50 protein-coding genes, 1 tRNA gene and 1 pseudogene are annotated in these 54647 nt (G+C 61.0%); 30 read left to right on the top strand and 22 right to left on the bottom strand.

Going from position 1 to position 54647, the window contains the following annotated elements; translation table 11 throughout:
- From vgrG to CKW25_RS24310, 12 genes are all read left to right on the top strand, one after another.
- Nucleotides 1-362 (top strand): type VI secretion system tip protein VgrG (vgrG, locus tag CKW25_RS27195; RefSeq protein ID WP_256578018.1); only part of this gene is annotated, 362 nt, incomplete at its 5' end.
- A 6-nt stretch (nucleotides 363-368) separates the two neighbouring features.
- Nucleotides 369-971 carry a hypothetical protein gene (locus CKW25_RS27200; RefSeq protein ID WP_256578019.1) on the top strand — a complete coding sequence of 201 codons (603 nt, stop codon included), beginning with the start codon at nucleotides 369-371 and terminating at the stop codon, nucleotides 969-971.
- Nucleotides 940-1836, top strand: coding sequence for a DUF4123 domain-containing protein (locus CKW25_RS24260; protein WP_095083293.1), 897 nt, complete (start codon nucleotides 940-942; stop codon nucleotides 1834-1836). The genes CKW25_RS27200 and CKW25_RS24260 overlap by 32 nt, the downstream gene beginning before the upstream one ends.
- Nucleotides 1833-4169, top strand: a complete 2337-nt coding sequence (locus CKW25_RS24265) for a hypothetical protein (RefSeq protein ID WP_095083295.1) — start codon at nucleotides 1833-1835, stop codon at nucleotides 4167-4169. Before CKW25_RS24260 ends, CKW25_RS24265 begins: the two co-directional genes overlap by 4 nt.
- The gene (locus CKW25_RS24270) at nucleotides 4162-5196 is read left to right on the top strand and encodes an SUMF1/EgtB/PvdO family nonheme iron enzyme (protein WP_095083297.1); all 1035 of its coding nucleotides are present in this window, start codon (nucleotides 4162-4164) and stop codon (nucleotides 5194-5196) included. The genes CKW25_RS24265 and CKW25_RS24270 overlap by 8 nt, the downstream gene beginning before the upstream one ends.
- Entirely contained in the window at nucleotides 5193-6227 is a 1035-nt protein-coding gene (locus CKW25_RS24275) for an SUMF1/EgtB/PvdO family nonheme iron enzyme (protein WP_095083298.1), read from the top strand. Before CKW25_RS24270 ends, CKW25_RS24275 begins: the two co-directional genes overlap by 4 nt.
- Nucleotides 6224-7258, top strand: a complete 1035-nt coding sequence (locus CKW25_RS24280; protein WP_095083300.1) for an SUMF1/EgtB/PvdO family nonheme iron enzyme — start codon at nucleotides 6224-6226, stop codon at nucleotides 7256-7258. The genes CKW25_RS24275 and CKW25_RS24280 overlap by 4 nt, the downstream gene beginning before the upstream one ends.
- Nucleotides 7259-7402: 144 nt before the next feature.
- On the top strand, nucleotides 7403-8080 hold the full coding sequence (locus CKW25_RS24285) for a DUF3592 domain-containing protein (protein WP_095083302.1): 678 nt from the start codon (nucleotides 7403-7405) through the stop codon (nucleotides 8078-8080).
- 51 nt (nucleotides 8081-8131) lie between these two features.
- Nucleotides 8132-11707 (top strand): type VI secretion system membrane subunit TssM, encoded by a 3576-nt coding sequence (tssM, locus tag CKW25_RS24290; protein WP_095083304.1) that lies wholly within the window; start codon nucleotides 8132-8134, stop codon nucleotides 11705-11707.
- Between the two features lie 584 nt (nucleotides 11708-12291).
- Nucleotides 12292-14856, top strand: a complete 2565-nt coding sequence (gene nirB / locus CKW25_RS24300; protein ID WP_095083307.1) for a nitrite reductase large subunit NirB — start codon at nucleotides 12292-12294, stop codon at nucleotides 14854-14856.
- On the top strand, nucleotides 14853-15239 hold the full coding sequence (gene nirD, locus CKW25_RS24305; protein ID WP_095083309.1) for a nitrite reductase small subunit NirD: 387 nt from the start codon (nucleotides 14853-14855) through the stop codon (nucleotides 15237-15239). Before nirB ends, nirD begins: the two co-directional genes overlap by 4 nt.
- An 87-nt stretch (nucleotides 15240-15326) precedes the next feature.
- The gene (locus tag CKW25_RS24310; protein WP_095083310.1) at nucleotides 15327-15767 is read left to right on the top strand and encodes a CBS domain-containing protein; all 441 of its coding nucleotides are present in this window, start codon (nucleotides 15327-15329) and stop codon (nucleotides 15765-15767) included.
- A 17-nt stretch (nucleotides 15768-15784) separates the two neighbouring features.
- Here the strand turns inward: CKW25_RS24310 and CKW25_RS24315 are convergent.
- Nucleotides 15785-15964, bottom strand: a pseudogene (locus tag CKW25_RS24315) (hypothetical protein); the annotation flags it as partial.
- A 694-nt stretch (nucleotides 15965-16658) separates the two neighbouring features.
- Between CKW25_RS24315 and CKW25_RS24320 the strand changes: the two are divergent.
- From CKW25_RS24320 to CKW25_RS24355, 8 genes are all read left to right on the top strand, one after another.
- The gene (locus tag CKW25_RS24320) at nucleotides 16659-20786 is read left to right on the top strand and encodes a DUF1592 domain-containing protein (protein WP_095083312.1); all 4128 of its coding nucleotides are present in this window, start codon (nucleotides 16659-16661) and stop codon (nucleotides 20784-20786) included.
- A 2-nt stretch (nucleotides 20787-20788) separates the two neighbouring features.
- The gene (locus tag CKW25_RS24325) at nucleotides 20789-22150 is read left to right on the top strand and encodes a DUF1552 domain-containing protein (protein WP_095083314.1); all 1362 of its coding nucleotides are present in this window, start codon (nucleotides 20789-20791) and stop codon (nucleotides 22148-22150) included.
- A gap of 279 nt (nucleotides 22151-22429) precedes the next feature.
- Nucleotides 22430-23206, top strand: coding sequence for an ABC transporter ATP-binding protein (locus CKW25_RS24330; protein WP_095083316.1), 777 nt, complete (start codon nucleotides 22430-22432; stop codon nucleotides 23204-23206).
- Nucleotides 23203-23925 carry an ABC transporter ATP-binding protein gene (locus CKW25_RS24335; RefSeq protein WP_095083318.1) on the top strand — a complete coding sequence of 241 codons (723 nt, stop codon included), beginning with the start codon at nucleotides 23203-23205 and terminating at the stop codon, nucleotides 23923-23925. The genes CKW25_RS24330 and CKW25_RS24335 overlap by 4 nt, the downstream gene beginning before the upstream one ends.
- 109 nt (nucleotides 23926-24034) lie before the next feature.
- Nucleotides 24035-25249, top strand: coding sequence for an ABC transporter substrate-binding protein (locus CKW25_RS24340; RefSeq protein WP_095083320.1), 1215 nt, complete (start codon nucleotides 24035-24037; stop codon nucleotides 25247-25249).
- 72 nt (nucleotides 25250-25321) lie between these two features.
- Nucleotides 25322-26209, top strand: a complete 888-nt coding sequence (locus CKW25_RS24345) for a branched-chain amino acid ABC transporter permease (protein ID WP_095083321.1) — start codon at nucleotides 25322-25324, stop codon at nucleotides 26207-26209.
- 2 nt (nucleotides 26210-26211) lie between these two features.
- A complete protein-coding gene (locus CKW25_RS24350; RefSeq protein WP_095083323.1) occupies nucleotides 26212-27216 on the top strand; it encodes a branched-chain amino acid ABC transporter permease in 1005 nt (334 codons plus the stop codon).
- Between the two features lie 198 nt (nucleotides 27217-27414).
- A complete protein-coding gene (locus CKW25_RS24355) occupies nucleotides 27415-28629 on the top strand; it encodes an OprD family porin (protein ID WP_256578022.1) in 1215 nt (404 codons plus the stop codon).
- Nucleotides 28630-28680: 51 nt separating this feature from the next.
- Here the strand turns inward: CKW25_RS24355 and CKW25_RS24360 are convergent, their stop codons facing one another.
- From CKW25_RS24360 to CKW25_RS24390, 7 genes are all read right to left on the bottom strand, one after another.
- Complete coding sequence (locus CKW25_RS24360) at nucleotides 28681-30153, bottom strand: aldehyde dehydrogenase family protein (protein WP_095083326.1); 1473 nt, start codon at nucleotides 30151-30153, stop codon at nucleotides 28681-28683.
- The gene (locus CKW25_RS24365; protein WP_095083371.1) at nucleotides 30146-30973 is read right to left on the bottom strand and encodes an ABC transporter permease; all 828 of its coding nucleotides are present in this window, start codon (nucleotides 30971-30973) and stop codon (nucleotides 30146-30148) included. The genes CKW25_RS24360 and CKW25_RS24365 overlap by 8 nt, the downstream gene beginning before the upstream one ends.
- 1 nt (nucleotide 30974) lies before the next feature.
- A complete protein-coding gene (locus CKW25_RS24370; RefSeq protein ID WP_095083328.1) occupies nucleotides 30975-31892 on the bottom strand; it encodes an ABC transporter permease in 918 nt (305 codons plus the stop codon).
- A gap of 31 nt (nucleotides 31893-31923) precedes the next feature.
- Nucleotides 31924-33066 carry a PotD/PotF family extracellular solute-binding protein gene (locus tag CKW25_RS24375; protein ID WP_095083330.1) on the bottom strand — a complete coding sequence of 381 codons (1143 nt, stop codon included), beginning with the start codon at nucleotides 33064-33066 and terminating at the stop codon, nucleotides 31924-31926.
- A 39-nt stretch (nucleotides 33067-33105) separates the two neighbouring features.
- Nucleotides 33106-34221: an ABC transporter ATP-binding protein gene (locus tag CKW25_RS24380; protein WP_095083331.1), complete on the bottom strand. Its 1116-nt coding sequence runs from the start codon at nucleotides 34219-34221 to the stop codon at nucleotides 33106-33108.
- A gap of 102 nt (nucleotides 34222-34323) precedes the next feature.
- Nucleotides 34324-35172 carry a helix-turn-helix transcriptional regulator gene (locus CKW25_RS24385; protein ID WP_095083333.1) on the bottom strand — a complete coding sequence of 283 codons (849 nt, stop codon included), beginning with the start codon at nucleotides 35170-35172 and terminating at the stop codon, nucleotides 34324-34326.
- 149 nt (nucleotides 35173-35321) lie between these two features.
- The gene (locus CKW25_RS24390) at nucleotides 35322-36239 is read right to left on the bottom strand and encodes a LysR family transcriptional regulator (protein ID WP_095083335.1); all 918 of its coding nucleotides are present in this window, start codon (nucleotides 36237-36239) and stop codon (nucleotides 35322-35324) included.
- A 130-nt stretch (nucleotides 36240-36369) separates the two neighbouring features.
- Between CKW25_RS24390 and CKW25_RS24395 the strand changes: the two genes are divergently transcribed.
- Nucleotides 36370-37803, top strand: a complete 1434-nt coding sequence (locus tag CKW25_RS24395) for an MFS transporter (RefSeq protein ID WP_371855203.1) — start codon at nucleotides 36370-36372, stop codon at nucleotides 37801-37803.
- 95 nt (nucleotides 37804-37898) lie between these two features.
- Here the strand turns inward: CKW25_RS24395 and CKW25_RS24400 are convergent, their stop codons facing one another.
- The 3 genes from CKW25_RS24400 to CKW25_RS24410 are packed head-to-tail and all read right to left on the bottom strand — an operon-like array spanning nucleotide 37899 to nucleotide 40549.
- Nucleotides 37899-38510 (bottom strand): TetR/AcrR family transcriptional regulator, encoded by a 612-nt coding sequence (locus tag CKW25_RS24400; protein ID WP_095083337.1) that lies wholly within the window; start codon nucleotides 38508-38510, stop codon nucleotides 37899-37901.
- On the bottom strand, nucleotides 38503-39354 hold the full coding sequence (locus tag CKW25_RS24405; protein WP_095083339.1) for a 3-hydroxybutyryl-CoA dehydrogenase: 852 nt from the start codon (nucleotides 39352-39354) through the stop codon (nucleotides 38503-38505). Before CKW25_RS24405 ends, CKW25_RS24400 begins: the two co-directional genes overlap by 8 nt.
- A gap of 10 nt (nucleotides 39355-39364) precedes the next feature.
- A complete protein-coding gene (locus tag CKW25_RS24410) occupies nucleotides 39365-40549 on the bottom strand; it encodes an acetyl-CoA C-acyltransferase family protein (protein ID WP_095083340.1) in 1185 nt (394 codons plus the stop codon).
- 212 nt (nucleotides 40550-40761) lie between these two features.
- Between CKW25_RS24410 and CKW25_RS24415 the strand changes: the two genes are divergently transcribed.
- The 5 genes from CKW25_RS24415 (at nucleotide 40762) to CKW25_RS24435 (ending at nucleotide 45465) form a co-directional block, all read left to right on the top strand.
- Entirely contained in the window at nucleotides 40762-41787 is a 1026-nt protein-coding gene (locus tag CKW25_RS24415) for an AraC family transcriptional regulator (RefSeq protein WP_095083342.1), read from the top strand.
- 121 nt (nucleotides 41788-41908) lie between these two features.
- Nucleotides 41909-43198: an FAD-binding oxidoreductase gene (locus CKW25_RS24420; protein WP_095083343.1), complete on the top strand. Its 1290-nt coding sequence runs from the start codon at nucleotides 41909-41911 to the stop codon at nucleotides 43196-43198.
- A 25-nt stretch (nucleotides 43199-43223) separates the two neighbouring features.
- Entirely contained in the window at nucleotides 43224-43781 is a 558-nt protein-coding gene (locus tag CKW25_RS24425) for a helix-turn-helix domain-containing protein (RefSeq protein WP_095083345.1), read from the top strand.
- Nucleotides 43782-43804: 23 nt separating this feature from the next.
- Entirely contained in the window at nucleotides 43805-45151 is a 1347-nt protein-coding gene (locus CKW25_RS24430) for a glutamine synthetase family protein (RefSeq protein ID WP_095083375.1), read from the top strand.
- 240 nt (nucleotides 45152-45391) lie between these two features.
- Nucleotides 45392-45465: transfer RNA gene (locus CKW25_RS24435), tRNA-Cys, on the top strand.
- A 100-nt stretch (nucleotides 45466-45565) separates the two neighbouring features.
- On the opposite strand, the gene CKW25_RS24440 is transcribed toward CKW25_RS24435, so the two are convergent.
- Together CKW25_RS24440 and CKW25_RS24445 are read right to left on the bottom strand one after the other, a co-directional pair.
- Nucleotides 45566-46633 (bottom strand): tyrosine-type recombinase/integrase, encoded by a 1068-nt coding sequence (locus CKW25_RS24440; protein ID WP_095083347.1) that lies wholly within the window; start codon nucleotides 46631-46633, stop codon nucleotides 45566-45568.
- Nucleotides 46634-46636: 3 nt separating this feature from the next.
- Entirely contained in the window at nucleotides 46637-46873 is a 237-nt protein-coding gene (locus CKW25_RS24445; protein WP_095083349.1) for a DUF4224 domain-containing protein, read from the bottom strand.
- Between the two features lie 352 nt (nucleotides 46874-47225).
- Here CKW25_RS24445 and CKW25_RS24450 point away from each other — a divergent pair, with 352 nt between their 5' ends.
- A complete protein-coding gene (locus CKW25_RS24450) occupies nucleotides 47226-47411 on the top strand; it encodes a hypothetical protein (RefSeq protein ID WP_095083351.1) in 186 nt (61 codons plus the stop codon).
- A 45-nt stretch (nucleotides 47412-47456) separates the two neighbouring features.
- Here the strand turns inward: CKW25_RS24450 and CKW25_RS24455 are convergent, their stop codons facing one another.
- The 9 genes from CKW25_RS24455 to CKW25_RS24490 form a co-directional block, all read right to left on the bottom strand.
- Entirely contained in the window at nucleotides 47457-48272 is an 816-nt protein-coding gene (locus tag CKW25_RS24455; protein WP_095083353.1) for a YfdQ family protein, read from the bottom strand.
- A 26-nt stretch (nucleotides 48273-48298) separates the two neighbouring features.
- Nucleotides 48299-48646: a hypothetical protein gene (locus CKW25_RS24460; RefSeq protein WP_095083355.1), complete on the bottom strand. Its 348-nt coding sequence runs from the start codon at nucleotides 48644-48646 to the stop codon at nucleotides 48299-48301.
- A 91-nt stretch (nucleotides 48647-48737) separates the two neighbouring features.
- A complete protein-coding gene (locus CKW25_RS24465) occupies nucleotides 48738-49100 on the bottom strand; it encodes a hypothetical protein (RefSeq protein WP_095083357.1) in 363 nt (120 codons plus the stop codon).
- 511 nt (nucleotides 49101-49611) lie between these two features.
- Nucleotides 49612-49791, bottom strand: a complete 180-nt coding sequence (gene csrA, locus CKW25_RS24470) for a carbon storage regulator CsrA (protein ID WP_095082554.1) — start codon at nucleotides 49789-49791, stop codon at nucleotides 49612-49614.
- A 348-nt stretch (nucleotides 49792-50139) separates the two neighbouring features.
- A complete protein-coding gene (locus tag CKW25_RS24475) occupies nucleotides 50140-50388 on the bottom strand; it encodes a DUF1654 domain-containing protein (RefSeq protein WP_095083359.1) in 249 nt (82 codons plus the stop codon).
- A gap of 332 nt (nucleotides 50389-50720) precedes the next feature.
- On the bottom strand, nucleotides 50721-51338 hold the full coding sequence (locus CKW25_RS26530) for a hypothetical protein (protein ID WP_143497474.1): 618 nt from the start codon (nucleotides 51336-51338) through the stop codon (nucleotides 50721-50723).
- Complete coding sequence (locus CKW25_RS24480; protein WP_095083361.1) at nucleotides 51328-51687, bottom strand: hypothetical protein; 360 nt, start codon at nucleotides 51685-51687, stop codon at nucleotides 51328-51330. Before CKW25_RS24480 ends, CKW25_RS26530 begins: the two co-directional genes overlap by 11 nt.
- Before the next feature lie 79 nt (nucleotides 51688-51766).
- Nucleotides 51767-51994, bottom strand: coding sequence for a hypothetical protein (locus CKW25_RS24485; protein ID WP_095083363.1), 228 nt, complete (start codon nucleotides 51992-51994; stop codon nucleotides 51767-51769).
- Between the two features lie 172 nt (nucleotides 51995-52166).
- A complete protein-coding gene (locus CKW25_RS24490; RefSeq protein WP_095083365.1) occupies nucleotides 52167-52889 on the bottom strand; it encodes a S24 family peptidase in 723 nt (240 codons plus the stop codon).
- 108 nt (nucleotides 52890-52997) lie between these two features.
- Here CKW25_RS24490 and CKW25_RS24495 point away from each other — a divergent pair, with 108 nt between their 5' ends.
- The 3 genes from CKW25_RS24495 to CKW25_RS24505 form a co-directional block, all read left to right on the top strand.
- Nucleotides 52998-53198: a Cro/CI family transcriptional regulator gene (locus CKW25_RS24495; RefSeq protein ID WP_095083367.1), complete on the top strand. Its 201-nt coding sequence runs from the start codon at nucleotides 52998-53000 to the stop codon at nucleotides 53196-53198.
- A gap of 54 nt (nucleotides 53199-53252) precedes the next feature.
- Nucleotides 53253-53873 carry a hypothetical protein gene (locus CKW25_RS24500; RefSeq protein WP_095083369.1) on the top strand — a complete coding sequence of 207 codons (621 nt, stop codon included), beginning with the start codon at nucleotides 53253-53255 and terminating at the stop codon, nucleotides 53871-53873.
- 68 nt (nucleotides 53874-53941) lie between these two features.
- On the top strand, nucleotides 53942-54647 hold a 706-nt coding region (locus CKW25_RS24505; RefSeq protein ID WP_371855204.1), incomplete at its 3' end, for a Rha family transcriptional regulator.

Here is a 54647-nt window from a genome sequence, read left to right on the forward strand (position 1 = left end):
ACGAATGGGGCCGGGTCAAGGTCTGCTTCCCCTGGGACCGCGAAAACGAAGCCTACGAACACCGCTTCCGCCCGGACAACACCAGCCAGGCCTTCGAGCACAGCTCCTGCTGGGTCCGCGTCACCCAAGGCTGGGCCGGCGCGCTGTGGGGCGCCATGGCCGTGCCGCGCATCGGCCAGGAACTGATCATCAGCTACCTGGACGGCGACCCCGACCAACCCATCGCCACCGGCCGCGCCTACCGCGCTGACAACCGGCCGCCCTATGAACTGCCGAAACACAAGACGCGCATGACCCTCAAGAGCAAGACCCACAAGGGCGAGGGTTTTAATGAGCTGCGCTTCGAGGATGAGTTGGGATAGGAGGAGGTGTTCATCCATGCACAGAAAGACCAGAACGTGGTGGTCAGGAACAACGAAAGCACCCGTGTCGGTAACGACCGTCGGCAGGACATCGGCCATGACGAGCACCTTGAAATTGGCAACGACCGGCAGCTGTCGATTCGCGGCAACAGCCGCTCGCGGATCGACGGCGAACAGCAGCACCACGTCAAGGGCCAGCGCACGACCGCCATCGAGGCTGACGACCACCTGAGCGTTGCCGGTAACCGCACGCTGACAGTGGCAGGGCGCTTGGGGATGGGCGGCGGGCGACAAATCCATCTGCAAGCCGGTGACGAAATCGTGCTGGATGCCGGTGTCAGCCTGACGTTGCAAGCCGGTGGCCATTGCCTGCGGATAGACCCCAGTGGCATTTACAGCAGCGTAAAAGTGAAAACCGGCGCCGCCCCAGGCGTGGTCGAGCCCATCACGGATCAGTCCTTGGCCACTGCACCTTCCACCGGCCCGGCACCGGCGACGTTCCCTTCCCCTGAATCCTATCTGCAGGCGCTGGAAAGCGGGGCCCTGCAGGTGACCAGCCATTGTGAGTTTGACGCCAATGAATCCTGCGCACTTCACCCTGATCGCTGAACGCCTGCCCGGATTGGAGTACCACGACGGGGCTTCGCCTCAGTGGTGGTCCAGGGGCGAGTGCCTGTTGCTTGAGCCGGGCCAGGACGCGTCGCTGTCAGCGGCGCTGTACGCCGATCGACAAGCCCCCGGCTGGTCGGTGGAGGCGTTGTTCAGCGGTACCCCGGTACAGGCACTGGCCAGGATCGGCCCGCATCTGGTCGCGCTGCTACCTGACAGCCCAAGTCTCACGGCCATTGTGCAGCGGTTGACCGGCGAGCCATTGGGCATCGTGATCCGGCCTCGGGATGGGGTGGATTGGAACGCCCTGGTCGAGCATCTGCGGGATCGACTGTGGGCCAAGGGCGTGGACGGTCAACCGGCGATCACCCGCTGGTTTGATCCTCGTGGTTTGCGCGCGTTGCTCAGCGCACTCACGCCTGTCCAGCGAGCGGCGCTGGCCGGCCCTGTCGAGTCGTTTATCTGGCACGGCGGACAGGGTTGGTATCAGTGGTCGCCCCCCGCGCCGGCATTCTCAACCGATTCGCAGGCACCGGCTCTGCGGTTCGACGCCGAGTTTGTCGAACAACTGGCCCGGGAGCGGCTGTGGGACAGCGCCATGACCCTGGCCAGTCACTACGCCAGTTGCTTGCCCGCCGACCCGCACGTGGCGCTGCACCGGGTATTTGCAGGGCTGATGGCTGCCCGCGAGTGTGGGTACAGCACTGCGCGTGAGCAGGAACGCTGGCTCCGGTTGGTTTTGTCTGATGGCGGCGACTTCTGGCGGCAACCCGAGGCCGAGTTGCTACTGCGGCGCGATGACCTGGGCCTTGCACAGAAACTTTCTGAACTGGAATCCCTGTACCTCAAAGGAACGACACCATGACCGGACCTTCGCCCCTCACGCTGCCACCGCCGGTGTTCGCCGACAGTCTCTACGACAGCAACCCGATCTGCCCTCCAGCCTGTCAGCAACAGCGGGTTGACGCCGTGCACATCACCGGCGACGACAGCACCTTTCACGTGCTCAGCGCTTATGAACAGCAGCGTCTGGAACGTGCGATCAACGCGGTGGAAGGGCTGATCAAGGACTTCCAGGGTATCGTCAGTGGCCTGCCCGAGCAGCCGCAGGCCTGCATCGCCGGGCAGCGCGACGCCACCGAGGAGACCTGTGGCTGCCAGGCCTGCCAGAAGCTCTTATGGGCGCGCGAGGCCGAACGGGCCGGCTTGCTCAGCCTGCACCAGGCGCGGGTGCAGGCTGAAGACATTCGCCTGACCACCGATGAGGACGTCCAGGGGCGTATCGCCGATTTGCTCAAGCGGCGCGAGGAATTTGCCAGGCTGTGCGGCTGGTTCAGCCACGATGACGTTTGCCTGATTGGCAAAAAGGTCGGTGCGGCCCTGGACGCGGAGGTCGATGGCTTGAAGACGCGGCTGAGCGCCGTGCAGAAACGCTCCGCCACGATCGCCACCGCCACCTTGCCGGACACGTCCCTGGGCGCCCGACAGGTCGCCGGTGCCAGCGTTACCCGCGCCCGCGGCGGTAACCGGGTGGTGGAAGTCATCGTCCTCAGCCGCCCGGACCGGCGCTACTACATCTCTCAATCCGCCGCCGACGGGTTGCGCAGCGCCATGCGGGTCACGGTCGGACGGCGACCCGCGAGCACCCGGCTCGATGGCGCCGGGCTCAAGAACCGTGCCGGTGAACTGGTGCGCGATATCCGCCAGCAGGTCGGCCAACGCGTTCGAGAAGACCTGGCCAAGCCCCTGGGCCAACTGGAAGCGCGGCTCAAGAGCTGGAAATTTCCCCAGGACAGCGCCATCAATGCCCTGCACCAGGAATTCGACTGGACCTCGGACAGCAGTGAGCACGCGCCCTATGCCGTGAGCACCGAAGCCCACCTGATGCGGTTTGCCGCCCAGGCCAGCGCCGGCTTTTCCGGTTTCGATCCCGAGGCCGGCACGATCTCCCTGGGGGCCAAGGGCCTGGCCAGTTATGCCCTGGGCGAAGGCAAGATCACCTTCGCCGCCTTCCAGCCCAGCCAAGGCGGGCGTGACTGCTACTTCAGCTACCGGAACGCCGAGGGGCAGCGGGTGTACCACCGCTTTGGTGCATTTCGCCTGCGCTGCGCCCTGGAACTCAGTTGCTTTGTCGGTGCCGTGGGCGCCGGCAACGCCACGGCCGGGGTCAAATGGAAAGACGCCCCATCGGGAGCCAGCGCCTTGCTGCTGAGCCCGGAACTGGATTCACGCGGCGGCACGGTGCAAGTCAAGGGCAGCCTGTTCGCCGGCGTCCAGTTCGGCGGTGCGCTGACCGGCGCACTGGAGTGGATGGCCCCCGATATCCAGTACCGGCAAGACGCCCAATGGGCAGCCCTGGTGGAGATACGTGCGGAAGGCAATGTGGCCTATGGGGCGGGGGCGACGCTGGATTTTCAGATCGTGCTCACTCGCGGCAAGTTGTATTTCCACTGCCAAGGTCAGTTGGTGTTCGGTCCGGGGGCCGGGGGTGGGTTTGGCACCTTGGTGGACCTGGAGAAAATCGGGGAGCTGGTGGGGGTGGTGTACCAGACGTTGAGCGAGGTGGATTTCCGGCATTTGTTCAGCATTAACGAAGATGCCTTTGTGTTGTTTTATCAAGGCGTTTCGCGGCTGTTGAGTGAGCCGGGGAAGACGTTGAATGAAGTAATGAAACAGGGGCCGATTGCTTTACAGGATTGGTGGCGACAGCGGGCACGGAATATTGCCTCAACTGGTCGATTGGCCGAGCGCATCCTGAACAACGAACCGCTGCACCTCGGGACGCAACGTATCCCCTTGTGTCGTCTTCCGCCGGAAGTGTTAGGGCCAGCGCTGTATATGCTTAGCGACTTCTATCTCTTTGCCTTCCAGAACAAGACAGAAAAAGCCATCGTCCACCTATTGAATCATGTCAGCAGTTGGCGCCAGTTTTATCTGGTGCTGGAGCGCATGCACCCGACTGCCGAAGTCGTGTCAGCGGTGAATAGCGTCAAGCATATACGCAGTTACTTGAGCAAAGGACAGTCCCAGGAGTTCTCCAATTTCATCAAGCATCTGGCCGACCGTGCCAGTGAAACTGTACCCGGCCAACCATTGCCGCAATGGTTGCCGTGGCAGCCAATGCATGCCAACGACAAGTACAAAACCTTGCTGGCGGCCCGGGAAGTCTGGGCGCCGGAAGGGGGGCGTTATGTCTGATGCCACGTCAGTGAACTTGTCTCGATTTGCCTGGGTGGGGTTGTTTGCCCTGATGTTGGTCGCCTGTCACCAGAGCCGCGTGATTCCAAGTCACTCACTCAGCCCCCAACAGGTCGCGGCAGTTGCCGAGCGCATTGATCAGCGCTACCCCAAACAAGTTGATTCGGAACGCCGCGCTCTGCTCCAGCACGTAGTCACCGCCATCGACAACATGGTGTTCGTCGAAGGCGGGACTTTTGAGATGGGCGACTTTGGTTGGGTCGGAGAATATGACCCGGCGAACATGTGTGAGTGGCCGTGTGGTGTAGCGAAGGATGAACTGTGGTTTCTGGTACCTAAGGCCGACTCCCGGCCACTGCACGCGGTGCGGCTGGACAGCTTCTATATGGCCAAGTATCACACGACCATTGCTGAAGATGACCGATTTCGTCGATTCACTGGACTCCCATACTACCGGATGGAGCTCACGGACGAAGAGCGTAGGGACAACTTGACTAAGCCTTATCGGATGCGAGTGCCTGAAATGTTTGCCCCTGATTTTCCTGCTCGTAGCAAGTTATGGCAGGAGTCCAAGGACTACTGCCTATGGCTGGGAGAGTTGAGCGACCTTCCGGTAGATCTGCCCACCGAAGCCCAATATGAATACGCCGCCCGCTCCGGTGGTCGTTATGTGGTGTATTCCACTGACACTGGCAGTGTGATCAGAGGCAAAAACGTTCACGGTGGCAAGTCTATTTATCCTGTCGGTTTTTTCCCTCCCAATCCGCTCGGTCTGTATGAAATGGGTGATAACGCCGTCTCCTGGGTCAACGACTGGTACGCCGCCGATTACTATCAGAACTCCCCAGTAGATAACCCGCAGGGTCCAGAAACTGGTACTGAAAAGGTCCTGCGCGGTAGCGACTCAGTGTCAACACCACAGTTAGCGATGACCATGTGGCGACACAGCGATAAACCGGATCTGGGCGAGTACTACGCCCAAAACAGCTATCGCTGCTCTATCCAACAGAGTGGGCCACTGAAATGATGGCTCATTATCTGGGTTCTATCTCACGATTCTCATGCCTGGCACTTTTGTCCTTCTTGTTGGGTGCCTGCAATCAAAACAGCGTGACTCCAAGTCAATCACTCAGCCCCAAACAGGTGGTTGCGATTGCCGAGCGCATTGATCAGCGTTACCCAAAACAACCGGATTTGGAACGCCGCGCATTGTTGCAACAGGTAGTGACCGCCATCGACAACATGGTGTTCGTCGAAGGCGGGACATTTGAGATGGGCGACTTCGGTTGGGTCGGAGAATATGACCCGGCGAACATGTGTAAATGGCCGTGCGGTGTACCGAGGGACGAGCTGTGGTTTTTGGTGCCGAAGGCCGACTCCCGGCCGTTGCACACTGTACGGCTGGACAGTTTTTATATGGCGAAGTACCACACCACCATTGCTGAGGATGATCGGTTTCGTACTTTTACGGGTTTACCTTTCTACAACATGGATTTGACGGAGGAGGATCGTAGGGACGGTTTAACTCGTCCATATCGTCTAAGAGTTCCAAGCATGTTCAAGCCGGACTTTCCCGCCTACAGCAAGCTTTGGCAGGAAGCCAAGGACTACTGTCTATGGCTGGGAGAACTTAGTGACCTTCCGGTAGACCTGCCCACTGAGGCTCAGTATGAGTTCGCGGCGCGTTCGGGAGGCCGATATGTAGTGTATGCCACCGATAATGGCAGCATTGAACTGGACCGGAACATTAGTGGCAACAGCGCTATACACCCAGTGGGTGCCTTTCCCCCGAATCCTTTGGGCCTTCACGATATGGCGGCGAATGCCGTCTCTTGGGTCAACGACTGGTACGCCGCCGACTATTATCAGAACTCCCCAGTAGACAACCCGCAGGGACCGGGAACCGGTACCGAAAAGGTTCTGCGCGGCAGTGACTCATTGTCAACACCACAGCTAGCGATGGCCATGTGGCGGCACAGCGATAAACCGGATCTGGGCGAGTACTACGCCCAAAACAGTTATCGCTGCTCTATCCAACAGAGCGGGCCACTGAAATGACGGCCCGCTACCTAGGTTCCTTGTCGCGATGTTCATACTTGGTGCTTTTGGCCTTCTCGTTGGGCGCCTGTAATCAAAACAGTGTGATTCCAAGTCAATCACTCAGCCCCCAACAGGTCGCGGCAGTTGCCGAGCGCATTGATCAGCGCTACCCCAAACAAGTTGATTCGGAACGCCGCGCTCTTCTACAGCACGTAGTCACCGCCATCGACAACATGGTGTTCGTCGAAGGCGGGACATTTGAGATGGGCGACTTCGGTTGGGTCGGAGAATATGACCCGGCGAACATGTGTGAGTGGCCGTGTGGTGTAGCGAAGGATGAACTGTGGTTTCTGGTACCTAAGGCCGACTCCCGGCCACTCCACACCGTACGGCTGAACAGCTTCTATATGGCCAAATATCACACCACTATTGATGAGGATGATCGATTTCGAAGCTTCTCTGGACTCCCTTACTACCGGATGGAACTTACGGACGAAGAGCGTAGGGACAACCTGACTAAATCTTATCGGGTGCGAGTCCCTGAAATGTTTGCACCTGACTTTCCTGCCCGCAGCAAGCTTTGGCAGGAAGCCAAGGACTACTGCCTATGGCTGGGAGAACTGAGCAACCTTCCAGTAGATCTGCCCACCGAGGCCCAATACGAATACGCCGCCCGTTCAGGTGGTCGTTATGTGGTGTATGCCACCGATAACAGCAGTATTGAGCTGAACCGGAACATCAGTGGCAATAGCGATATACATCCAGTGGGTGCCTATCCCCCGAATCCTTTGGGCCTTCACGATATGGCTGCGAACGCCGTCTCCTGGGTTAACGATTGGTACGCCACCGATTACTACCAAAACTCCCCGGTAGATAATCCACGAGGTCCGGAGACCGGAATCGATAAAGTGCAACGCGGAGGCATGTCGGTCTGGACTCCTAGCGCATCCATGACGATGCGCCGCTTGAATAGCAACCTGGATCTGGGCGAGTACTACGCCCAAAACAGCTACCGCTGTGCCATCCAACAGGGCGGGCCACTGAAATGACGGCCCGCTACCTCAGCCATCCATACGCTCGCCCGATCTGGATGTCCCTCGACCTCATCAAGCACCTGACACACCAGGCGGGCGAAGCCGTGCCTGGACGATGGCGCTCACTCTGAACATCTACCCCCTCGAAAAGGAGCAATCATGAAAAGAACATGGCCATGGATATTTGTAATCGTCGGCGTGTTGATGCTGACGGCCGCCGTCGCGCGGCACTTCAATCGTGTCTCGGAACAAGCCACGATGGTTGAAACCTCCGGCCGGGTGGTTGATGTCCGCGAGGGATGCATCACCGTGGAGTTCATGACGCAGGCGCAGCGACGGGTTGAATTCACTGGCAGCGTCTGCCAGAAGCCACCGGCATTTGCGCGTGGCGAGCCCGTCTCGGTGCTTTATGCGCCGCAGGATCCTGCCAGGGCCAGTATCAATACCTTTGCGCAGAACTGGTTTGTCAGCCTGTTTTTTGCGGGCATGGGGCTGATCTCATCGCTGGTGGGCGGTGTGTGCGTCTGGTTCATCACCCTGGCACCCGGGCGTGCCGAGCGCCGGGCGCAGGAGCTCAAGCGCATTGGCAAATCCATCCAGGCTCGGGTGATGGGCGTGGAGCCCAATGTCGCCCTGAGTATCAATGGCCGCCATCCCTGGCGGATCGTCGCGCAGTGGCTCGATCCGACCAGCCGCAAAGTCCGCTTGTTCTACAGCCAGAACCTCTGGTTTGACCCGACCCCGTACCTGACGACCAAAGAACTGCAGGTCTGGGTCGACCCTGATCGCCCCAACCGTTACAGCGTCGACACTGACTTTCTGCCGAAAATGGACTGACCCGTCGCGCTGTCCTGGTACAGGCAATGGGTTCAATGGATGGGTAAGCGTATGTTGAATTTCTGGAAAACAATCCGGGCCGCGGCCACCCGCACTCAACGCCGACTTCAGGTGAGCATGCCGGTCCTGGTAGTGCTGGGTGTGGTGATCGCGTTGATCGGTATCTGGTGGCTGGGCCCGCACTGGGTGTGGGAGGGCCATCAACCGCTGGTCGAGTGGTCCATGCGTATCGCGGCCAGCGTTGGAGTGGTCATGGTACCGCTGCTGATCTGGGGGCTGCGGCTGCAGGCTCGCCAGCGGCAATGGCAGGCCGAGCGCCGTCAGGCAAGCGCGCTTGCCGGGGACCCCTGCCTGCAGGATCTCGAACGCCAGCAATGCAGCCTGGACGAGAGTCTGGCGGTATTGCGCAAAAGACTCGCCCACGAGGATATCTATCGGCTCCCCTGGTATGTGCTATTGGGGGCGGAGGCGGCCGGCAAGACCAGCCTGGTCTCGCGCTTCAACGAGCATGTGCCGCTGTTCGACCTGGCCCGGCGGGGCGATGAGCCTGGCAGGGAAGAGCGCGACGATGTGCAATGGTGGCTGGGGCATGAGGCGGTACTGATCGACACCCCGGGTGGCTTTGTCACCCAGCCCATGGCCGCAGACGAAGGGGCGCCGCCGACCTATGCACGTCGCTGGGTGCATTTGCTCGGATGGTTGGCGGACAACCGCAGTCGCCGGGCGCTCAACGGCATTGTGCTGACGATCGATCTTGCGCGGCTGATGGCGCAATCCGTTGCAGAGCGTCAAGCCGCGCAGACCGTAATACGCTCACGCCTGGATGAGTTGACGCAACAACTGGGCGTTCGCTTGCCGTTGTACGTGGTCCTCAGCAAGATCGACTTGCTGGAGGGCTTCGAAGAGTTCTTCAGTCGCTTGCCCGCGGCTGCGCGCGATGAAGTGATGGGCTTCACGTTCTCGCTGAATTCGGTCGATCGCCATGATGCCTGGCTGGAAGAGTTCGACAGCAGCTACGCACGTTTCGCCGTACGCTTCGGTGAGCGGGTGATGGACGCGCTGAGCGACCCGCGAATGGCGATGCATCGGCATCGTCTGCTGGCGGTCTCGCGCCAGTTGGCAGGCATTCGCCATGTGCTGAGTGTGTTTTTGTTCAATGCCTTGAACGGTGGCCGCCACACTCAGTCAGCCCTCGTACGAGGGGTCTATTTCTCTTCAGTCTGCCAACAGGGGGTAACGCTCAACTGTTTTGTGGACGCGGCGGCAGAATCTCACGATCTGGGCGCGTCGGCTGCGCACGCCAAGCGTGCCGGGGGAAACCTCGTCTACTCGGCCCGACAACTGTTCCAGCGCGTGATCTACCCCGAAGCCGGCCTGGCCGGCGACAACATAAAGGTTGCCCGTAGCAAGCGGCGGCTGCTGATTGCCGGCTTCAGTGTTGCCTCCATGGGGTGCCTGCTGGCGCTGGGGACGTGGCAGTTCTACTCTGGCGTCAACCGCGACAAGGCACTGAGTGTGTTGGCCAAGAGCCGGGAGTTCAGTGCGCGGGATATCGATGCACAGATCGACACGAGCGGTCGCAACCTGCTGGTGCCGTTGAATCAGATTCGCGATGCGGTCTCGGTCTTTGGTGACTACCGCGAGGCTTGGCCGTTGCTTTCGGACATGGGCCTGTACCAGGGCAGGGCGATTGGTCCGACCGTGGACGAGGCCTACCTCAATCTGCTGTCCAAGCGCTTTTTACCGGCCATCGCCAGCGGTGCGCTGGAGGCGATCAACGCCGCGCCAGCCGGCAGCAACCGGCAACTGGCGGCGCTGCGGGTCTATCGCATGATCGAGGAGCGGCATAACCGCCGCCCGGCCATCGTCGAGGAGTGGGTCGCCGCCCAGTGGCAGCGCGCCTACCCTGGCCAGGGGCAACTCCAGGTCGAGCTGATGCGGCACCTGCACTACGCCCTGAAATACGCCGACGCCGACCTGCCGCAGCACCGCGAGCGCATCGCCCAGGTGCAACAGCAATTGCGTCAGTTGCCCATGGCGGAACGGGTCTACATGACCCTGAAACAGGACGCGCACGCACGTTTGCAGAGTGCCCTGGATGTGCGCCACGAGGTGGGTCCGGCCTTCGACATCATCTATCGTCCGCTGGCCGGCTCCGAGCATACCGCCGATGGCAGTGCGCTGGTGTTGGCCTCGCTACTCACCGCCAAGGGCTTCAAGCAGTACTTCGAACCTGGCGCCCGGGACATCACCGAACTGGCGATGATCGACCAATGGGTGCTCGGCGAGCGGCGGGAGCTGGATTACTCCGAAGAAGACCGCAAGGTGCTCACTGAACGCATCCGCGCACTGTACAGCGCCGACTATGTCGACAGCTGGCGGCGGGCGCTGAACCAGTTTGCGGTCACCGATTTCCAGGACCTGAGCCACGGTGTGGCGGTGCTGGAGCAGGTGACCGGTCCGGCGCAGCCATTGCGGCGTCTGCTGGAAACCCTGCGTGACAACACCGTGATCTATCCCGCGGTACCGCTGGTCGAGGGTGTAGTGCCGGTCAGCACCGACAAGCTGGCGGATGCTCAGCTGCAGGCAGTGGGTATTCGTCGTGCGTTCGCCGGCTTGGCGGAGTTGCTCACGGCCAAGGGCGAGCAACCGTCCTACTATGAAGAAACCCTGCGTGCGGTGGGTGCGGTCTACGACTACGCCAAGGCCGTGCAGGACAACCCGGATCCTGGCAAGGCGGCGCTCAAAACCGTGCTCAATCGGTTTTCCCTGGTGGGCGCCGACCCGATCGCCAACCTGCAACGCATTGCCGTGGGCCTGCCGGAGCCGATGAACCAACAGGTCAAGAAGCTCGCCGACCAGACCGCCCAAGTGTTGGTGGTCGAAGCCCTGCGTGAACTGGAAAAACGCTGGGACAGTGAGGTCTACAGTTTCTATCAGCAGCGCCTGGCCAATCGTTATCCGTTCAAGGCCAGCGGCGAGGATGCCTCGCTGGATGACTTCGAGGCCTTCTTCGGGCCGCAGGGGCGCTTGCAGCAGTTCCACGATCAGTACCTGAGCGTGTTCCTCGAGGACAACCTCGATGCCTTGTACTCCGACAGTCTCGGTGCTTACCTGGTGCGCAGCGACGTGCTGGAGCAACTGAAGAACGCCGAACGTATCCGCGACACCTTCTTCAACCATCGCGGTGCCCTGGCGGTCCAGCTCACCATCGAGCCCCTGGCCCTGAGTGCCACCCGCCTGAGCAGCCTGCTCAGCGTTGATGGACAGTTGATTCCCTATCAACACGGTGCCCCTCAACGCACCGGCCTGGTCTGGCCCAATACCCTGGGCAATGCCAGCGGCAGCCAGGTGACCCTGGTTCACAGCAATGGCAATACCGCGTCCTTGAGCTATCGGGGCCCGTGGTCACTGTTTCGTCTGCTCAGCCGCGGGCAGCTCAATGGCCGCACCGCCACCAGTGTCGACCTGACCTTTGGCATCGCCGATGGCCTGATGCGTTATCGGATCGGCGCGGAGAAGGCCAACAACCCGATTACCCAACGCAGTTTCGAAGGGTTTGTGTTGCCCAGGACATTGCTGCAGGAGCGTTCAGCGCAAGGGATAAAAACAGTCAGCCAACGTTAAGGGGCGATTTTACCCGGTACGCTCGGTAGCCCCTCAGGCTTCTGTCATTCGAGGGGGGCTTGGTGAGGCGTGCCCAGGCACCGCCTGCGCTTGAGGTTCCACTCACGCAAGCATCAACAGGCGGTGCAGGTATGCACCCTTATAAAGCTCGACTCTGGCGCACTGCACTACGCCAAGGCAAGACAGGTGGTTTACCGGTGCGGCGTTCACGGCCTGAAGACCCTTGAACGCCGAGGTCATTGCCGATCGCCAATGACCTCGAAAGCGCCGTCGCACCTGCTCGAACCGCACGGATACAGGGGTGGCACGGTCCCTGAACAGAGTCCCGTCAACACCCTCCATCACGGTCTGGCACATTCACTGCATAGCCTCGATCAACAGCCACGGATGATGCAGTCCAGTGGCCCGCCCAGCCGGTCAACGACGATCGGTCGGCCCTTGCGGTCGTGGGCGCTATCGGTGGGTCCGGCACAGAGGTTGGATCAAACACCGCAAAAGAACAGGCAAAGACGCCTGGAACCGCAAGGTTTCAGGCGTTTTTTTTTGCTTTTTGATCCGTGATTGATTTTGCCCAGGTGCTACTTATGAACGCCAAGGTTGCCGAGTTGAACAAGCTGCAAACGCTGATCGTGATTGGCAATGGCATGGTCGGACATCATTGTGTCGAACAGCTGATCGAGCGGGGTGCCCTTGAGCGCTACCGGCTGCACGTCTTCAGTGAAGAACCGATGCGGGCCTACGACCGCGTGCACCTTTCCGAATATTTCACCGGTCGCGATGCCGAGTCCCTGGCGCTGTCCGAGGCGTCTCTTTACCAGACGCCGGGTGTGACCTTGCATCTGGGGGTACCGGTCCTTGCGATCGATCGCGAGCGCCGCCAAGTGATGACCGCGCAAGGCAGCGTTGCTTACGACACCTTGATCCTGGCCACCGGTTCGTACCCCTTTGTGCCGCCTGTCGAAGGCGCCGAGGGCGATTCGCGCCTGGTGTACCGCACCCTCGAAGACCTCGACGCGATCCGCGCCGCCGCTGCCAACGCCCGCCGCGGTGTGGTGGTTGGCGGTGGCCTGCTCGGCCTGGAAGCGGCCAACGCCCTGAAGAGCCTGGGCCTGGAAGCCCATGTGGTGGAGTTCGCCCCGCGCCTGATGCCGGTGCAGTTGGACGAACTGGGCGGCCTTGCGCTCAAGGCGCAAATCGAGCGGCTGGGTGTCGGTGTGCACGTGGCGCGCGGTACGCAGTCGATCAGCCCGGGCGAGCACTACCGCTACCGGATGAATTTTTCCAACGACGAGTTCCTTGAAACCGACCTGATCGTGTTCTCGGCCGGTATCCGGGCCCAGGATGCGCTGGCCCGCCAATGCGGGTTGGAGGTCGGGCCGCGCGGTGGCGTGGTGATTGATGACCAGTGCTTGAGTCGCGACGAGAATATTTATGCCATCGGCGAGTGCGCCTCCTGGAACGGCAGTCTGTTCGGCCTGGTCGCACCGGGCTACCAGATGGCACGCAGCGTCGCGGCCCGCCTGTGCCACGAGGCCGCCGAGCCGTTCCTGGGCGCGGACATGTCGACCAAGCTCAAATTGCTGGGCGTCGATGTCGGCTCCATCGGCGATGCACACGGCCATACGCCGGGTGCGCGCAGCTATCAGTTCATCGACGAGGCGACGGCCAGCTACCGGCGCCTGGTGGTGGACGCCACCGGCAAGCAGGTGCTGGGCGCGGTGCTGGTCGGCGACAACAGCTATTACGACACCCTGCTGCAATACATGCAGAACGGCATTGCCTTGCCGTCCGAACCGGCCAGCCTGATCCTGCCGTCGTCCACGGGGGCGCCAACCCTGGGCCCGGCGGCGTTGCCTGAGGCGGCCACGGTCTGCTCGTGCCATAACGTCACCAAGGGTGCCATCTGCTCGGCCATCGACGGTGGATGCTCGGACCTCGGTGTGCTCAAGGCGCAGACCAAGGCCTGCACCGGCTGTGGCGGCTGTGCCGGTTTGCTCAAGCAAGTCTTCGAGCATGAGTTGGTCGCGCGGGGTGTCAGCGTCGACAAGAGCCTGTGCGAGCACTTTGCCTATACCCGTCAGGAGCTCTACGCGCTGGTGCGGGTAGAAGGGGTGATCAGCTTCGAAGAGTTGCTGGCCAGGCATGGCCGAGGCCACACCGGTTGCGATGTGTGCAAGCCGGCAGTCGGCTCGATCCTCGCGTCGTGCTGGAACCAGCCGATCATGGACGCCTCGCTGGTGCCGTTGCAGGACACCAACGACACCTTCATGGCCAACATGCAGAAGAACGGCACCTATTCGGTGGTGCCGCGCATTCCCGGTGGCGAGATCACCGCCGACAAGCTGATCGTGATCGGCCAGGTGGCGAAGAAATACGACCTCTATACCAAGATCACTGGTGGCCAGCGCATCGACCTGTTCGGCGCCCAGCTGCATGAGTTGCCGCAGATCTGGGCCGAGCTGATCGAGGCCGGTTTCGAAACCGGGCACGCCTACGGTAAATCGACCCGCACGGTGAAGTCCTGTGTCGGCAGTACCTGGTGCCGTTATGGCGTGCAGGACAGCGTGCGCATGGCCCTCGCCCTCGAGGACCGCTACAAGGGCCTGCGCTCGCCCCACAAGCTCAAGTTCGCGGTGTCCGGTTGCACCCGCGAATGCGCCGAAGCCCAGAGCAAGGACGTGGGCGTGATCGCTACCGAGAAGGGCTGGAACCTGTATGTGTGTGGCAATGGCGGCATGCGGCCGCGCCATGCCGAACTGTTCGCCACCGACCTCGACGATGCCACCCTGGTCCGTTACATCGACCGCTTCCTGATGTTCTACATCCGTACCGCCGACAAACTGCAGCGCACCTCGGTCTGGCGTGAAAGCCTGGAAGGCGGCCTGGACTACCTCAAGGACGTGATCGTCAACGACAGCCTGGGACTGGGTGCGGAGCTCGAATCGCAGATGCAGTGGGTGGTCGATCGCTATGAATGCGAATGGGCCAACGCCCTCCAGGACCCGGAAAAGCTCAAGCGCTTCCGGACCTTCGTCAACGACCGGCGTCCCGATCCGGACCTCCATTTTGTCCAGGAACGCGGGCAGCGGCGCCCGATCATGGCGGCCGAACTCAACCTTATCCCTGTCACCGAGGAGCTTGTCCGATGAGCCAGTCCACGACCCAGCGCAGTGCTTGTTTTTCAACTCCGGACAACGCCCGGGCCTGGCAAAGGGTGTGTGCCCAGCAGGACCTGGTGAACAACTCGGGCATCGTCGTCTGGCTCGACGGCGCCCAGGTGGCCGTGTTCTACCTGCCGGCCGCCGAGGGGCGGACCCTCTACGCCATCGACAATCATGACCCGCAATCGGGCGCGAATGTCGTTGGCCGTGGGTTGGTGGGCTGTATCAAGGGTGAGCTGGTGGTGGCATCGCCGATCTACAAGCAGCATTTCCGCCTGGAGGACGGACGCTGCCTGGAGTACCCGCAACAACGCCTGCGGGTCTGGCCGGTGCGGCTCAACGCCGGCGTGGTGGAGGTCGGGGTGGCCTGACGACGCGACATTCGATTGATCAATCATCCACGGCACCGGGCCTCATCCCCTGAGGCCCGGTGCCCGCCAACGCCAGCGGAGACCCGCATGAAAACAGCCGCACAGTTGCTCAAGTTGAAGGTCGTGCAAAACCGGCAGGTACACAGCATCGCGCCGGATGAAATGGTGCTGGAAGCCCTGAAGATGATGGCCGAGAAAAATGTGGGAGCGCTGCCGGTCATCGAGGACGGGGTGGTGGTGGGCGTGGTCAGCGAGCGCGACTATGCGCGCAAGGTGGTCTTGCAGGGGCGCTCTTCGGTGGGCACGCCGGTCAGGGCCATCATGAGTTCACCGGTGGTGACGGCCGACAGCCAGCAGAGCATCGAGCGCTGCATGGCGGTCATGACCGACAGTCACTTGCGCCATCTGCCGGTGGTGGAGGGTGACCGGTTGATCGGCCTGTTGTCGATTGGTGATCTGGTTAAAGAAGCCATCGTTGAACAGGCCGATCTGATCAGGCAGCTGGAGCACTACATTCGCGGGCATTGACGCTGCCCGTGCCGGGATCAGAAATTGATCGAGGCACTCAGGCGGGCGGTCAGTGGCGCACCCTGGAACAGGTAGTTGTCGCCCATGTATTCCCCGGCGTCACGCCAGTAGCGCTGGTCGAACAGGTTGTCGACGGTCAGGCGGAACACGGTGTCATAGCCGTCGATGCGGGTGCTGTAGCGGCTGCCGAGGTTGAAGCGCGGGGCGGACTCTCCTTCGTGGAAAGTCCGGTAAAGCACATCCATGAAAACTCCTGAACGATGGCCGACCCGGGCAGGCGTACACCGGGACCGGTGCTCGCGTGCGCAGCAGGCAAGCGTCGTGCTGTAAAGGGTGGGGAAAACGAAGTGCGCCCTGAAGGTGTCAGGTCGCAGGGGCGCCGATGGTGATCGGTGCGTTTGAATCCACGGTCCGTTGCGTAAGCGCGCCATCATACAAGAGGACGAACCGCGTTCGATGATTGTGAGTGTCAGGGCCACGGTGGTCGCGGTGGCGTTAGCCTCGGACGCGGGTTCAAGATTCCTCGCAACGTCATGCGCGTCCGTTCACCCTCAGATACAGGAGGGGACCTGTCAACTCTGACAGTAGACGTGCGTTGCCGTTTGGAGATTTCATGACGGCACTTGCAGTGCTTGCTCCAACGATTGACAGCACCACGGACAACGGACTGCGTTGCAAGGACGAGTGTCTATCTGTTCCTGCCGCCATGGCGTTGATGCCATGCCGTGGTCATGCAGTGGAACTGTATTGGCAGACATTTCACTGGAAACGCCGGATTGGCTCGCCTCTTTAGTGGTCAGCTGTTCCGGGGCCGGCGGTTCACCGCACGATGCTCAATCAGCAGGCTGTCCGCGGTGTTGAAGCGCTTGGCTGACCAACGAGGCTTGCGTCATGGATACGTCTGTCAGTGTGCGTCGTTTACTGTGGATCATGTGCCTGGTGGCGCTTGGCGTGATCATCACGCTGGTGGTTTTCTCCAGTCCATCCGAATCGTCTCCTGCTGTGCTGCAGTCGTGCACGGCGCCGGCCTATGAGAAGGGCACGGTCTACCAACAGGGACAGCAGGTTCAGCACAAAGACCAGCAATTCGAGTGCTGGAAAGATGAGGACGGGCCGCCTTTGGGGGGCGGCAGTTGGGCGTGGTGCCAACTGCCCGTCTATGAGCCTTTGCTTGAGGGTGGCCCCTGGAAAGACGCCTGGAAGGAACTCGGCGAATGCGGTGGTTTTGCAGGCAATCGCCTGACCCTGAGCTTCGCCACCCTGAGTGGCAAGGCGCCCTTGAAACCGGCGGTACCCGGTGTGGCGCGGGCCGATGAAGTGGTCACCGGCGTCTTGCGCTGCAAGGCCGAGGAGATTCCGATCAGCGCCAAGGCCAGTGAAACGATCCATCTCGATAACTTGAAAGCCTGCGACTATCAGCTGGTGATGAATGTCGCCGACGGTTTTGTCCCGCTGAATACGCCACGCATCGTCTCCTTCAAGCAAGCAGAGGGTGACGAGCAAGCGGTGACGGTGAAGTACCGGCCACCGGTGGAGGTCGGCAAGCTCAACGGCTTGCCCGGGATCAAGATCGAGTTGTTTGCCCAGGGGCTGATCCAGCCTCGGCAAATGGCCATGGGCAAGAACGTGCTGTATGTCGGCTCCAGCGCCATTCCGTCGTACGTCTATGACGGCAGGATTGCCGACATGATTTATGCGCTGCCACTGGATGGGGCGGGCAAACCGACAGGCATCCATGTGATTGCCAGCGGCCTGGAAGAGCCCCATGGCGTGGCCTGGCGCGACGGTGACCTGTATTACTCGACCACGGGCGGCCTGTATCGGCTGCGCGACGCCGACAACCATTACCAGGACCCCAAGCCAGAACGGGTTTTCAATTTCCCGGCCGACGACAGGCTGTTTCCCCTGCCGCCCCTGTCCTCTGGCTCCAACACTCGCATCTGGCACATGAAACACCCCTTGCGCTTCAATCCATTGGACCCGTCGGACAAGTGGCTGTACACGGCGGTCGGCATTCCCTGCAATTTGTGCATGATTCCCGGCGATCAGCGCTATGGCGCGCTGCTGCGTTATTCCCTGGAGACCGGTGAGTCGCAGATTCTGGCCAGGGGCGTGCGCAATTCGGTGGGGTTCGACTGGAACCCGCAGAACGGCGCCCTCTGGTTCAGCGACAACAATCGCCAGGGGTTTCCCAACCCCGATGAAATCAATTGGGTCAGTGGCCCCGGCTTGCATTTCGGCGTGCCTTACCTGTTTGGCAAGGGCACACCAGGCTTCACCCAGGAGGAGTACCAGAACCCGGGAGTGATCCAGCCGCCATTGGTGCCCGGCGCCATTGTCTCCGACAAGGCTCCGGCGCAGGTCAGTCCGGCGGACTATGTGCCCGCCGCCTTTGAGCTGGGGACCAACACCGCGCCGCTCGGGGTCAGGTTCTGGAAGGGTTATCCGGCTGCCAATGGTACTCAGCGCCTGCTGGTGGCCGTACACGGTGCCGGCTCAGCCGCCAGTCCTGGAATGGATGTGCAGATGCTGACGGTCCAGGGCGGTACGCGGGTGGTCAATCAGATTCCGCTGATCAACGGGTTTGTGCAGGACCCTGATCGTTTTGATGTGTACTGCCTGGATAACTCCTGCATTGGCCGGCCCGCGGAATTCCTTGAGTTGGCCGATGGCAGCCTGTTGGTCAGCGACGACGTCGCCGGGGTGATCTATCGCGTGCGCTACGATGCCGGTGGGTTGCCGCAAACGCAGTTGGCGCTGCAGCCTATGCTGCCGCCGCCGGGGTTTGAAAAAGAAATGATCAGCGGCTACCTGACATCCCCCGATGGCAATCGCCGGCTGGTTCAGCTGTCATGGAACCCCGAGGACAATGAAGCCGGGATAGTCCTCAACGGGCTGCCCTATGGCGACTATCAACTCAGGCTCAATGATGTAAGAGACTGGGTTCCTCAGGTGCGTAACACGGCCTTCACCCTGTCTGAAACCAACAAAAGTAAAACCATCAATCTGAGCTACCGCGAGCGACCAATAAAACTCGAGGTCAAGGTGACGATCCGCGCGCCGGGCAAGCCTGCGTCGGTGAGCGATGCGCAGTGGCATTTCAGCCTGGCCAGCGAGGCACAGAGTGGCGCAGAACCCCAGGTGATCCAGGTGCCTTGGGGTAGCAGCACCACGCAGGTCCTGGACTACGGCAAGTACAAGGTCATCTACCCGTTTTACGCGAAGGCAAAGCCCGAGCCGGAACTGGAACAGGTGGTGATAGATGAGTCCAGCGAGGACAGGCAATTGCCAGCGGTCGCGTACCGTCCTGTCGAGAACCTGGGGGCGACGGTGCTGGCCCAGTCCTGTACCAAGTGTCACGCGGTCGAGTATTTCGACAGCTTGCGCATGGCCCTGGCCTGGAGCGTGGCGGGGCAGGACGCGCTGGTCAAACAGATTAAAAGCATGCCGGTGTCCGGGCATTGCGACACCACTTGTGCCACCGAAATCAGCAAGCACCTGTTCAACGTCGTGTGGAAGCCTTATCTGGATCCGTCCGAATCCCATGGGGTGCGGCAGCTGCGCTTGCTGACCCCGGATGAATATGCCGCCAGTGTCAGGGATGTCCTGGCGGTCGAAATCAATCCAGAGAAACTACCGGCCGACAAGTCTGAAAAAGACTTCAAGTACCCGGGCGAGGCGGACAAGGGCATTCTGCAGGCCGAGGACGTCAAGCAGTTTTACGACATGGCGCTGTGGGTGGCCGACAAGGTTCCGCCGTCGCGGTTGAGCGTCCTGGCGCAATCGAAGGCCGGGTCCGACCTGGTGACGTCGTTGGGTTATCAACTGTTCCGCCGTCCTGTCAGCGATAGCGAGCGATTGCGCTACCAGGCGTTGTTCGATGAACAGGGTGCGCCGGCACTGATCGCCGCGCTGCTGTTGTCGCCTCATTTCCTCTATCGCTCGGAGTTGGGGTTGGCGACGGCAGAGGGGGGCAGTGTGTTCAAGCTGACACCGTTCGAGTTGGCGACGGCGCTGTCCTATGGGTTCCTGGGCACCACCCCGGACGCTGAACTGTTGGCCAAGGCCCAGCGCAATGAACTGCAGACCCCACAACAGCTATCGGCAGAGATCGAGCGCATGATGCGCACGGACAAGGGGGTCGAGCAGTTCAACCGGTTTGTCAGCTACTACGCCAAGACCATTCATGGCGCTCAGGAAAAGCCGGGGCTGAGCGCGCAAATGATTCAATTCATGGTGCAGGAACAGTATCTGCTGTCGCGCAACCTGATGTTGAACGCAGGCACTTTCGAGGAGTTGCTCAACCCGACCTACACCTACCTCAACCAGGCATTGGCCGCTCACTACGGTATCAGCGGTGTCACGGGCGATAGTTTGAAGAAGGTAGCCGTAGACGAGAAACGAGGAGGCTTGTTGCACCTGGGCCTTACTCAGGCGGCTACCTCGGACTACCAGAGCACCTCCTTGGTCAGACGCGGCATCATGATTCGCGAGCAGATGTTTTGCCGTGAGTTCGGCGCCCCGGTGGAGGCTGACCCTACGGAGCCGGTTTATCCACCTCGAGCCATCACCACCCGGGAACATTGGGACCTGGTGAACGGCGAACAGGCCTCGGACGGACGTTGCTGGCGATGCCACCAATACATGAATGACACCGGGGCCTCCATGGAGCACTACGACGCGGCGGGACGCTATCGCGTCGATGAGAAGGCGCACAACTACAACCAGTACCCGCTGATGTTGCCGGTCAAGGCGTCCGGTCCCTTCATCATGGCGACCGGCACCGAGCCCATCGATGACGTTCGCGATATCGCCAGAATCATTCCGCGCAACCCTGCCTCGCAGTTCTGCATGGCCGACAGTTATTTTCGGTTTGTCTTCGGTAATAAATCCGATGTGTCGACGTCAGGGACTGTCAAGGCAGTGGCCGATGGATTGAAAACCTCGGGCTCCCTGGCCGACATGCTGAAAACCCTGGGCACTTCCAAAGCGTTCACCTACAAGACGGAGAGGAACTGAGCATGGGCATTCTGAAGAGTCGTCGGCGTTTTCTGGTGGGCCTGGCTGCGGCGAGTGTCTATGGTCCATTGACTCAATTCGGCCTGGCGCGCATGGCGTTGGCGGGGCAAGCCGAACAGTCCAGGTTGAAGGTGGTGTTCGTGGTAGTGCCCGACGGCCTGGCGGTGGATTCCTATACGGGCGGAGGCTTTGGCGATGGGCGTGGGTTATGGCATCCCACCGCACAGGGCATGGATACCACGGCCTTTACCTTGAATGAAATCAGTGCGGAGCTGGCGGCCTATCGCAGTCAATCGTTGTACCTGCGCGGGATAATTCTCGGGCCGGGAAATGTTGGCCATAACGGCTGGAATTGGGTACTGCGCGACAGTAATTCCAGCCAGTCGTCCATCGACATCCTGTTGGGGCAGGTGCTGCCGGGCACTGAACCGTCTCACCGCAGCCTGTTTGCCGGCCCGCATGCGGGTATCGACGGTACGCCTTGGTTCGTGTCGTTCCAGGGCGGAGCGATTCGTACACCTCACCGCGATCCGGTGCTGATGGCTGAGGCGTTGTTCAAGGATCCTGTCCGGTTGTCTTCAGGTCCCCAGCCCAGGAGCCGTGCGTTGTTGGAAACGGCCCTGGCGGATATCCAGGAAATCAAGGGCAAGTTGTCTGGTGCCGAGCGACAGAAGCTCGATGTCCACCTGGACTCAGTGGAACAGGTGATCAAGGACCTGGATATGACGCAGCCTCCGGTGGGCGAATGCAAGCCAGTGACCCTCGAACCCCTGGACTTCCGGTCGGCGCGGGATCGCACGCGTGTCCAGGCCAACCATCATCAGGTGGTAGCCACCGCCTTGAGTTGTGGGATCACCCGGGTCGCGACAATTCAGATCGGGCGTTCGGCGGAGTCGCTGAACATCATCGACGTTGCACCTTCGAGCAATCCCCATGAGTGCGCCCATCGCCGCTCCGGCGAGGCCTTCTGGAAGGGCACACGGCAATGGTATGTCCGCCAGGTCAAGCTGTTCATGGACGAACTGGCCCGCTATCAGGACCCCCATGTACCCGGTGATAGCCTGCTCGACCATACCTTGGTGGTGCTGACCAGCGAGATGGCTGACGGCGCGCCTGAACATATGATCGACATGCCGTTGGTGCTGATGGGTGGCGCGAGTGGATTACTGAGAAGTGGAGAGGGCGCCGGGCGCTATTTCAATATCACCGGGCAGGCTGATCGTGTTCATGAAGGGAACCCGGTCATTGGCCAGAACTTCGTCGATATGCAGCGGATCTGGGCAACCCTTGCCAAAGCCGCCGGAACCAGTGTGCCCTATGGCGGCAATATCGAGCCGGTCACCGGGATTTTCAGCAATGTGTGAATGAGCGTCCGACGGTTTTGAGCGTGAGTCAAACAGCCTGATAAGGCGTACGAGCGGCCATGAATCAAGGTTTTTGATTCGAGCAAAATGCCTGTCATGCCTGTGCTTGAGCGCTTGCCAAACATTTGTAACGGCTGTGAAACATTTAGACACATGTTGATTCTGTTGTCTTTGTAGGACTTTTGTATATTTCATAACGCTTACGTAAACGTAAACGTGGAAGCAAGTGTGTCAGCAGCGCCATAACCAATAAAAACAATCAAGGTTAGAGGGCTCCACATGTCACCAGAGTTTGTGTTGGAAACGCGCGGCCTGACCAAGGAGTTTCGCGGCTTTACCGCCGTGGATTCGGTCGACCTGCGTGTGCAGAAGGGACACATCCACGCATTGATCGGACCGAACGGCGCCGGAAAAACGACGGTTTTCAATCTGCTCACCAAGTTTCTCCCCCCCACCCGAGGCGAAATCCTCTACCTGGGCAAGCCCATTACCCACCTCAAACCCAACGAGATTGCCGGCCTGGGGCTGGTGCGTTCATTCCAGATCTCGGCGGTGTTCGGCCACATGAGCGTGATGGAAAACGTGCGCGTGGCGCTGCAGCGCAAGCAGGGCGACTCTTTCCATTTCTGGAAGTCCGAGCGCAGCCTCGACGCACTCAACGAGCGGGCCATGCAGATGCTGGAACAGGTGGGCTTGCTCGACTATGCCCACACCCAGACCATCGAACTGCCCTACGGCCGTAAACGTGCACTGGAACTGGCCACCACCCTGGCGCTGGATCCTGGTGTGCTGCTGCTCGACGAACCGACCCAGGGCATGGGGCACGAGGACGTGAACATGGTCATTGAGCTGGTACGCCGCGCGGCAGTGGGGCGCACGGTGCTGATGGTGGAGCACAACCTCGGTGTGGTCAGTGAGTTGTCCGACCGCATTACCGTGCTGGCTCGTGGTGCGATTCTCGCTGAAGGTGACTACGCCAGTGTTTCCGCCAACCCGCAGGTGCGCGAAGCCTACCTGGGCAGCGAAGCCGCCGTGCTCGAGGAGGCCCACGCATGAGCAGCCTGCAGACCCCGGAATTCGAACAACTGCGTATCGCAGACCTGCATGCCTTCTACGGCGAGTCCCACATCCTGCATGGCATCGACCTGCAAGTGCGGCGCGGCGAACTGGTCACGCTACTGGGACGCAACGGTTCAGGACGCTCCACGACGCTGCGCGCGATCATGAACATGGTGGGGCGCCGGACCGGTTCCATCGTGGTCAACGGCAACGAGACCATCGGTCTTTCCGCGCACCTGATCCCGCGCCTGGGCGTCGGCTATTGCCCGGAGGAGCGGGGCATTTTCGCCAGCCTCAACGTCGAGGAAAACCTGCTGCTGCCGCCAGCGGTACGCAGTAACGGCATGAGTCTCGATGAGATCTACGAGATGTTCCCCAACCTGTACGAGCGCCGTTTCAGCCAGGGCACGCGCCTGTCTGGCGGCGAGCAGCAGATGCTGGCCATGGCGCGGATCCTGCGTACCGGCGCCAATCTGTTGCTGCTGGACGAGATCACCGAGGGCCTGGCGCCGGTGATCGTGCAGAAGCTTGCCGAGGTGTTGATCAAGCTCAAGCACAAGGGCCTGACCATCGTTCTGGTGGAGCAGAATTTCCGTTTCGCCGCGCCCTTGGCCGACCGTCATTACCTGATGGAACACGGCCAGATCGTGGAGCAAATCAGCGCCGCCGAACTGGGCGCCAAGCAGGAACTGCTGCACAGCTGTCTCGGCGTCTGAACCCCGTTTTACCCCGCGCACTACGCATGTCGCCGTGGCCCACAGCCAGACGGCACGGGGCCGCTTTGCCTGGAACAATAAAAATAAACTCGGACAGTGGGTGAACTACATGAAGGTTTTTCAGCACACAGCAAGCGCCATCCTCGTCTCCAGCCTGATCGCCAGCGCGGCCCAGGCCGAGATCAGTAACGACGAAATCCGTATCGGTTACCTGGCGGACATGTCGGGGACCTACCGCGACCTGTCCGGCCCCGGAGGCCTGGAAGCGTTGAACATGGCCATCGAGGATTTCGGCGGCCAGGTCAATGGCAAGAAGATTGTCGTGTTCAGCGCCGATGACCTGAACAAGCCGGATGTCGGCGCCAACACCGTGCGCCAGTGGGTCGATGAGCGCAATGTCGACATGGTCACCGGCATGGTGGCGTCCTCCGTGGTGCTGGCGGCGAGCAAGGTGGTGGAGCAGTCCGGGAAACTGGCGCTGATTTCCGGCGCAGCGGCCTCCAGCCTGACCAATGAGTACTGCTCGCCCAACCACATTCACTGGACCTACGACTCCTACGCCCTGGCCAACGGCACCGCCAAGTCGGTGCTCGCCGACGGCGGCAAGAACTGGTTCATCCTCACCGCCGACTATGCCTTCGGTCACGCGATGGAAGCGGACATCAGCAAGGTCGTCGAGGCGGATGGCGGTAAGGTGGTCGGCAAGGTTCGGCACCCGTTCCCGAGCAGTGACTTCTCCTCCTACATCTTGCAGGCCCAGGGCTCGGGGGCGGATGTGATTGCCTTCGCCAATGCCGGTGCCGACACCGTCAACTCGTTGATGACCGCCAGCCAGTTCGGGGTGGCCCAGTCCGGGCAGAAACTGGCCGGCATGGTGGTGTTTCTCAACGATGTCCATGCCATGGGGCTGGGCGTGACCCAGGGGCTGATGCTGACCACGGGCTGGTACTGGGACATGAATGACGAGAGTCGCGCCTGGGCCCAGCGCTACCACCAGCGCTTCGGCAAGATGCCGGGCATGGTGCCGGCGGGTATCTATTCGGCCACCATGAACTACCTCAATGCGGTCAAGGCCACGGGTAGCGACGAGGCGCAGGCCGTGCGCACGCAGATGATGGCGACGCCGGTCAATGACATGTTCGCCAAGAACGGCAAGGTCCGCGCCGATGGCCGCATGGTCCATGACATGTACCTGGTCCAGGTCAAGACCCCGGCCGAATCCAAGGGCGAGTGGGACCTGTACAAGATTGTTCGCACCATCCCCGGGGACGAGGCCTACCGTCCGGTGTCTGAAAGCAAGTGCAAGCTGCTGACCAAAAGCTGATCGATGCGTGACTGAAGTTATTTGCCCGGCTGCTGGCAGCCGGGCGTCACGGACTTTTGCGAGTGGTAATTCATGACTCTGATATTCGGTATTCCCCTGAGCGTAATGTCCGGGCAGTTGCTCCTGGGGCTGATCAACGGTGCGTTCTATGCCTTGCTCAGCCTGGGCCTGGCGATCATTTTCGGCCTGTTGCGGATCATCAACTTCGCCCACGGCGCCCAGTACATGCTCGGTGCCTTCACCGCGGTGCTCGGGCTCAACTACCTGGGCGTCAACTATTGGGTGGCGCTGGTGCTGGCGCCGTTGCTGGTGGGCGTGATCGGCGTGTTGATCGAGCGCTTCCTGCTGCGGCGCATCGCCGGTGAGGATCACCTGTATGGCCTGCTGCTGACCTTCGGCCTGGCGCTGATCGTCGAAGGCTCGTTCGTCAAACTGTTCGGCGTGTCCGGGTCCCCCTATCCGATGCCGGAGCAACTCAAGGGCGGCTACAACCTCGGCTTCATGTTCCTGCCGACCTACCGCGCCTGGGTCATCGTGGCCGCGCTGGCGGTGTGCCTGGTCACCTGGTTCATGATCGAACGCACCCGCCTGGGTTCCTATCTGCGCGCCGGTACCGAGAATCCGAAGCTGATGCAGGCCTTCGGCATCAACGTGCCGTTACTGATCACCCTGACCTATGGCTATGGCGCCGCCCTGGCGGCCTTTGCCGGAGTGTTGGCCGCGCCGATCTATTCGGTCACGCCGACCATGGGCGCCAACCTGCTGATCGTGGTGTTCGCCGTGGTGGTGATCGGTGGCATGGGGTCGATCATGGGCGCCATCGTCACGGGCCTGGCCATGGGCCTGATCGAAGGGATGACCAAGGTCTTTTATCCAGAAGCAGCCAATACCGTGGTGTTCCTGGTCATGGTGCTCGTGCTGCTGGTACGTCCTGTGGGACTGTTCGGAAAGGAGGCATGAAGATGACGAGTCTGCAAATCAAGCAGGGTGTTGTGCACTTGCAACCGCAAGTGGTGCAGGAGCGACGGCAGGCAGCCGTTCGGCGCAAGCGCTGGTTCTATCTGGCGCTGTTTGCCGTCGCGCTGGTGGCACCCATGGCGGTGTACCCGGTGTTCCTGATGAAGTTGCTGTGTTTTGCCCTGTTCGCCTGTGCCTTCAACCTGCTGCTGGGCTACGCCGGATTGCTGTCCTTTGGTCATGCCGCGTTTCTCGCGACCGGTGGCTATGTCACCGGGTTCCTGCTCAGCCACTACAGTGGCCTGGGGACTGAGCTGGGGATTCTCGCCGGCACCCTGGCCTCGGCGGTTCTGGGGCTATTGTTCGGTCTGTTGGCGATCCGTCGCCAGGGCATCTACTTCGCGATGATCACCCTGGCGCTGGCACAACTGGTGTTCTTCATCTATGTGCAGGCCCCGTTCACCGGCGGTGAGAATGGCCTGCACGGCGTGCCGCGCGGCCAGTTGTTCGGGGTGTTCGACCTGAGCAACAACCTGACGATGTACTACTTCGTGCTGGCGGTGTTCGTGTTCGGTTACGCCATCATCCAGCGCACCATTCATTCGCCCTACGGCCAGGTACTCAAGGCGATCCGCGAGAACGAGCCACGGGCGATTTCCCTGGGCTACAACGTCGATGCCCACAAGCTGCTGGCGTTCGTGATCTCGGCGGCGCTGACCGGCCTCGCCGGTTCGACCAAGACCGTGGTGTTCCAGCTGGCGTCGTTGACGGACGCGCACTGGCACATGTCCGGCGAGGTGATTCTGATGACCCTGCTCGGGGGCGTCGGCACGGTCCTTGGCCCGCTGGTGGGGGCCACCGTGGTGGTCACCCTGCAGAGCTACTTGTCCAACGGGCCGTTGGGGGAGTGGGTGCATGTGATCCTGGGGATGATCTTCGTCATCTGCGTGCTGCTGTTCCGGGTCGGCATCGTCGGCTGGGTACTCAAGCTCAGTCGCCGCAATTTCTAGGGCCTGATTCGATTCCACCGTCGTTGTGATCCGCGCAGATCCAGGTCTGCGCCGGGCGGTGGGGTTCGTCTGCTTGCAAGTGATTTCTGGAGCCCAGGGTGTTTGCCCGGGTGTGCTAACCCACAACAATAAAAAGAGAGTCTTATGCACGTCATACGTTCTGTCCGTATTGTTCAGTTGTCTGGTCTGGCCGGGGTCATGGGGGTGTGTGCTCCGGCTTCAGCCGCATTCCTGGATGACAGCAAGGCCAGTGTGGATACCCGAAACTTCTACATGAACCGGGACTTCCGCCAGTCAGGCGCCCCCCAAAGCAAGGGCGAGGAATGGGCGCAGGGTTTCATTCTGCGCTACGAGTCCGGTTTCACCGAAGGTCCCGTAGGGGTGGGTGTCGATGCCCTCGGACTGCTGGGGATCAAGCTCGATTCGAGCCCCGATCGCGCCGGTGCCACGGGGTTGCTGCCACAGGGGCCCACATCGAAAAGGGCACCGGACGACTACAGCGAGCTGGGCCTGACCGGCAAGCTGCGGGTTTCCAAGTCGACCCTCAAGCTGGGCACCCTGATTCCCAAGTTGCCGGTCTTGCAGCCCAACGACTCGCGCCTGTTGCCCCAGACGTTCCAGGGCGGCTTGTTGAACTCGATGGACCTGGAAAACTTCACGTTCAATGGCGGTCGCCTGACCCAGGTCAGCCAGCGCAACTCGTCAAACCGCGAAGACATGACGATCATGAAAGGGCCACGTCGCAACATCGTCACCGGGGCCAACGCCACCACTGACGAGTTCGACTTCATCGGTGGCGATTACAAATGGAACAGTGCGCTCACCACCGGTTATCACTATGCGAACCTGGACGGCCTGTACAAGCAGAACTACCTGACGCTGACCCACGTGTTGCCGGTGGTGGAGGGGCAGTCGCTGAAGTCCGACCTGCGCTGGGCCGATTCGACCGACGACGGTAACAGCAACGTCGACAACCGCATGCTCGGCGCCATGTTCACCTACTCGCTGGGGGCCCACGCCTTTGGCCTCACCTATCAGAAAATGAGCGGTGATACTGGGTTCGCTAACGTCAATGGCACCGACCCCTACCTGGTCAACCTGGTGCAGATCAACGATTTCGCCAATCAGGACGAGCGTTCCTGGCAAGCCCGTTACGATTTCAACTTTGCCGGCCTCGGCATTCCCGGCCTGACCTTCATGTCCCGTTACGTCAAGGGTGACCAGATCAACCTGGGCGCGGCGCCGGGCGATGGCAAGGAGTGGGAGCGCAACACCGACATCGGCTACGTGATCCAGAGTGGCCCGATGAAAAACCTCGGCTTCAAATGGCGCAATGCGACGTATCGCACCAGCTTCGCCAGCGACATCGACGAGAACCGTTTGATCGTCAGCTACAGCCTGCCACTCTGGTAAGCGCGAACAGGCCGGCCACCGTCGCCGTGGCCGGCCTGGAGGGCGGGCGGGTTATTTCAGGTACCAGCCCCACGGCTGGTCACTGATGTACTCGGTCACCTGCTTGACCTCCAGGTAGTTGTGCAACCCCCACTGGCCCAGTTCCCGGCCAATCCCGCTGTGTTTCATGCCACCCCAGGGCGCTTCGACAAAGGTCGGCTGCGAGCAGTTGACCCAGACAATGCCGGCCCGCAGCTGGTTGGCGATGCGCGTGGCGCGCTGCGGGTCGGCGCTCATGACGGCGGCAGCGAGACCGAAGCGGCTGGCGTTGGCCATCTGCACGGCCTGGTCTTCAGTGTTGAAACGCTTGATGCACAGCACTGGGCCGAACACTTCTTCGCACCAGAGGATGCTGTTGTGCCCAGGCTCATCGAAGATCGCCGGCTCCACGAAATAACCCTGGGGCAGGTGGGCCGGACGGCGGCCACCGGTCAACAGTCGGGCGCCACTGGCCAGCCCCTGGTCGATGAACCCCAGCACCTTGTCGTACTGGCCTTGACTCACCAGCGGACCCAGCAGTACGTCGGGCTGCAGGCCCGGGCCGATGGTGATCTTGCGGGTTTCCTCCACCAGTCGTTCGATCAGTCGCGGGGCGATACGCTCTTGCACCAGCAAGCGTGACGTGGCGCTGCACACCTGGCCCTGGTTCCAGAAGATCCCGAACAGAATCCATTCCACGGCCGCCTCGACATCGGCATCGTCGAACACGATGAACGCCGATTTACCCCCCAGTTCCAGGCTGATGTTCTTGATGTCGCGGGCAGCCGCCGACATGATTTTCGCCCCGGTCGGCACGCTGCCGGTAAAGGCCAGTTTGTCCACGCCGGGGTGTTCGGTCAGTGGGCTGCCGGCCTCGGCGCCAAGGCCGGTGACCAGGTTCAGCACGCCGGCGGGCAAGCCGATGCGGTCGGCGGCGGCGGCCAGTTCCAGGGCGGTCAAGGGCGTCAGTTCGGACGGTTTCAACACCACCGTGGCACCGGCGGCCAGGGCCGGCGCGACCTTCCAGGCCGCCATCAACAGCGGGTAGTTCCAGGGGATGATCTGTCCCGCCACGCCTATCGGCTCGTGGCGGATGCGGCACCGGAAGCGGGCATCCGGCAGGGCCAGCGGTTGGTCCTGGCGTTCGTCCAGCTCACGGGCAAGACCGGCGTAGTAACGAAAGCAGCCGATCGCGTCGCCGATGTCCCATTGCGCTTCCGGCAGCGGTTTGCCGTTATCCCGCACTTCCAGTTCGGCCAGTGCCGGCTGGCCACTTTCCAGTTCATCGGCCAGCACCTCCAGCCACTGCGCACGCTCGGCGCCCGAGGTCCGGCCCCAGCCGTTGTCGAACGCGCGCCGGGCAGCCCGCACCGCGTGGTCGATGTCTTCCTCGGTGCCTGCCGCCACTTGATGAAAGGCCTGGCCGGTGGCCGGGTCGATGACCTCCAGGTAACCGCCCAGGTCCGGGCTGACCCATTCGCCGTTGATGTAGAGCTGATCATGCATGGTGAGACTCCTGGCCGCCGGCGCGACGGTTTTGCAGGTAACGGGAAGTGAACAGCAGGGCCAGCGAGACACAGATGATCACGGTCGAGACCGCGTTGATCTCCGGCGTCACGCCACGGCGAATCGAGGAAAAGATGTAAATCGGCAGGGTCGTTTCGGACCCGGCGACGAAGAAGGCGATGATGAAGTCATCGAAGCTGAAGGTGAACGCCAGCAGGAAACTGGCCATGATGGCCGGGCTGATCTGCGGCAGGGTCACCCGCCAGAAGGTCTCCATGGGTGGTGCGTACAGGTCGGCCGAGGCTTCCTGCAAGGCCTTGTCCAGGGAGTCGACGCGGCTGCGCACGATGACCATCACCAGGGCCATGGTGAACAGCGAGTGGGCGGCGATCACGGTGAAAAAGCCCATGTTCAACCGGGGTACATCCGGCAGCCAACTGGCCAGCAGCGGGTTGATCAGGTCGAACAGGCTGATGAAGGCGATCAGCGTCGAGATGCCAATGACAATGCCGGGGATGATGATCGCGCAGTAGGTCAGGGCATCGAACAACAGGCGCACGTTGCGCCCGGCCCGCTGCAGGCCGAACACCGCCAGGGTGCCGAACAGGGTGGCCAGCACCGCCGAACAGAAGGCAATGAACGCACTGTGCCCCAGCGCCTCCATGATGAACGGGTTGCCGAAGGCGCGGCCGAACCATTGCACCGAGCAGCATTCGAAGGCCAGGCCACTGCGCCCGGCGTTGAAGCTGAACAGCACGATCAGGGCAATGGGGGCGTAGAGGAACAGGTACAGCGAAGTGGAATAACTGCGCAGCCACATGTCACAGGCCTCCGTCGGCAGGGTGGCCGCCATATCGCGCCACCAGCTTCAAATACAGGCCGATGATCACCAGCATCATCGCCACCAGGGTCATCGCCAGCGCGCTGCCGAATGGCCAGTTGCGCGATTGCAGGAACAGGTCGACCAGCGCATTGCCGACAAAGAACACCTTGCCGCCGCCGAGAATCGCCGGGATCAGGAACTCGCCCATCAGCAGGATGAACACCAGCATCACCCCGGTGATGATCCCCGGCGCGGACAGCGGCAGGGTGATCCGTCGAAAGCTCTCGAAGGCACTGGCGCCGAGGTCGGCGGAGGCTTCGAGCAGGCGTTTGTCGAGTTTTTCCAGGCTGACGTAGATCGGGAAGACCATCAGCGGCAAGTAGCCGTAGACGATGCCGATCAGCACCGCCCACGGCGTGTTGATCAACCGCACGTCCTCAAGGCCCAGGCTGGCCAGCAGCGCCGGAATCCCCTTGCCGCTGAGGATGAAGATCCAGGCGTAGGTGCGGATCAGGAAGCTGGTCCAGAACGGCACGATGACCAGTGTCAGCAACAGCGAGCGGTTCCTGCTGACCTTGACCGCCAGGAAGTACGCCAGCGGGTAGGCCGCCACCAGGCACACCAGGGTGCCCAGCGGCGCCAGCAACAAGGTGTTGCCGAACGCCGCGGCCCGCGAGCCAAGGTTCAGGTAGTTGCCCAGGGTGAAGCCGCCGTCATAACCGCCGACGGCGCTGCGCTCGCCGAAGCTGAACACCAGGATAATCACCAATGGCATCAGCAACAGCAGCAGGAACCACAGGGTCGAGGGCAACAGCATCAGCAGGGTGATCCGCCGGCCGAGGCTGCGCCGTGGGCGAACCCCGGCGGACAGGGCATTGCCCGGCAGCACTGTCTGCGGGTGGGTGGCGGCATTCATGGGCGACTCCTCGTTGGCCATGGCAAAGCGATCAGGCGGACTTGAAGCGGGCCATCAGCTCGGCGCGCGCCGGGCTGGTGAGTGTCGCGGCGGCACCGAACTCAAGGGGGCTCAAGGCTTCGGCAGCCGGGTACATGATCGGATCGTCGAGCATGGCGACCGGCAGCAGGGCATCCACACGCTTGTCGCCGCTGGGGTAGCCGTGGCTCAACACTTCCAGCTTGTTGTGCTGCGGGTCCATCAGGTAATTGATGAAGGCATAGGCCGCGTCCTTGTGCTCCGAGCTTTTGGGGATGGCGAAGAAGTCGCTCCACAACTCGCCGCCTTCCTTGCCCAGCTCGAACTGCATCTGCGGGTTGTCGCGGTGCAATTGCGAGGCATCGCCGGTCCAGCACATGGCCAGCCAGGCGTCGCCACTGCGCATCGAGGGCTGGATATCGGAGTTGATGGCGAACAGGTGGGGCTTGACCTGGATCAGCAGTTTTTCCGCATCGGCCAGTTCTTTCGGGTCCAGGGAGTTGAAGCTGTAGCCGAAGCTTTTCAGGGCGTTGCCGATGGCCGTCAATTGGTAGTCATGCACTATCACCCGGCCGCTGGCGGGCCCTTGGGCGGCTTCCCAGAATTGCTTCCAACTGGTGGGGCCGTCCTTCAGCTTGCCGCTGTCGTAGAGCATGCCGGTGGTGCCCCAGTTCTTCGGCACCGCATAGACCTTGCCGTCCACCGTGCCCTGGGCCATGAACTTCTGCTGGAAGGCGGCGGCATCGAAGTTGGGAATGCGCGACAGGTCCAGCGGTTCGATCAGGCCCAGGCCGACATAGGTACTGATGGTGTAGTTGGTCGGCACCAGCACGTCCCAGCCACTGCCGCCGGCCTGGAGTTTGGCGAGCATTTCTTCGTTGGAACCGAACACGCTCATGGAGACCCGGGCACCGGTGGTCTTGGCGAAGGCGTCGAGGTTCTCCTGGCTGTGATAGTTGGGCCAGGTGGCCAGCGACAGGCGATCGCCGAGCTTGGTCGTCTCGGCCGCCTCGGCGGTCGAGGTCAGCAGGCCCGGCAGGTTGCTGGCGACCACCGCCGCGGCAATGCCCAGCCCGGTGCGGCCGAGGAAATCACGGCGGCTGATCGAGCCGTTCTGCCAGCTGCGCAGGGTTTTGATAAACGTCTTCTGGTCCATGGCACGCTCCACATCGGGTTGATGAAACGAATCGATGATTTACAACGCCATGGCCAGGCCATTGGCGTGATCCCAGCCGACGCTGACCGCAGCGCCGTGTTCGAATACGTTGGCACCGTGATCCTGCTGGCGCGGCACCCGCACGCAGACCACGCCAAAGGCCTGGGTGCGCACCCGGTATTCGGTGGAGTTGCCCAGGTAGATGCGGTCTTCCACGCAGCCTTGCAGGGTCACTTCACGGGTCATGTCGGTGCTGGCGCCGGCGATGCTGATCAGCTCCGGGCGCACGGCGATGCAGCCGTCGGCGTCCGCGCTCAGGGCCCGGCCCGTGGGTGTCAGCGGGCTGGTCAGTTCCAGGCCCTGAGGGGTTCGCAGCACCACCGAGTTGCCGTGCAGCCGGTGGACCGTGCCATTGAACAGATTCGACTCGCCAATGAAGTCGGCCACGTAGCGACTGGCCGGGGCTTCATAGAGTTGTTCGGGGGTGGCGGTCTGGATGATCGAGCCGTTGTGCATCACGCTGATGCTGTCGCTCATCGACAGCGCTTCTTCCTGATCGTGGGTGACCAGCACGAAGGTGATGCCGACCTCCCGCTGCAGGCGCAGCAACTCGGACTGCATTTCCTTGCGCAGCTTGCGGTCGAGGGCGGCCAGCGGCTCGTCGAGCAGCAACACTGTGGGCTTGTTGACCAGCGCCCGGGCCAGGGCCACACGCTGTTGTTGACCGCCGGACAGTTCACTTGGCTTACGCTGGCCGAAGCCGCTCAGGCGCACCATTTCCAGGGCCTCATCGGCCATGCGCGCCTGGGTGTTCTTGTCCGGGCGCGGGGTGCGATAACGCAGGCCGTAGGCGATGTTCTGGGCCACCGTCAGGTGCGGGAACAGGGCGTAATGCTGGAACACCATGTTGACCGGGCGCTCGAAGGCGGGGACCCCGGCGACGTTTTTACCGGCCAGGCGCACCTCACCGCTGGTGGGTTGCTCGAAGCCGGCGATCATGCGCAGGGTGGTGGTCTTGCCGCAGCCCGAACCGCCAAGGAAGGAATGGAACGAGCCCCGCCGCACAGCGAAGTTCAGGCCATTGACGGCCGGCACCTCGCCATAGCGCTTGACCACATTGCAGAACTCGATATCGCTTGGCTGGCTGTCGTTCACGGTCCGGCTCCCTTGCAGTGATGAATCAGCGCGTCGAGGGCCAAACTAGCAACGAGGGTTTTACCGTGTATATATCCCTTGGGGGATAGGGGCAGCTACAAGCTACAAGCCGATGGCGCGGCTGCGATCGTCTTGCAGCTTGGCGCTTGAACCTTGCAGTTGATTATCCGTGAGCTCGCGGATGAACAGCCCCAGCAGTTCGGACTGGCTGCCGATACCAAGCTTGGCGTAGATGTTCTTGCGGTGGATCTTCACCGTGCCGGGGCTGATGGTCAGTTGTTCGGCCACCGAGGCGCTGGAGTGGCCGCGCAACAGCAGTCGGACGATTTCCTGTTCGCGGCCGGTGAGGGTGTGCGCGCCGAACTGGTCGAAGGCTTCGCGAATCTTGAAGTCCAGGTCCTGGGCCGGGCGCGGTTGCTGGGCCTGGCGTTGGCGCCAGGCTTCTCCGATGACCTGTTCGACCACGGCCTGGGCGCACTCGATCAACTGCATTTCATCGCGGCTGAAGGCGCAGTTGGCGCTGGAGCGCATCAGCGAGAGCACCGCCATGGCGCCGTCGCCCAGGTCGACGAAAAACGCCACTTCTTCGGCCAGGCCGGTTTGCTGGTAATAGGTCAGGTAATACTCGCCGAGGTAGAAGTGGTCGGGGGCGAACTGGCGCAGGCGCCACAGGCCAGGCGCCTGCCGGCGGGTGCAGGCGAGGTAGAAGGGGTCGAGCAGATAGGGTCCGCACTGGTAGTCATCGACATACACCGCGCGCTTGTCGGCGGGGAAGGTGTCGAACAAGGCCAGGGGGCGGTGGTTGCCTTCGTAGACGAACAACACGAAATGATCGACCGGGCACACCTGCCGCAACCAGTGGCTCAAGCCCGCCAGCCGTGGGTGCCCGGCGGGCAGGTCCAGCAGATGGGCGACACCGGTGGTCCAGAGTTTCAGTTCCTTGGGGCGCATGGGAGCTTCGAACAAAATGGAGTCGTCAAGACATGCACAAAATACGCCACGGCACTGGAGCCCCTTGCCTGAGGGGTAGGGCGAGGGGGCTTCGGGCTCCGGGCGCACCTGGATGGGGCGCGATGTTACCGACGGCTACAGCCTGGGTATCAGAAGTCGGCTGGCGGTTGGCTGAGTACGTGGGCGCACACCTGGCGAATGCACTCGCGCAACCAGCGGTGGGCGGGATCGGCGTCCATCCGCGGGTGCCAGATCATCGACAGGGTGATCGGGGGGACAGGCAGTGGCAGCACGAAGCTGTGCAGGCCGGCTCGCAGGTGATGGGTGTGGCGTTCGGGGACGGTGGCGATCAGGTCCGAAGCCCGCGCCAGCGCCAGCGCGGCCGAAAAGCCACTGACCAGGGTGACGACGTCCCGTGTCAGCCCCAGGGACTGGAATCGCTCGTCCAGCAGGCCTCTGGCCAAGCCCCGGCGCGACACCAGGATGTGCTGGCCGGCCCCATACCGGGCCGGGGTAACTTCGCCTCGACTCAAGGGATGGGCACTGTTCACCACGCCAATGAATCGATCCTCGAACAGGGCCCGGCTACGCAGCTCCGGGCTGGTCGATTCGCTGACCACGCCGGTTTCCAGGTCGACGCTGCCGTCGCGCAGCGGCGCGCTGTCCTTGTCGAGTTTCTGCAGGAAAAACAGGCGCACGCCGGGGGCTTCGGCACGCAGGCGGGCGATCAGGCCAGGGCCGAAATTTTCCACGAAACCGTCGCTGGTGCGCAGGGTGAAGGTGCGAACCAGTTGCCCAAGGTCCAGCTGTTCGGCCGGACGCAGCACCGCTTCGGCGTCATGTACCAGTTGCCGGACCTGTTCGCGCAAGGCGATGGCGCGCGGGGTTGGCACCAGGCTGCGTCCGGCCCTGACCAGCAGCGGGTCGCCGGTGGTGCTGCGCAATCGCGCCAGCGCCCGGCTCATCGCCGACGGGCTCAGGTGCAGCCGCTGGGCCGCGCGCGCAACGCTGCCTTCGGCGAGCAGGGCATCGAGGGTAATCAGTAAGTTCAGATCGGGCGTCGACATGCTTGTACGGTAGCACGGCCTGATCCTGACATGGCGTCTGGTGCAGGTATTGAGTGCAAGTGCTGCGCCTTCCGCCTTGTCAGCAAGCGGCATAGGCTCTGGATCACGACTTTTCTGGAGCCACTGAACCATGAATGCCATGACCCAGGCCGATACCGCTGAAGGCGCGAAACCGACACCTGCTGCCCGGTGGGCGCTCGCCAGCCTGTCGCTGTCGATGGTGTTGCCGTCACTGGATACCAGCATCGCCCATGCCGGTTTGCCGACCCTGGCCCGGGCGTTCGAGGCGTCCTTTGCCCAGGTGCAGTGGATTGTCCTGGCCTACCTGCTGGCCATCACCACCTTGATTGTCAGCGTCGGCCGGCTCGGTGATCTGGTGGGGCGCCGGCGCTTGCTGCTGGTTGGGATCGGCATCTTCACCGGCGCTTCACTGGCGTGCGGCCTGGCGTCGACGCTCGGCTGGCTGATTGCCGCCCGCGCCGTGCAGGGCCTTGGCGCCGCGATCATGATGGCCCTGACCGTGGCCTTGGTCGCTGACACCGTGCCCCAGGCCCGAACGGGCAGGGCCATGGGCTTGCTGGGGTCGATGTCGGCGCTCGGTACGACGTTGGGGCCGTCCCTGGGCGGGGTGTTGATCGCCAGTGTCGGCTGGCAGGCGATCTTTCTGGTCAATGTGCCGCTGGGCATCATCAGTCTATTGCTTGCCTGGCGATACTTGCCCGTGGACCGTCCACGCACACCACGCAACAAAGCCGCTTTTGATGCCGTGGGCACGCTGGTATTGGCACTCACGCTCGCCGCCTATGCGCTGGCCATGACCCTCGGCCAGGGCCACTTCGGCACGCTCAACGGCATTCTGCTGCTGGCCGCGGCCTGTGGCGTCGGGCTCTTTGCCTGGGTTGAGTCACGGGTTGAAGCGCCGCTGGTGTGCCTGGCGCTGTTGCGCAATCGGTCCTTGAGTGCGGGCCTTGCCATGAGCCTGCTGGTCTCGACAGTGATCATGTCGACCCTGGTGGTCGGGCCGTTTTACCTCGCCCGAGGGCTGGGGCTCGATGCCCTGGCGGTCGGGCTGATCCTGTCGGCGGGCCCCGGTGTCGCGGCGCTGACCGGGGTACCGGCCGGCCGCATCGTCGACCGTTTCGGTGCCCGCCGGGTGACGGTGCTCGGGCTCGTGTCCATGGCCCTTGCCGCCAGTGCGCTGGCGATGCTGCCGGCCCGCCTGGGGATCGCCGGCTATGTCGTGCCGATGATGGGCCTGACCGCCAGTTATGCGTTATTCCAGACAGCCAACAACACGTTGATCATGGGCGGCGTGAGTTCGCAGCAAAGGGGCGTGATCGCCGGCCTGCTCAGCCTGTCGCGCAATCTTGGGTTGATCACCGGGGCCGCGTTCATGGGGGCGGTGTTCGCTTTGGGGGCGAGGGCGCCAGACCTCAGCCGTGCGCAGCCGCAGGCCATCGTGACCGGCCTGCAGATCACCTTTGCCGTGGCTGCGGTGTTGATCATGGTCGCGTTGGTCATTGCCGGTGCCAGTCAGGTGCTAGCGCGGCGTTTCAGGGGCTAGGAGGCAGGAGAATCGGGGCTGTGACGGAAGTGGGAGCGGGCGGGTTGTCATGGGGCGAGGGAGGTGAAAGGGGGCTTGCGGCGGGGAGGTATTGCTCAGGCAACGTTGGCCTGAACAGCGGCCATCTGGGCGTTATCCCACAGCACGCGTTCAATGGCACCGACCATCAGGCTTTCCAGCAGTCGGTTGCGTTCCCAGGTTTCCAGCGGGTGCTGCGCCAGCCAGTTGGGCGCGCCGTTGAGCAGGTTGGCGATGGCGTGTCCGGTGGCCTGTGAGCGGAGGTCGGGCAGGTGCTGGGTGGTGCAGAGCAGGCGCATCAGGTGCTGTTCATAGCGCTCCTGCAACTGGCGGACGCGGGCTTGTTGATCCTCGTTCAGGCAACTGCTGTCACGTTCCACGAGGCGGTAGTGGCAGGGCATCTCCTGATGCAGGCTCAGGTGGGCCTGGATGAGGGTGTGCAGGCTGTCACGCGGCTCTCGAGGTTGCCGTTCGAGGCGGTTGAGGGTGGTCAGCAGTTCCTCGTAGAACTCCTCGATCAGGTCCAGCAGCAAGTGCTGCTTGCTGGGGAAGTGGTGATACAACGAACCTGGGGTAAGCCCCAGGTACGTTGCCAGCTCACGCATGCCGACCTGGCCGAATCCCTTGCTGGCGAACAGCTCCAGGGCCTTGTCCCGGCTCTCGGCAAAGCGTGAGCAGCGATCAGTCATAGCGATGGAAACCACGACCGGTCTTGCGTCCCAGGTAGCCCGCGGCAACCATTTCCTTGAGCAGCGGGGCAGGGCGGTACTTGCTGTCGTTGAAGCCGTCGTAGAACGCCTGCATGATCGCCAGCAAGGTGTCCAGGCCAATCAGGTCGGCCAGCGCCAGTGGTCCGATGGGCTGGTTGCAGCCCAGGCGCATGCCGGCGTCGATGTCTTCGGCGCTGGCCAGGCCTTCATCGAGCACCTGGATGGCCTCGTTGATCATCGGCACCAGGATCCGGTTCACCACGAAGCCCGGACGATTGCCGGCGGTGATCGCGGTCTTGCCCAGGGCCAGGGCCATTTCCAGGGCCAGGGCGTGGGTCGCGTCGCTGGTTTGCAGGCCACGAATCACTTCGATCAGCGCCATGACCGGCACCGGGTTGAAGAAGTGCAGGCCAATGAACCGCCCCGGCTCGTTGACGCTGGCCGCCAACTCGGTGATGGACAGCGACGAGGTGTTGGAGGCAATCACACAGTCACTGCTGACCTGGGCGGCGATCTGTTGCAGCACGCGCAGTTTCAGGTCGACGTTCTCGGTGGCGGCCTCTATCACCATTTGTGCACCGTGCAGGCTGCCGTAATCGGTATCGGTACGGATCTTGTCCAGGGCCGCGAGTTTCTGCCCTTCGCTCAGCGTGCCCTTGGCCACCTGCCGGTCGAGGTTTTTGCCCACGGTGGCCAGTGCCTTCTGCAAGGCGCTCTCGCTGATGTCCAGCAAGGTCACGTTGAAGCCGGCCAGCGCGCAGACCTGCGCGATGCCGTTGCCCATGGTGCCGGCGCCAATCACGCCGATGTGCTGCAGATTCATGCTTATGTCCTTAAACGCGTTCGAACAGCACGGCAATGCCCTGGCCGCCGCCGATGCACATGGTCGCCAGTGCATAGCGGCCCTGGCTGCGATGCAGTTCGTGGATGGCCTTGGTGGCGATGATCGCGCCGGTTGCACCCACCGGGTGACCCAGGGAGATACCGGAACCGTTCGGGTTGACTTTCTCCGGGTCGAAACCCAGTTCCTGGGCAACGGCGCAGGCTTGCGCGGCGAAGGCTTCGTTGGACTCGATCACATCCAGGTCGGCGACGGTCAGGCCGGCGCGCTTGAGTGCCAGGCGGGTGGCGGGAATCGGACCCAGGCCCATCATCGACGGTTCCACGCCGGCGTGGGCATAGCTCACCAGGCGGGCCAGGGGCTTGAGGCCTTGCTCCATGACCATCTTGCCGGTGGCGAGGATCAGCGCGCCGGCGCCGTCGTTCAGGCCGGAGGCGTTGCCTGCGGTGACGCTGCCGTCTTTCTTGAACGCAGGTTTCATGCGCTCCAGTTGCTCCAGGCTGGCATCGGTGCGTACGTGTTCGTCGGTAGCGAAGGTCACGGTGCCTTTGCGGGTGGCGATTTCAATCGGCACGATCTGCCCTTCGAAACGTCCTTCGGCAATGGCCCGGGCAGCACGCTGCTGGCTGACCAGCGCCAGTTGATCCTGGGCCTGGCGGGTGATGCCGTAGTGTTCGGCGATGTTTTCCGCGGTGATACCCATGTGGATGCCGGTGAACGGATCGTGTAAGGCGCCGAGCATATAGTCGACGGCCTGCATGTCGCCCATCCGCGCACCCCAGCGTGCTTGCGGCAGGATGTACGCGCCGCGGCTCATGGATTCGACGCCACCGGCCAGGGCTGCATCGGCATCGCCGAGCATCAGGCTCTGGGCGGCACTGACAATGGCCTGCAGGCCGGAACCGCACAGGCGGTTGACGTTGAACGCCGGGGTTTCCTTGGTCAGGCCGGCGTTGATCGCCACGGCCCGGGACACGTAGGCGTCGCGGGTTTCGGTCGGAATCACATGGCCCATGACCACGTGGCCGATGAGTTCCGGTGCCAGGCCCGAGCGCTCGATGGCGGCGCGGCTGACGGCGGTGCCCAGGTCGATGGGCGATACGTCCTTCAGCGAGCCACCAAAGGCGCCAATGGCAGAACGGACGGCGCTGACTACAAAAATATCGGAAGGGTTCATGGTGGATTCCTCGGTACGTCTTCAATTCGTTGGCTAAACATCGTGGACCGCCAGCCGCTCGCGTACTATGGGCGACGTCTGGCGGGCTGCGCTGCAAGGCCTGTTGATATGGCCGCGAGTCTAGAGTCAGGCACGCCAGTGGCCTATGCCAAAACTGTGCAAGGGTGGTGGCGTTTTTTGCCATGTTTGGATGACAAGCCAGAGAGGAACACATGCGGGAAACGGATTCGGTGGCGGTCTACTTCATGTACCCGATGCTCCATGCGCTGCGTGACCAGCCGCAGCGCCTGCGGTCTGTACTCGAAGTCGCCGGCATCGATCCGGCCCTGATCGACCAGCCGGCCGCGCGGGTGCCCGCCAGCGCATTTGCCGCCTTGTGGCTGGCGCAGATCCGCGAATTGAACGACGAATTCTTCGGGCTGGACTCCCACGGCATGCCCCCCGGCAGTTTCGCCTTGATCTGCCGCGCGCTGATCCAGGAACCGACACTGGAAAAAGCCATGCGCCAGTGCCTGGTCAACTTCGGCCTGTTCCTGCGCGACTTTCGCGGCACCTTGACGGTGCGCGGCAAGCGCGCAGTGATCAGCGTGCAGACCCAGGCCCGCGACGATGAAGTGGCGTGTTTCGCCGAAGAGACCTTCCTGGTGTTGATGATCAGCCTGCTGTGCTGGCTGGGCGGGCGGCGGATTCCCATCGACCGCGCGGACTTTCGTCATCCGCGTCTGTCCCTGAGTGACGATGCGTTGCTCTGGGGCAACAACCTGACCTTTGGTGCCGAGCGCACCGAAATCGAATTCGACAGCCGTTTTCTGCACTTGCCGGTGGTGCAGGACCTGGCCTCGCTCAAGTCGTTCTTGCGCACCGCGCCGCAATGGCTGGTGATCCGCTTCCGCAATCAGCATGGCCTGGCCTCCCAGGTTCATCAGCGGTTGCGCAACAGCCACTACAGCCAATGGCCGACCTTGCAGGCGTTTGCCGAGGAACAGCACCTGAGCCCCAGTACCGTGCGGCGCAGGCTGGAGCGCGAAGGCGGTTCGTACCAGGAAATCAAGGACGAGGTGCGTCGCGCGGTGGCGATCGAGCAACTGCGCCGGACCCCGGCGAGCATCACCGCGATTGCCGAGCAGATCGGCTTTCAAGAACCCAGCGCTTTCCATCGGGCCTTCAAGAAGTGGACGGGCGAGAGTCCGGGGCGTTACCGGGCGCGGTTCCAGGGCAAGTCGCCCGACCACCCATGAGTCGGCAAACCGTCGGGTAATCCCCCCATTGAAGGTGCCCGATGCCGGGGTGGATTGCGCTCGTGAAATTTATGCTGTAGTTTTTCATGAAATTATAAAAACATAATTTCATGGTGCCCCTATGTTCCATCAGTCCACCCAGCATGTCGCCAGCTATTACGCCCACAGTTGTGCGGCCCGTTTGCTGGCGCGTGGGGCGCTCGAGGGCGAGCACCGTACCGAGGTGGTGATCATCGGTGCCGGCTTCAGTGGTTTGCACACGGCCCTGCGCCTGGCCCTGGCGGGCAAGCGGGTGACGCTGCTGGAGGCCAGTCGCGTGGCCTGGGCCGCCTCGGGGCGCAATGGCGGGCAGGCGATTCTCGGTTGGTCGTGTGACATGCCTCCTCTGGAGGCCGCGCTCGGTCATGAGCGTGCGCGCCGCCTGTGGGACAGCATGTGCTGGGCCGCCGAGGAATTGCGCGAGCTGCCGGCCCGCCATGGCTTTGATTGCGACTATCGCCCCGGTCATCTGTGGACCTCGGTCATGCCACGGCGGGTCAGGCTGCTCACGCAGTGGCAGCATGAGGCCAGTCACAAGTGGGGCTACGATGGGCTGCAGTTCATCCCCCGCGACCAGTTGCCCCAATGGGTCGCCAGCGACCGCTATCAGGCGGGGCTCTATGACCCCGAAGGCGGGCACCTCAACCCACTGAAACTGGCCCTGGGCCTGGCCGCGGCCATCGAGCGCGCGGGCGGGTGCATCTTTGAACAGAGCAAAGCCCTGAGTTATCGAGAGGAGGGCGGTGAGTACCGGGTCACCACCGAGCGCGGCAGTGTCCGGGCGGACGTGCTGGTGCTGGCGTGCAATGCCTACCTCGACCAGCTCGATCCGCAACTGGCCAGCCGTGTCCTGCCGGTGGGTACCTACCAGGTGGCCACCGCGCCGCTGCCGGCCGGGCAGGCCAGCGCCTTGCTCCCGGGCAACGTCTGCGTCACCGATAACCAGTTCGTGCTCGACTACTTCCGGCGCACACCGGACAACCGCCTGCTGTTCGGTGGCGGCTGCACTTACCTGGGGGGCATGCCCCGGGACATCGCCGCAGCGACCCGGCCGTTTCTCGAGCGAGTGTTCCCCCAGCTCAAAGGGGTCGAGCTGGAATTCGCCTGGGGCGGGCATATCGACCTGACCCTCAAGCGCACGCCCGATATCGGCCGGCGGGGCAATCGCTATTGGTTGCAGGGCTATTCCGGGCACGGCGTGCTGCCGACCCTGGCTGCTGCCCGCGCGGTGTCCGACGCAATCCTCGGTGACGCGGATGGGCTGGCCTTGTACCAGGGGCTGAGCAATGAGCGTTTCCCCGGTGGCCAATACCTGGCGGCGCCCCTGGAAGCCATTGGCAAGGCCTGGTACCGCCTGCGTGACAGCATTTGATGAATACTCTTCGGGAAACCCTGGCATGAACAAGCAAGAAGAAATCGCCGCACTGGCGATCCTCATCCACGACCTGCGCAAGCACAAGAAGTACACCCTCAAGGAACTGGCCGACAAAATCGACCGATCCGTGGGCTTCCTGTCGCAAGTCGAGCGCGGTCTGTCACGGCCCACGGTGGCGGACCTGACGGCCATCAGCGAGACCCTGGGCGTGCCCACTACCTACTTCTACAGCTTGCCCAAGCCCAAGGTGCTGCCCTGGGTGACCCGGCCCGACGAGCGCCGCACGCTGTACTACGCCAATGGCATTACCGATATCCTCGTTTCACCGAAAATCAGGGCCTCGTTCTCCATGCTCGAAAGCCGCCTGGAAGCCGGTGCCAGCAGTGGCGAGCGGCACTTGAGCGACAGCTCGGAGCAGGGCGGCTACGTGCTCGAAGGCGAACTGACGCTGTGGCTGGACGAAGACGACGAACCGGTGACCCTGGTGGTCGGCGACAGCTTTCAACTCGACAGCCATACCCGCTGTCGCTACGGCAACCTCACTGACCAACTCACCCGCGTGCTGTGGGTTTACACCTGATGACAACACAGGAAACTTTGATGATGGACGCTGCCTGTTCCGACCTGCTGGCTGAAGTACGTGTTTTCCGCCAACGCTACCCTGAGGTGCGCTACGTCGACCTCATCTCCCTGGACATTCCCGGGCATTTCTACGGCAAGCGCTACCCGATCGAGATGCTCGAAAAAGTGGCGGCCGGCAGTGCCCTCAAGTTGCCGCAGAACTGCGTGCTGCTGGGGGTGCAGGGCGGGCTGTTCAAAATCGGCGACTACTGCTTCCACGACGGCGACCCGGACGCGGTGCGGCGCCTGGTACCGGGCACCCTCAAGCCGGTGACCTGGGAAGCGCAGCCGATCGGGCAGATGCTGATCACCTCCGACGGCACCGAAAAACCCATCGAATTCGAACCCCGCGAAGTGCTGGCACAAGTGCTGGAGCGCATGCGGCGCAAAGGCATTCACCCGGTGGTGGCGTTCGAACTGGAGTTCTATCTCTTCGACAAGCAACTGCGTGATGGCCAGCCGCAGTTCCCCCGCGATCCCCTGACCGACGATACCGACGACCAGCCGAACATGCACATCGAGCGCCTGTCACGGTTTGCTCCGGTCCTCGACGAAATGGTCGAGGCCGCGCGGGCCCAGGGCGTCGACACCACGGTGATCACCGCGGAACTTGGGCCCGGCCAGTTCGAGATCAACTTCGGCCACCTCAATGATGGCCTGCAAGCCGCGGACTGGGCCGCACTGTTCTGCCGCAGCACCCGGGGCGTTGCCCTCAAGCACGGCTATCGCGCCAGCTTCATGGCCAAGCCCTACCTGCAGCACCCGGGCAGTGGCATGCACGTGCATGTCAGCCTCTACGATGGCGAAGGCCAGAACCTGTTGGCCGCCAACCAGCAACAGGCCCTGCGCCATGCCGTGGCCGGCTGCCTTGAGCTGTTGCCCCACTGCATGCCGATCTTCGCCCCGAACCAGAACGCCTTCCGCCGCCTGGGCGGCACCGTGAACGCGGCAACCCAGGCCAGCTGGGGCTTCGAAGACCGCGACGCCTGCGTGCGGATCCCCGAGTCGGACAGCAAAAACCTGCGCATCGAACACCGCCTGGCCGGCGCCGACGCCAACCCCTACCTGGTGCTGGCGGCGATCCTGGTCGGGCTGGAACAGGGCCTGGAAGCCGGCCGCGAACCGATCCCACCCCTCAACGAAGACCGTAACAGCGGCATCGACTTCCCCCTGGAAATGCTCGAAGCCGTACGTGCCATGCAGCATCAACCGCAGCTGCGCCAAGGCTTGGGGGCGGAGTTCGTCGACGTCTATTGCGAGAACAAGCGCCAGGACCACCTGGCCTTCCAACAGGAGATAAGCGCCCGGGAATATCGCTGGTATCTCTAGCAAGCGCCGGAGTGAACGATGGTTCGGCCACCATGGCCGAACCATAGCGTTGACCGGGTTAGAGTTTTTTTACTTCCCGTTCTTGACATGCCCCGAGAAGCAGTCCAGAATTGCGTCCATTCCTGATTAGGGAACGAGAAAAACCCTTTAGATTTCAAAGGGTTGGAAGTAGATGCAAATCTAGATTCCCTCTCCAGTTTGTATGTGTTTGATGTTGCTTTTAGGGCATCTGACATTTGAGGCCGAGTAGCAAAATGGTTATGCAGTGGATTGCAAATCCACCTACGCCGGTTCGATTCCGACCTCGGCCTCCACTCTTAAAAACCCCGTAGCTCAATGAGTTACGGGGTTTTTTATTGGCTTCAGGAAAGGCATCGCTTCCGCAATTATTGCCATCGCTTCCGCAACCTGACCTTATCTCGTCGGGCTTACGACCTCTCCGACGCGGCGATAGACCTTCTTCGTCATCTCTTCGGTCGAGTGCCCAAGTAGCCTACTGGCCTTGCTGATATCTTCGATTTCACTGGCTGCCTTTGGGCGGATATCTCTGAACTGAAACAGTCTGATACTTGCGGCCAGCGCGACATCACCGCTCGCAGCAGCCTTTACTGCCGCCGTTTCCCTGGCTTCGTCCCAGCGGTTGCGTAACATCTGTTTGCTCATACGCAGACCCGCTTTGTTGGTGATCAAGGTTGACGTCCTGACCCCCGCGTCGGTCTTCCTTTTCAGAAGGTCATCTAGGAGCGTGCTGAGCGCTGAAACCTCCTCGCCTTCTTGCAGTTTGATTCGAAGTCGCTTCTGCGTCTTGCCCTGGCCTACCGAGAGAAAACCATTGTTCAGGTCGGTAGCGGATGATTTCAATACGTCACTTGGGCGCTGTCCGGTTAGATACGCCAGGTCCATTGCGTCCTTGAGCTCCTGTGGTGCGACCTCGTAAACGGCATCCCATACAACGTCGCCGGCGTAGAAGTCGCGAGGAGTTTCTTTGTTCCGTCTCAAGCCGGTGCAAGGATTCGCCTTGTCTGTCAGCCCCCATTCCCTGGCATAGGTCCAAACGGTGGAGAGTAGGGCTAATTCACGGTTCGCCCTGACTTTTGCTGTCCTTGTGTCACGGTATTGCGCCACCTGCTGCGGCGTCATTGCGTCCACGGGAGCATCTTCGAACGCTTTCCTTAGCTGCTTCATACCCTTCGTATAATCATCCCTGGTCCCCTTTGTTAACCCGGGCATGACCTTGCTTTCATAGTCGTCGAAAAGGCGCACCATCAAATGCGATGGCTTGGGAACCGCCTTGCGATCAAGGCGCGCCCACTCCACCTTCGCTTCATCAAGGTCGGTACCCAGCGGGGTTTCGACTCGTCTCCCATCTGCGCTCTTGCCGCAGTAGTAATAGCAAACTAGAACCTTGCCGCTCTTCATTGTCCTGATCCGCCGAATCATTCGCGGCGGCAGGTCCAGATTCGCCGCCTTTTTCTTTCGCATTGATCAGCTCACTTTCGACAGGTCAAGGGTCCAGGTCTCGGCAACGGCATTCGTTGCTGAGGGTTTCACGCCGGCCAACTTGAGCCTGGCGTAAACCCGGCCGACGACTGGCCGTCTAGCACCGGTCAAAACATACTCCCAACCGTTTTTCGAGAGCCATCCGGCCTGGCGCGACGGGATTTGGTAGCCCGTGATAGCCGCCAACTCTTCTTCGGCGAGGGTTTCACTTTGAATTTCCATGATTTGCTCCATGCCGCGCGTGGCGGCAGAAGGTGGTTTGTCGAAATCTGATGAAGGGAGTGAGTCCGGTCCTGCGGGTGAGCTACTGTTGATGCGTTCGCCTCACCAGCGGCTGTCGAATCAGCCCCCTTCCTGAGGTGGCTGGTGGGGCGAGCTCTATTGCCGTTTCATGAACGTGATCCCGTGATTTTTTAACGCTGATTCGGATCACCTAGTTGACGTGCCCAGCGTGCTGTTGCTTCAGAGGAAACTTGTTTTCTGTGGGCATGGGGCGTCCTATGCCGGGGCGGTGGTGTGAAGTGAGTTTGTGGTCTATGTATCTATGTCGAATTCAGGCTGAGAGGAGACCGACATGAGATTGCAAAGCGATATCGATGCACTCGCGGCAATCGAGGAAGACGCTCAAATGATGCTTAAGTGGTTGGGGATTCCCGACGACAAGCAGAAACTAGAGGTCGTTATTTGCTTGCGGCAGATCATTGACCTTGCCACCTACAGGAAGGCGATTGACCAACTTACTGAGCCATCAGCGCAATAGGTGAGGGGGGGTCAGGCGGCAATTAGAATGATCGCCGCCTGATTATTACTTGGGATCGAAAGCGCCCAGAGAAAGAGATGCGTTGCTACCGATCTTGTCTTGTAGAACCGTCTTGAACTCCTGCGCGATATCTTCACGCTGAACTTCCTCGCCAACCCAGCGCAGTTTCAGCACTGGCTGGGCACCGCTGGTAATGACCGAAACCCGCAGGTTGATCCATTGTTCGGTCAGACCTTCGAAGGGGATTACGTTGAACAGCAGGGAAGTTGGTAGCGTTTCTTTGCTGCGGGCCTCGATTTGGTCCAGGGTGCTGCGGCTGGCGCTGGTCTCGCTGACGGTGTGGTCCGATTCGGATGCTGCCTTGATGGTGATGGTGCGCACCGCGGCGATGGCCTTGGCGATGCTCATGCTGCCGCCTGCCTCATCCATGGCGCTCAGGTACTGGTGCCAGTCTTCGATCCAGTCACTCAGGTCTTTCTGTGTCATGGCGCGGCTGCCGATCGCCTGGACCGCCTTGTAGCCTGCGGATGATTTTAGTTTCAGTATCGCGCGGTCGTCGGCGTGGCCTGGCACTGCATCGTTGCCCAGGTTGAACAACAGCGTGCAGGTCATTTCATCCTGATCGATAAAACCCTTGGCATCAGGAACCGCTCGGGCTGCAACGTATGCGCTGAAGTCAGCCAGCGAGTGGGTGGAGTAGATGCCACGGAAACGGCTACGGCCGGCCTGCCACTTTTCCAGGGTGACGACTTGGCAGCCTTCGGGCAGTACAACGGTCGGTGTGTGGGTGGCCAGACTTTTGCCGGTCGCCTCAAGTGCGGTATCGGTGATGTGCTGGATCGCTTCTTTGCTCAGAGACATTTATCGATTCCTTGGTGGCTGAGTGGTTACGTGCGGGGAGTGATAGGGGCTTGTTCGCGGCTGAAGAGCTGGTCGTGCTTCTCGGCGAAGAGGGTGATCCTGCCGCCGGAGCCGACATGCATGGGAGTGTCCAGGCTGGTGTTCTCGCTACGTGTGCCGCGCTTGGTCGGCACCTTGTAGTCGAGTTTGTGCTTGATCTTCACTTGGCTCGATTCGCCGATCTGGCTGAAGTCCAGAGTGATGATCAGCTTCCCGGCCTTGCCGTGGTCAACAACCCCGGCGGCTACTTCGGAAAGGGCGTGGCCAATCTGGTTGGCGAATGCGCCACCGTTCAGTTCTTCGAGGAACTCTGCGGTATCGGTAGGGGTGGACATGGCTTTTTCTCCGGGGTGGCCACTAGGCCGCTGGGGGGAAGACTGAGTTGCGATTGGCTACGACGCTGGCGTACCAACTTCTTGATCGGTTTCAATGGCCTGCGCCGAAGTAGGCGAACAGGAACAATGTGAGCGCCGCTCCGGCGGTCCAGCGTAGGAGCGTGCGGGCGAATACTTTCGCGGTCTTGTGGCTGGCAGCGAAGAACTCGGCATTGTCTTCGAGTTGTTGTGCGAACTGGCAGGCATTGTCATGACCAAACAGCTCACCCTTTGCCGTACCGGTGGAGCGCTCAATCACTTCGAAGGTATTGCCGCCGCGCGGTATAACGGTGAATCGCTGTGCGCGAACTGGTTCTTCGCGGCCTATGTGCTGGTACATCTCGGAAGTGGCCAGAGAGGTCCGGAGACGCAACCCATGGAGGATTGCTTGGCTCTGTTTGATCGTTTGGTTCATGGCGATTCCTCAGTGTGGGTTGCGTGTATTCGTCAGCGCTCGGACCGCCTGCTGGTTGCCGATGGGCGCAGGGGAGAGTGCTGACGGATAAAGGCAGGCGAAAAAAAGCCCGAGGGTTCCCGGGCTTTTGTGGTGCGTCACATAGACCTCCCTATGTGAGCGCTGGTGCCGCCATAGGGCGGGCTTGGGTGTCGGTTACATGGCTGCCAATCCTCCGTGTTGATGGCAACTCCCGAGCATTCCTCGGCAGTTGGTTGCAATGCAGGTGGCCGGTATAAGCCGGGGTTTCGTCCGCATCGGTGAATCATCTTTCGGCCCTGCGTTGCCGTTACCGGGTGGCTCGCGAAAGCTCCGGCAAACACTTGGCGCTTTTCCTTACCGCTACTGACGCTGACCGGCGCCGGTCAGGCCTTGCTCATGTAAAGATGATTCCCGATGCGGCCTGGTGCTGGGGAGGACCAGGTGCTCGGGCAGTTAGCGACAGGCTGTCGTTTTGGCGCTGGTTGATTCGTTACTGGGGCTTCGACAAGCCCGCCTGAATGCGCTGGGTGATCTCGTCTCGATGCACCGGGACATCCTTGGGTGCGCTTGTTCCGATGCGTACCTGTTTGCCACTCACACCCAGCACAGTGATCGTGATGTCGTTACCGATGTTGATGCTTTCGCCTTCTTTACGAGTCAAAATCAGCATTGTCCATTTCCTTGCGTTAGTTGGTTTCCCACTGCACCCGTCACCAGGTGCAGAAGCGAAATGCTCTATTTGCTCGCGCTACTACTGGGCCATTCGCCAGTAGTGGCAGCATGATTTCGTTCACCTGACTTTCTCTCGCCCCACAGGTGTGGCCGGGGCTGACCTCCCAGCGAATCGCCAGGTAATCGTGTATGGCGCAGATTGTTAAAGAGCGGCGCGGCTTTCGCTGCTGGGCCGGCGATGTGTTGGCCTGAGAAATAAATTACTAGCGATAATATTGATAGTCAAGACCGCAGGTAATAAAAAATACGTTGGATAATAAAAAACCCGCTCAATTGCGGGCTCTCTTCACGATTCGCAGTACTCTCGCCACCCGATCCTGACTGCGCCACTCTCAAGTCGATCCATACGGACCCCATCGGTTTCTTCAATTTCTTGGAGGACCTTCAGCCAAGCATCTACAGATTCTTCCTTCGATCTGGTGGCGACGACAGATTGGATTTTCTGCGCATGCGGCTCAGAGATCAGCCGTTGAATTCGTCGACGTACAAGCTCATATGAGGTCTCAACTGGGCTTTGAGCAAGAGGGCGTCGCATCTAGTGTTCCTTGTTTTTAGCGTTTGAAAACAAAGACTCAGAATGTCAAAACCCTGACGCATGATATTGATTTTTCTCAGAGGACCTGGAAAAAGCTCTTCATGTTTTTTTGTGCGCAAAAGAAAGCCTACGCACGGCGGGCTTAGGGAGGCTGTGAGCGGGATAGGGGCGCTCCACCCCGTGAAAGGATGTCGCGGAAACGAAAAAGCCCGCGCATCGCGGGCTCTCTATAGACGGGGCCAAATCCCTTTGGCTGACTGCATTGTGCTTGGTAGGTGTGACGAAAGCATGACAGGGCAGATACGAAAAGCCCGGCGCTGGGCCGGGCTTGATTACGTATTCGGTTTTGCTGTTGGAGGTGCGGTTATTGCTGGTCGCGAGCTTTCAGTTGATGGTTTGTCGGTCTTGCCTGTCTGATAAAAGCTGAGACTTAATGCTGCAACTGCCAGTCCAATACCTACCGCAGTGAGCATTGCTCCCCAGATATTTAGCTTAAGGCTTCCAAGCCGCGTCAGATCTGATCGGATGCCTGCAACGGACTCATCGAGACGCTTATCCCGCTCGGCCTGCGTAGAAAGGAAGCCCGAGAATTTCGCCTCCCAAGCCTGATCTCGTATTGCTTGTTCTGCGAGAAAGGACTCCCGACGCAGATCAAGCTCTCGACGAAGTGTATCGTCACGAAGAGAGATTTCTTTTCGGAACTCTTCCGATCGACGATCCGTTTCTTTCTCAATACGTTCGACGCGTTTATCCATCCGCTCTTCGATGGCAGATAGGGTCGAGCTCAATTCTTCACGAGTAATGTCGTTCATTTTTCGAGTATGTCCGACGGTCCGGGTATTGTCACCAGTGGATTCAAGACTTGCATCGTACGAAGGCGTCTTGAACGTCGGAGCCGCTTTTGCGAAACCTTCTCTTATCTCCCCACAAGTCGAGAATTTAGTCTGCATCGACATCACCTTTTTCTGGTGGCGACGAGAAATCTAACTCTGGCTCTACTGGGTTTTCATCGGTCCATTTTTTTACAACCCTGGTGAGGTGCTGCCTAAAATAACCGCAGTTGTCGCAGAAAATTGCAAAAGTCGAAACGCTTTGTGGGCGGCTACCATCTTTCAAGGATGTGACCAGCCTATAAGTGTCAGCATGGTCGTAAGTGGGGCAAATCACTGTCCAGGAGTCTCCGTCACATACCGGGCAATCCGATTCAGGGCTTTTTGCTTCCAAAAAACGCACAAAATCATCTGCGGCCGTTGCGAGAGATGATCTCTTTTGCTTTTGTGAGCTCAGCTCGTCCGACATAAGTTTTTTCCACCAGCCCTATAGTTGATTAGCCCCTAGGTTTGGGGGCTACTATCGCGTTTCCTTACAAAATCACCAGCTACACTGGCTTGTTCCGCACAATCCCTCCCACCTTTACCTCATCAGCGTAGGCAGCAAGCCGATCAGCTTGCTTATGCAGCTTTTCGATAGTCTCCATTGCCTCAAGAAGCTCTGTATCACTACGCTGTTTTGCCATCCTGAACATCTCCAATGCAGCTTCTTCGAGGGAGAATGCAGCTGCTTTCAAGTCGCGGCGCAGCTCTTGATTGGGTTCGTTGAGTGGCATGGTGACCTCCTACAAATCCCCTGCGGGTCAGGTACGCCGACGCTCAGCGTCAATTTTGTGCAATTGTTTTGTCCTTCCAAAGCTAGGTTTGATGCAACTGCTAGAGAAGACAATTTATGGCAAATGTAGAGCTATCAATTTATGACAAATGCAAAGCGTAGGTGCTAATCCTCTACAGCTTCTGCAGTGCCCTGACCACAACGCCGACAATCCGGCAGTTCTCTGCGCACATCTCGGTAGGGTAGGCAGGGTTCAATGGCTTCAGGTAGCGCCGCCCACCGTCATCTACGAGCTTTTTGAACGTGGCCTGGTCACTGTCAGCAAGCTTGGCCACTACCAGCTTTCCAGACTGAACGTCAGCCTCGGTATCAACCAGGATCAGCGTTCCTTCAGTGATGCTCATCCCGACTGGCGATGTCATCGAGTCGCCTTTGACCTCAAGCCAGAAAGCTGGACCTTTTGAGTTGTAGTCCGAAAGCTCGTATCGATCTGAAAATCCAGGAGGGAAGGGCTCGACGGCTTCCGCCCATGCACCAGCGGCAACCCAACTGATTACGGGGTAGCGGAAGGACTCGATGGGTTGGCGAGTTGAGCCGACATTAGAAGGCTCAGAGCTCGAAAGCATGTCGATTTCTTTGGCGAGGCGCTCGCTAAAGGCTGAAACGGGGACTTTCAAATAGCGCGCAAAAACAGAGGCTGCCTCGATATTCAAGGCATTTCGCCCTGTCAAATAATGGCTCGCGGCGCTCTGGCTATTGGCCTTGAGGCCCTCGATAGCAATTTTTTCCTGACTCAGGCCGAGCTCTTTTTTCCTCGCTTTATAGAGCGCGTTCAACGCGGCGCATTCCTGCTGCTCTACGTCGCTCAAGGGGCGTTTTTTCAAAGGTTTATTCATCAGTTAACTGTATTACGTCAGGTAATATCAATCTAAGACCGCCGATATTGACTTAATAAAGACCGCAGGTAATACTTTTGTGCGTGCATCGTGAAGGAGGACCCCTGTATGCAGCGCATACCACTCAAAGACTTCGTGACGAAAGTTGGCCAGCTAAAAGCGGCGACAGCTCTTCGTATGAGCCAGGGCGGCATCAGCAAAGCCTTAAAGGCGGCCCGAGAGGTTTATGTGACCGAGTTTGATGACGGCAGCTTTGAGGCGGAAGAGGTGAAGCCTTTTCCTGCCCAAACCCAACGCCTCGCTGGCTAACCGGAATCTCCGCCCAACGCCCCATTGAAGCCAGATTAGAAGAGAGCAGTTCCCATGGAAACGTCCAATTCAAGACACCGCGGGCAAACCCGTGACCAGGTGTTGGTGGCTCACGCAGCAAACCAGATCGCACGCACCAGCTTGAGCCAGGACGACTTTGCTCAAGCGCTGAGCCGGGAAGTTTACCTGATCGTCCCTATCGCGAAGATCGAGCTGGCGAAGGTTCCTGATTTCGATGAACTGGCACGGCTGAATGATGTCGGCGAGTTCGTGAAGGCAACCGGTCGCTGGCTCAAGCGTGTTCAACGCTGGTTGTCGGGCGAGCAGGAAATGCCATCTTGGCTGGAGGAGTCGTGGGTGAATGCACTGGAGCTGGAGTTCCGCGATCACTGCATCAATGAACTGGCAGGCCGCCATGGGTTGATCGGAGCCCGGCAGATGCAGACCGAGCAGTGCGCGAACAGGAGCTTCGGTGCACTGATTCGCGCTCTGGGCGATGTGATCGATACGGGCAGCGATGTATTCGACGATCAAGTGATGGGTGGAGAGGACTTGCCGCACCTGCCTGCGTTTGCAAAGCAATGCCGCCAGGTTGAAGCGCGGGCAGGGGAGCTTGGTCGGCAAGCCGAAGAGTTGATCGAAAAGTCTGGTCCAGCACTGCAGCCGATCGCCTGAATTTCAGGCGCAAAAAAGCCGGGCTGCAACCCGGCTTCTTCAAAACGCAAAACACTTGAGGGGCCATTATGAACACGATCGCTACCCCCGGCAATACTCCTGATGTCGTGACACGTTTCGAGCAATGCCAAAACGTGTCACGTCACACCATGTCGTCACGCGAGATTGCCGAACTCACCGGCAGTACGCATGACAACGTTCTGAAAACCGTCCGGGCGCTGGTTGCGAAGGGTGTCGTTTCTTCAAACGACACCCCCTATGTCCACCCACAAAACGGCCAGGTCTATCGCGAGTTCCTGTTGTCTCAGCGCGACACCCTGGTGGTGGTCTCGGGATACAGCGTCGAGCTGCGCGCACGGATCATTGACCGCTGGCAGGAACTGGAAGCCCAGGCAGGGCAGTTCCAGATTCCAGCGACTTACGCCGAGGCATTGCAGGCTGCTGCCGATCAGGCCAAGGACAACCAATCACTGCGTCTGGTCATTCTCGATCAGGCGCCAAAAATTGCGGCCATCAAACGCTTGGCTGCGTCTGGCGGGGCGATCTGTATCACGGACACCGCCAAGCAACTGCACATCCCACCGGCCAAATTGTTCTCCTGGCTTGAGCAGCATCGTTGGATCTTTCGCCGCAAAGGCTCCAAGCGCTGGGTTGCCTATCAACCTCGTATCACCTCCGGCTACATGACCCACAAGGTGACGGCCTTGATACCCGACCGTGAGACTGGGATCGAACGTGCTGCCTTCGATCCAATGGTCACTCCCAAAGGCCTTG

The organism is Pseudomonas sp. Irchel s3h17 (assembly GCF_900187505.1).
Lineage (GTDB): Bacteria > Pseudomonadota > Gammaproteobacteria > Pseudomonadales > Pseudomonadaceae > Aquipseudomonas.

Bases quoted from the DNA above. Each gene is read 5' to 3' on its own strand.
- CKW25_RS24260 (WP_095083293.1), top strand. From the start codon at position 940: ATGAATCCTGCGCACTTCACCCTGATCGCTGAACGCCTGCCCGGATTG.
- CKW25_RS24265 (WP_095083295.1), top strand. From the start codon at position 1,833: ATGACCGGACCTTCGCCCCTCACGCTGCCACCGCCGGTGTTCGCCGAC.
- CKW25_RS24270 (WP_095083297.1), top strand. From the start codon at position 4,162: ATGTCTGATGCCACGTCAGTGAACTTGTCTCGATTTGCCTGGGTGGGG.
- CKW25_RS24275 (WP_095083298.1), top strand. From the start codon at position 5,193: ATGATGGCTCATTATCTGGGTTCTATCTCACGATTCTCATGCCTGGCA.
- CKW25_RS24280 (WP_095083300.1), top strand. From the start codon at position 6,224: ATGACGGCCCGCTACCTAGGTTCCTTGTCGCGATGTTCATACTTGGTG.
- CKW25_RS24285 (WP_095083302.1), top strand. From the start codon at position 7,403: ATGAAAAGAACATGGCCATGGATATTTGTAATCGTCGGCGTGTTGATG.
- tssM (WP_095083304.1), top strand. From the start codon at position 8,132: ATGTTGAATTTCTGGAAAACAATCCGGGCCGCGGCCACCCGCACTCAA.
- nirB (WP_095083307.1), top strand. From the start codon at position 12,292: ATGAACGCCAAGGTTGCCGAGTTGAACAAGCTGCAAACGCTGATCGTG.
- nirD (WP_095083309.1), top strand. From the start codon at position 14,853: ATGAGCCAGTCCACGACCCAGCGCAGTGCTTGTTTTTCAACTCCGGAC.
- CKW25_RS24310 (WP_095083310.1), top strand. From the start codon at position 15,327: ATGAAAACAGCCGCACAGTTGCTCAAGTTGAAGGTCGTGCAAAACCGG.
- CKW25_RS24320 (WP_095083312.1), top strand. From the start codon at position 16,659: ATGGATACGTCTGTCAGTGTGCGTCGTTTACTGTGGATCATGTGCCTG.
- CKW25_RS24325 (WP_095083314.1), top strand. From the start codon at position 20,789: ATGGGCATTCTGAAGAGTCGTCGGCGTTTTCTGGTGGGCCTGGCTGCG.
- CKW25_RS24330 (WP_095083316.1), top strand. From the start codon at position 22,430: ATGTCACCAGAGTTTGTGTTGGAAACGCGCGGCCTGACCAAGGAGTTT.
- CKW25_RS24335 (WP_095083318.1), top strand. From the start codon at position 23,203: ATGAGCAGCCTGCAGACCCCGGAATTCGAACAACTGCGTATCGCAGAC.
- CKW25_RS24340 (WP_095083320.1), top strand. From the start codon at position 24,035: ATGAAGGTTTTTCAGCACACAGCAAGCGCCATCCTCGTCTCCAGCCTG.
- CKW25_RS24345 (WP_095083321.1), top strand. From the start codon at position 25,322: ATGACTCTGATATTCGGTATTCCCCTGAGCGTAATGTCCGGGCAGTTG.
- CKW25_RS24350 (WP_095083323.1), top strand. From the start codon at position 26,212: ATGACGAGTCTGCAAATCAAGCAGGGTGTTGTGCACTTGCAACCGCAA.
- CKW25_RS24355 (WP_256578022.1), top strand. From the start codon at position 27,415: ATGGGGGTGTGTGCTCCGGCTTCAGCCGCATTCCTGGATGACAGCAAG.
- CKW25_RS24360 (WP_095083326.1), bottom strand. From the start codon at position 30,153: ATGCATGATCAGCTCTACATCAACGGCGAATGGGTCAGCCCGGACCTG.
- CKW25_RS24365 (WP_095083371.1), bottom strand. From the start codon at position 30,973: ATGTGGCTGCGCAGTTATTCCACTTCGCTGTACCTGTTCCTCTACGCC.
- CKW25_RS24370 (WP_095083328.1), bottom strand. From the start codon at position 31,892: ATGAATGCCGCCACCCACCCGCAGACAGTGCTGCCGGGCAATGCCCTG.
- CKW25_RS24375 (WP_095083330.1), bottom strand. From the start codon at position 33,066: ATGGACCAGAAGACGTTTATCAAAACCCTGCGCAGCTGGCAGAACGGC.
- CKW25_RS24385 (WP_095083333.1), bottom strand. From the start codon at position 35,172: ATGCGCCCCAAGGAACTGAAACTCTGGACCACCGGTGTCGCCCATCTG.
- CKW25_RS24390 (WP_095083335.1), bottom strand. From the start codon at position 36,239: ATGTCGACGCCCGATCTGAACTTACTGATTACCCTCGATGCCCTGCTC.
- CKW25_RS24395 (WP_371855203.1), top strand. From the start codon at position 36,370: ATGAATGCCATGACCCAGGCCGATACCGCTGAAGGCGCGAAACCGACA.
- CKW25_RS24400 (WP_095083337.1), bottom strand. From the start codon at position 38,510: ATGACTGATCGCTGCTCACGCTTTGCCGAGAGCCGGGACAAGGCCCTG.
- CKW25_RS24405 (WP_095083339.1), bottom strand. From the start codon at position 39,354: ATGAATCTGCAGCACATCGGCGTGATTGGCGCCGGCACCATGGGCAAC.
- CKW25_RS24410 (WP_095083340.1), bottom strand. From the start codon at position 40,549: ATGAACCCTTCCGATATTTTTGTAGTCAGCGCCGTCCGTTCTGCCATT.
- CKW25_RS24415 (WP_095083342.1), top strand. From the start codon at position 40,762: ATGCGGGAAACGGATTCGGTGGCGGTCTACTTCATGTACCCGATGCTC.
- CKW25_RS24420 (WP_095083343.1), top strand. From the start codon at position 41,909: ATGTTCCATCAGTCCACCCAGCATGTCGCCAGCTATTACGCCCACAGT.
- CKW25_RS24425 (WP_095083345.1), top strand. From the start codon at position 43,224: ATGAACAAGCAAGAAGAAATCGCCGCACTGGCGATCCTCATCCACGAC.
- CKW25_RS24430 (WP_095083375.1), top strand. From the start codon at position 43,805: ATGGACGCTGCCTGTTCCGACCTGCTGGCTGAAGTACGTGTTTTCCGC.
- CKW25_RS24440 (WP_095083347.1), bottom strand. From the start codon at position 46,633: ATGCGAAAGAAAAAGGCGGCGAATCTGGACCTGCCGCCGCGAATGATT.
- CKW25_RS24445 (WP_095083349.1), bottom strand. From the start codon at position 46,873: ATGGAAATTCAAAGTGAAACCCTCGCCGAAGAAGAGTTGGCGGCTATC.
- CKW25_RS24450 (WP_095083351.1), top strand. From the start codon at position 47,226: ATGAGATTGCAAAGCGATATCGATGCACTCGCGGCAATCGAGGAAGAC.
- CKW25_RS24455 (WP_095083353.1), bottom strand. From the start codon at position 48,272: ATGTCTCTGAGCAAAGAAGCGATCCAGCACATCACCGATACCGCACTT.
- CKW25_RS24460 (WP_095083355.1), bottom strand. From the start codon at position 48,646: ATGTCCACCCCTACCGATACCGCAGAGTTCCTCGAAGAACTGAACGGT.
- CKW25_RS24465 (WP_095083357.1), bottom strand. From the start codon at position 49,100: ATGAACCAAACGATCAAACAGAGCCAAGCAATCCTCCATGGGTTGCGT.
- csrA (WP_095082554.1), bottom strand. From the start codon at position 49,791: ATGCTGATTTTGACTCGTAAAGAAGGCGAAAGCATCAACATCGGTAAC.
- CKW25_RS24475 (WP_095083359.1), bottom strand. From the start codon at position 50,388: ATGCGACGCCCTCTTGCTCAAAGCCCAGTTGAGACCTCATATGAGCTT.
- CKW25_RS26530 (WP_143497474.1), bottom strand. From the start codon at position 51,338: ATGCAGACTAAATTCTCGACTTGTGGGGAGATAAGAGAAGGTTTCGCA.
- CKW25_RS24480 (WP_095083361.1), bottom strand. From the start codon at position 51,687: ATGTCGGACGAGCTGAGCTCACAAAAGCAAAAGAGATCATCTCTCGCA.
- CKW25_RS24485 (WP_095083363.1), bottom strand. From the start codon at position 51,994: ATGCCACTCAACGAACCCAATCAAGAGCTGCGCCGCGACTTGAAAGCA.
- CKW25_RS24490 (WP_095083365.1), bottom strand. From the start codon at position 52,889: ATGAATAAACCTTTGAAAAAACGCCCCTTGAGCGACGTAGAGCAGCAG.
- CKW25_RS24495 (WP_095083367.1), top strand. From the start codon at position 52,998: ATGCAGCGCATACCACTCAAAGACTTCGTGACGAAAGTTGGCCAGCTA.
- CKW25_RS24500 (WP_095083369.1), top strand. From the start codon at position 53,253: ATGGAAACGTCCAATTCAAGACACCGCGGGCAAACCCGTGACCAGGTG.